Raw genomic sequence first — 49,014 nt, forward strand, 5'->3', positions numbered from 1 at the left:
CCCCCCGGCCCCCCGCCCCCCCCCCGGGCCGCGGCGGGGGGGTAACCCCTGACCCCGGGCGGGGGGGCCGGCCCCCCGGCCGGAGGCCGCGGACCCGAGCGGGGTCCGCGGCAGCCGTTCCCGGGGAGCGCCCGAGTTTTCCGAGGGCGCCCCCGGGGGTGGTCACTCGTGCCACCGCCGCCTTTCACCTTCCGTGGAACCGACTCGGGCGAATCGCTTCCGCATGCCGTGGACCACGGCACCCCGCCACCCGGCATCCCACAACTCAATACACAGGCTCGACTCGCACCGCTTTCGCACCACCTCCAAGACACCACGTCCCTGCCGACGTGTTCAACCGAACGGAGGAAGCCGTGGCCCAGGCGCCCAGGTTTCGCAAAGATGCAGTCGCAATACCGGAGGAGAAGCACCCGGTCGACGAGACCCTGCCTCCGCTGAAAATGTTCACGAGCGGCCTGCAGCACGTGGCCGCCATGTACGCGGGTGTCGTCGCCCCGCCCATGATCGTCGGCCCTGCCGTCGGACTCTCCGCCACGGAGACCGCGTTCCTGATGGGCGCGTCGCTCTTCACCGCCGGCCTCGCCACCCTCCTCCAGACCCTCGGCTTCTGGAAGATCGGCGCCAGGCTCCCCTTCGTCAACGGCGTCTCGTTCGCCGGTGTGACACCGATGATCGCCATCGGCAAGGGCCAGGGGGACCACGCGATCCCCGTCATCTTCGGCGCGATCATCGTCGCCGGGGTCGTCGGCTTCCTCGCCGCCCCGTACTTCGGGAAACTCGTCCGCTTCTTCCCGCCCGTGGTCACCGGTACGGTCATCACCTTGATCGGCGTGTCCCTGCTGCCCGTGGCCTTCAACTGGTCGCAGGGCGGTAACCGCACCGCCGCCGACTACGGCTCGATGAAGAACATAGGCATGGCCGCCGTCACCCTCGTGATCGTCCTGCTGATGCGCAAGTTCCTGCGCGGGTTCCTCCAGCAGATCTCCATCCTGCTCGGGCTGGTCGCGGGCACGCTGATCGCCCTCCCGCTGGGCATGACCAGCCTCGACGCCGTCAAGAACGCCTCGCTGGTGGGCTTCCCGACGCCCTTCCACTTCGGTGCCCCGCAGTTCCAGGTCGCCGCCGTCGTCTCCATGTGCATCGTCATGCTCGTCTGCATGACCGAGTCCACCGCCGACATCCTGGCCCTCGGCAAGATCGTCGGCCGTCCGGCGGACGCGAACACCATCGAGGGCGGACTGCGCGCCGACACGCTCGGCAGTGCGCTCAGCCCGCTGTTCAACGGCTTCATGTGCAGTGCCTTCGCGCAGAACATCGGGCTCGTGGCGATGACCAAGGTGCGCAGCCGGTTCGTCGTCGCCGCGGGCGGCGGCATCCTGATCCTGCTGGGCCTGTGCCCGATGGCCGCCTCCGTCATCGGAGTGGTCCCGCTGCCGGTCCTCGGCGGCGCCGGCATCGTGCTGTTCGGCTCGGTCGCGGCCAGCGGGATCCAGACCCTGGCGGGCGCCGCCATGGAGAAGGGCGAGAACGCCCTGATCGTCGCCGCCTCGGTCGGTATCGGCCTGATCCCGATCGCGGCGCCGAACTTCTACCACGCGTTCCCGAAGGACCTGCTGGTCGTCCTCGACTCCGGCATCAGCACCGGGTGCGTGGTGGCCATCGTGCTCAACCTGGCCTTCAACCACCTCGGCACCCGCCGGGCCACGGCCGCCGAGGGGGTCGCGGAACCGCTGCCGGCGCACTGAGCTCCGTACCGGCGTTCCGGCGCAGCCGTGCAGCGCGGCTCCGGCGGGTGCGTGCGGCCACGCGTCAAGAGCGCGGCCCCGGTCGTATGCGCAGCCCCATTGCGCCATCCACCCCCGCAAGGGGCTGACGGGCAGTCAACTCGGTGTAGACAGGCGTCTGCGATGCCGGACCGAAGGAGCCCCGCCATGCGAAGGAAGACCGCGGCACTGCTGGGAAGTGCCACGCTGCTCGCCATCCCGCTGCTCGCCGGGCCTGCCGAGGCCGCACCGGCCGGGGCCGACTGGAATTGCGGTGACGCCTTTTACTCCAGCCGGACTGAAGGCCATGCGTGGATCCAGTACTGCGAGAACAAGAACGTCGTGGTGGCCACCGTCACGGACGACAAGGCCGACGGCCGGTGCCCGCGGGTGTCCGGATACCTGTACAACGGCAGGTACGAGGTCCACTCCGCGGCCGTCGGCCCCAAGGGCGCGTCGCGCTACGTGGAGATCTACGCGCCCGCCGGCGACTGGTTCTACGTCGCCGGCGTGACCTGGAAGAGCTGCTGACCCAGGGCCGCGGGCCACAGGCTGCAGCCCGCAGCCTGTGGCCCGTCCTGTCAGCCCTGCCCGTCCGCCGGACCCTCCCAGAGCATCAGGTTGGTCATCAGCTCGGCCTGCTCGATCGCGTCGTCGAGGGCGTGGTGGGTGTGCCGGCGGCGGGAGAGCAGTTCCTTCGGCATCCGCCCTTTGACGGCGGCGCGCAGCGGGACCCGCGCCTTGGCCGCGTACAGGGTCTTCATGTCGAGGCAGCCGGAGTGCCCGAAGGGGCTGTCGCCGCCGAACCGCATCAAGTACCAGTACAGGAAGGTCCAGTCGAAGGAGGCCGGGTAGCCGCACATCACGGGCTGGGCGTCGGCGTCCGCGGCCACCCGGCGCACCCACGCCCGGAAGGCGTCCATGGCCGCGCCGGGGTCGGCGCCCTCCCGGACCAGCCGGTCCCGGTCGAGGCCGCTGACGGCGAGCGCCTCGGGTACGTACTGGTCACCGATCGGCCGGAGTTCGCGGTAGAAGGTGTGCTGCTCGGGGTTCGCGGCCGTATACGAAGCGCCGTCCTGCCGCCCCGCGACGGCGGCGCCGAAGCTGATCATCGAGTACGGGCCGGGGATCGGGCCGTCGGCCTCGATGTCGACGGAGATGTAGAGGCTGGGGCGTGCGGTGCGGGCTGCCATGCGCCTGAGCATGTCAGCCCGCACCGCGGGAGATCATCCGATTTACGAGGCCGGGGCCAGGTACATCCCCGTCTGGTCGGCCCCCGCCGTGTTCTTGCAGCTCACGTTCGAGGCGGCGGGCTGGGCGACGGCCAGGGCCAGGCAGCGGCCTACGGCGAGCTGGCCGAAGTAGTTCGGGTGCATGGACTCCTGGACCAGCCCCTGCGTCTCGCTGCTGTCGATCCAGCGCGCCCACTCGCTCGTCTTCGCCGAGGCCGGCACCGCGGTGGTCACCTGCTTGCTGGCCTTGGCGCACACCTCGCGCCCCTGCATCATGTCCCGCAGGTCCAGGAACTGCACGCCCTTGGCCGCGGCGACACCCTTGAGGCGATCGGCGATCTGCGGCACGAGCGAGTCCCTGGCCCAGTCGGAGTCCCGGTTCCAGAAGGGGCATCCGCCGCTGTCGAGGCGGCTCCAGTCGCTCTGCGTGTACCGGTTCTCCGCGCCGCGGGGGATCGGCGACGGGTAGGACTGGAGCACGATCCGGTACGAGGAGTCGGCGTACCCGGTGGCCCGCATCACGGCGCGGATCTCGTCCACGGACTTGCCGACGTTCGACATGGCTGCGTCGATCTTCTGGTCGACGGCGTACTGCTGGTCGTCGTAGCAGTAGGAGTTCCAGAGGACGAAGTCGAGGGCGCAGTCCTTGATGATGTCGGCGAAGCCGAGGTCGTTCCCGCCGATGGACAGCGCAATGACCTTGACGTTGTTCGCGGCCGCCACGGCGGCGAGCTGATCGGCCTGCGGGGCCTCGCCCTTGAAGGGCACGCCGCCGTTGGAGGCGCGGAAGACGTTCTCGGAAGTCGCCCCGGAACACGCCAGGTTCACGGCCGTGTCGGCGATCGTCCCGGCACTCCTGACCTCGGCGGAGTCGGAGCGGTGGCAGCCCCCGGCGGTGCTCCCGTAGACCTTCGAGGGGTCGTAGGTGCTCCCGCTGACCCAGGCCCGGTCGGTGCCGGTGCGGTTGCCGGTGTTGGTGAGGCTGTTGCCCTTCCAGCGGCCGGCCTCGCCGGATATGTAACTGTCACCCATGGACACCACGGCGGTGGGCCCGGTCCCGGGGCTGGCCACGGAGGTCCCGGCGGAACCGCCGACCAGGGCGCCGACGGCGAGCGGCAGAACCATCCCGGCCCCGGCGAATCGTCGCACTCGACTCCGGGCCCGGTCCTTGCTGGCGTTGCGGAATCCGATCACTGCGGAACTCCTGCGGTAGGCCATGGCGAAGCCTGAGCGAACTCCGGTGCATGGCTGGGGAAGTGGGGGTACCGCCGGCCGGTGGCACCGGAAAGGTGACATGGAGCACGTTGTTACCGCTAGGTAGCCGCAGATTACGATGACGTAACGACCGACCGGTCGTTCGGCTCGTGAACGGGCCCTGCCCTCGGCCGGATTGCGGCGTTCAGCCGTAGCTGCTGCACACGCCGGCCCGGCGTGGGGATCCCGGGCGCCGGCGGTTGCGGACCGTGGGGCGGGGCGGGGCGCGACGGGCGCCCGGCCCGTGCGGCAGGGCGCTCGGCCGGCCGCGGCACGAGAACGGCTCCGCCCCCGCTGCCTGGTGGCGGCGGGGGCGGAGCCGGGGTTCGACTGCTGTGCGATTCAGCCGAAGTCGGGGTGTCAGCCGACGAGCTGCTCGTATGCGGGGAGGGTGAGGAAGTCCGCGTAGTCCGCGTCCAGGGAGACCTGGAGGAGGAGGTCGTGGGCTTGCTGCCACTTTCCGGCCGCGAAGGCCTCCTCGCCGACCTCGGCGCGGATGGCGGCCAGTTCCTCGGCGGCGATCTTGCGGGTCAGCTCGGCGGTGGCCCTCTCGCCGTTCTCGAACACGACGCCGGCGTTGATCCACTGCCAGATCTGCGAGCGGGAGATCTCGGCGGTGGCCGCATCCTCCATCAGGCCGAAGATGCCGACGGCGCCCAGGCCGCGCAGCCAGGCCTCGATGTAGCGGGTGCCGACCTGGACCGCGTTGCGCAGGCCCTCGTACGTGGGCTTCGCGTCCAGCGAGTCGATCGCGATGAGCTCGCCCGGGGCCACCGCGACGTCCTCGCGCAGCCGGTCCTTCTGGTTCGGCTTCTCGCCGAGGACCGCGTCGAACGAGGCCATCGCGATCGGGACCAGGTCGGGGTGGGCGACCCACGAGCCGTCGAAGCCGTCGCCCGCCTCGCGGTCCTTGTCGGCCTTGACCTTCTCGAACGCGACCCGGTTGACCTCGGCGTCCTTGCGGGACGGGATGAAGGCCGCCATGCCGCCGATCGCGTGCGCGCCGCGCTTGTGGCAGGTGCGGACCAGCAGCTCGGTGTACGCCCGCATGAACGGGGCCGTCATCGTCACCGCGTTGCGGTCCGGGAGGACGAACTTCTCGCCGCCGTCGCGGAAGTTCTTCACGATGGAGAAGAGGTAGTCCCAGCGGCCCGCGTTCAGGCCCGCCGCGTGGTCGCGCAGCTCGTAGAGGATCTCCTCCATCTCGTACGCGGCCGTGATGGTCTCGATCAGGACCGTCGCGCGGACGGTGCCCTGCGGGATCCCGACGTAGTCCTGGGCGAAGACGAAGATCTCGTTCCAGAGGCGCGCCTCCAGGTGCGACTCCGTCTTCGGCAGGTAGAAGTACGGGCCCTTGCCGAGCGAGATGAGGCGCTTGGCGTTGTGGAAGAAGTAGAGGCCGAAGTCGACCAGGGCGCCGGGGATCGGGCGGCCGTCGATCTGGAGGTGGCGCTCCTCGAGGTGCCAGCCGCGCGGGCGCATCACGACGGTCGCCAGCTGCTCGGCGGGCTTCAGGGCGTACGACTTGCCCGTGCGCGCGTCCGTGAAGTCGATGCGGCGCTCGTAGGCGTCGATGAGGTTGAGCTGGCCGAGGACGACGTTCTCCCAGGTGGGGGCCGAGGCGTCCTCGAAGTCGGCGAGCCAGACCCGGGCGCCCGAATTCAGGGCGTTGACGGTCATCTTGCGGTCGGTCGGACCGGTGATCTCCACGCGACGGTCGTTCAGTGCGGCCGGGGCCGGCGCGACCTTCCAGTCGCCCTCGCGGACCTGTGCGGTGTCCGGGAGGAAGTCGAGGTGGGAGGTGCGGGCGATTTCGGCGCGGCGCTCGGCACGGCGGGCGAGGAGCTCGTCGCGGCGGGGCGTGAACCGCTGGTGGAGCTCGGCCACGAAGGCCAGGGCGGCCTCCGTCAGGACTTCGTCCTGCCGGGGCAGGGGCTCGGCGTCGACGATGGCCAGCGATGACGGCGCTGGTGCGGACATATCTGTCACTCCTTCAGCGGCGGTGCCTGGCGGCCGCGGGGAATGCTCGCGCAGGACGGCACGCAGTGCCGTCGGGTGTGGAGAGTTCCGGGATACGGTCGCGGGCGCCGTCTGGGGGTTCAGGGCGCTTCTGACCAGTGGATAGTAATTTCCTTATGGTGGAAGTTCAATGGTTTGTTGATGTCGAGATTCTCCGGGTCGACAGATTCCGGCGTCCGGTGGCCCTCAGTGCCACCTTCGTCACTGCCCGCTCAGACCGCGCTCAACCGGCGCTCAAGCCAGTCGTGCCAGGTCGGGCGGGGTGTCGATGTCGAAGGCCTCGGCGATGTCCCCGCACTCCACCAGCGTGAGCTCGTCCGCGTGATCCGTCAGGTGCACCCGCGCGCCCCTGTCTCCCGTCGCCGTCGCCGCGATGTCCGCCCAGCGGTCCGCGCCGAAGAGCACCGGATGGCCGCGCTCTCCGCCGTAGGCCGCCGCCACGAGGCTCGCGGGGGAGCGGTACGCCTCCCGCACCCGGGCCACGGCCGCGGGCCCGATGCCCGGCTGGTCCACCAGGGAGACGAGCGCCGCGGCGGCACCCGTGCCGGCGAGCGAGGCGAGGCCCACGCGCAGGGAGGAGCCCATGCCCTCCGCCCAGTCGGGGTTGTCCACGACCACGCAGCCGGCCAGGTCCGCGCGCTCGCGGACCTCGGCCGCGGAGGCGCCGAGCACCACGTGGAGCGGACCGCAGCCCGCCTCGCGCAGCACCCGTACCGCGTTCTCGACGAGCGGCCGGCCGCGGTAGGGGAGCAGGGCCTTGGGGCGCCCGCCGAGGCGCCGGCCGCCGCCGGCCGCGAGGAGCAGGCCCGCGATCACGGGGCCAGGGGACTGGGACGGGGACCGGGTGGTTGCGTTGGCAGACATGGCAGCGATTCTCGCCCCTGCGCGGCCGCGGGAGCCCGCCGCGCCAGGAGGCGCCGTACGGCTGCCAGCGCGGCCCCGAGGCGCAGCGGCGCGGAGATCCGGTTCTCGACGGCGCTCGCCAGGGCGCGTTCTTCACGGTCGGTCAGCGGGTTCGACACGGCGGTCTCCTTGCCAATCGGGGGCCAATACCGCGAGTCTGGACCCCGGATTGGCCTGGTCGGCAGTGCCAATCAGGGGAGGTTGGCATGGCAAACGGGCGAGTCGTCCAGACGACGGACAGAACCCTCGGCAGTCGCCAGCTCGCGGCCCTGCTGCCCTCCGAGGTGCTGGCCCGCCCCGGGTACCGCGCCCTCGCCGACGCCGTGCGGACCCTGATCCTCGACGGCCGGATCGCCCTGCACATACGGATGCCCGCCGAGCGCGAGCTCGCCGAGGCGCTCGGTGCCAGCCGGGCCACCGTGACCGGGGCCTACGACCTGCTGCGCGAGAGCGGCTACGTCCGCAGCCGGCGCGGCTCCGGCACCTGGACCGAGCTCCCCGAGGGCCACGGCCCGGTCGGCGCGCACCTGCTGGCCGGATCCGGCGGGTACATCCCCGACGGCGAACCCGGGATCGACCTGGCCATCGCCGCGGTGGGCGCGCCGCAGGACAGCCTCGCCGAGGCCCTCGCCTGGGCCGCGCCCCGGCTGCCGGGGCTCGCCCGGAGCCCCGGCTACCACCCCTTCGGCCTGCCCGACCTGCGCAGCGCCGTCGCCGAACGGTTCACCCGGCGCGGGCTGGCGACCCGCCCCGAGCAGATCCTGGTCACGGCCGGCGCCCAGCAGGCGTTCACACTGGTCATGAGCCTGCTGTGCCGGCCCGGGGACCGGGTGGTGACCGAGAACCCCACGTACGCGAACGCCCTGGACGCCCTGCGGCTCGCGCGGCTGCGCACCGGGTCGATCGCCGTGTCCGACAGGGGCTGGGACATGGAGATCGCCGAGTCTACGCTGCGGCAGACCGTGCCGAGGCTGGCGTACGTGGTCCCGGACTTCCACAACCCGACGGGCGCGCTGATGCCTCAGGAGCAGCGGCTGCGGCTGCTGTCGGCGACGCGGCGGACCGGGACCTGGCTGGTGGTCGACGAGACCATCGCCGACATCGCCCTGGACGTGCCGGCGCCGGCGCCCCTGGCCTCGCTGGCGCCGAGGGGCGGGGCGGACCACGTGGTGACGATCGGCTCGCTCAGCAAGACCCACTGGGGCGGACTGCGGGTGGGGTGGGTCCGGGCCGCCTCGAAGATGATCACGGAGCTGACGGCCGTGAAGGTGGCCGCCGACATGACGGGCTCGGTGCTGGACCAGCTGGTGGCGCTGCCGCTGCTGCAGGGTCTGGAGCGGACCCTGCCGACGCGCATCGCGCAGCTCCGGGAGCAGCGGGAGGCGCTGGTGCGCGCGCTGGAACGGCACACTCCGGAGTGGTCGTGGCAGCTGCCGCCGGGCGGGCTGTCGCTCTGGGTCGACCTGGGGGAGCCGGTGAGTTCGGCGCTCGCGGAGCGGGCGGCCGCCGACGGGGTGTACATCGGGCGCGGCGCCCGCTTCGGGGTGGACGCGGGCACCTTCGAGCACCGGCTGCGGATCCCGTACACCCTGCCGGCGGACCGCCTGGACGAGGGGGTCCGCCGCCTGGCGGCAGCCTTCCACGAGGGTGTCCCGCTGACCCCGGCGGTGGAACGGCCGCACTGGGTGGCGTAGTAGTGCAACGGTCTTCGCCGCGCAGCGGAGCTACGGGGTGCGGATCAGGCGGCGGGTGGCGGCCGCGGCCACCGCCGAGGTGCGGGAGTCGACGCCGAGCTTGGCGTAGATGTGGACCAGGTGGGACTTGACCGTGGCCTGGCTCAGGAAGAGCTTCTTCGAGATCTGCTGGTTCGACAGACCGTCCGCGACCAGCTGGAGCACCTCCAGCTCCCGCTTCGTCAACGCCTCCGCGGGCGTCCGCATGCGGTCCATCAGCCGCAGCGCCACCGCCGGGGCCAGCGCCGACTGGCCCGCCGCCGCCGTGCGGACCGCCGCCGCGAGCTCCTCCGGCGGGGCGTCCTTCAGCAGGTAGCCCGACGCGCCCGCCTCGACGGCGGCCAGGATGTCCGCGTCCGTGTCGTACGTGGTCAGGACCAGGACCCGGGGGGCCCCGGGCCGGGCGGTGATCGCGGCCGTCGCCGCCGATCCGTGCATGCCCGCGCCGAACTGGAGGTCCATCAGGACCACGTCCACCGCCTCGGAGGCGGCCAGCTCCACCGCCCGCTCGGCGGTGGCGGCCTCCGCGATCACGGCGAAGTCCGGCTCGGTGTCCAGCACCGCGCGCAGCCCGGCCCGGACCACCGGGTGGTCGTCGGCCAGCAGCAGACGGATCGTCATCAGGGTGCCTCCAGCGGCAGCGGCAGGGTGACGGCCACGGCGGTGCCCTGGCCCGGCGCGGACTCCACGGTGAACAGGCCGCCCAGCGTCTCGGCCCGCGAACGCATCGCCGGCAGCCCGAAGCCGCCCTCGCCGGAGGGGGCCGAGGAGGGATCGAAGCCGGACCCGTCGTCCACGATGTCCAGCGTCACCGAGGTGTCCATGAAGGTCAGGGTGATCTCGGCGCGCCCGGCCCCGGCATGCCTCACCACGTTGGCCAGCGCCGACTGCGCGATCCGCAGCAGGGCCACCTCGTACGGGGTGGGCAGGACCCGGGGCGTGCCGCTCAGGCAGAAGCGGACGCGAGGCCCGGGAACGGCCGTGCACAGCCGCTCCAGTGCGGCGGCGAGGGAGCCGTGCTCCAGGTCCGGCGGGGTGAGCGCCCGTACGAAGCGACGCGCCTCGGCGAGGTTCTCCTGGGCGGCCTCCCGGGCCCGGCCGATGTGGCCCAGGGCCGCCGTCACCGGGTCGGCGGGGGCGGGGCCGGCGGTGGCCGGGCCGGATGCGGGGGCAGGCCCGCGCCACGCGGAGCCGGGGCTTCCCGCACCGCCAGCGCCAGCCCCGCTGCCCGCGCCAGCCCCGCCGCCCGCGCCGGCCCCGCCCGGCCGGGCCGGGCCGGACGCGGGGGTGGCCGGGCCGGCCGCCGCCCCTTCGGCCAGTGACCGCTCCGCCGCGCGCAGCAGCAGCTGGATGGAGGACAGCCCCTGCGCCAGGGTGTCGTGGATCTCCCGTGCCAGCCGCTCCCGCTCGGCCAGGATCCCGGCGTCCCGCTCGGCCGCGGCCAGTTCGGCCCGGGTGGCGATGAGCTCCTCGATCAGCTCGCGGCGGCGCTCGCTCTCGCGGTACAGCGCCTGGTAGCCCAGTACGGTCGCCACCGCCACGGCCCCGCCGATCAGCGGTCCGAGGAAGGCCCCGGGCGTCACCGCGCTGCTGTGCCCCAGGAAGCCGCCGATCGCCGCGCACGCGGTCACCGCGACGGCCGCGACGCCCCAGCGCAGCCGCAGCAGGTGCAGCTCCAGGAAGTACAGCGGGAAGGCGATCCACAGCCCGTCGGGGGAGACCACCAGCAGCCCCGCCCAGGCCGCGCCGAGAGCGGCCAGCCACACCGCCCCCGCACGCGGCGAGCGGTGCACCGCCGGAGCCAGTACGCCGGCCGCGTACACGGCGGCCAGCACCGCGCAGCCGGCGACCACCCAGCCGGCGCGCGGCGGGGAGTCGGTGACGGCCCGCCCGGCGGCCAGCGCGAGCAGCCCGAACAGCAGCGCGTGCAGGCACAGGCGCAGGACGCGCGAGACGGGGGTGAGGGGGCGGGGAGCGGGGGATTCCGGATCAGCCATGGCCCGACCAGCCTAAGCGCGTGCCCGCGGCCCCCGGTCAATCGAAAGTTTGATGTCGGGATGCGTCCTTCGATACCGGGATCGCTACCGTGGCGCGATGCCCCCGGTCCCTGTGGAAGACCAAGGTGGGGACCATGTTCGTCGCATGGAGAGATCTACGGTTCGCCAAGGGCCGCTTCGCCCTCATGGGCTCGGTCGTACTGCTGATCACGCTGCTGGTCGGCCTGTTGTCCGGGCTCACCGCCGGCCTGGCCCGGGAGAACATCTCGGCCGTCACCGGGCTGCCCGCCGGCCGTCTGGCCTTCGCCGCGCCCGCGGGGGACCAGAAGGTGTCCTTCACCAACTCCCAGGTGTCCGAGAAGGCCTGGCAGGCCTGGCGGGCCCGGCCCGGCGTGAAGTCGGCCGAGCCGCTCGGCATCCGCACCACCAACGCGGTGGCGGGCGGGCGCACCGCGGCGGTCTCCGTCTTCGGCGTCGACCCGGCCGGCCCCCTCGGACCGCGCGGGAGCGGCCTCGCCCAGGGGCGGGTGGTTCTCGCCGAGAAGGCCGCGAAGGAGCTCGGCGGCCTCGCCGCGGGCGACCGGCTGAAGATCGGCCCGCTGGAGCTGACCGTGGCCGCCGTCTCCGGCACCGCCGCCTACAGCCACACCCCGGTCGTCTGGATGGATCTGAACGACTGGCAGCGCATCGGCAACCCCGGCACCTCCGCCGAGACCCTCGCCACCGTGATCGCGCTCGACACCGCCGGTTCCGCGGACCTCGCCGCCGGCGACCGGGCCGCCGCCACCAAGGCCCAGACCATCGACGAGGCGCTCGGCGCCATAGGCTCCTACCAGGCCGAGAACGGCTCGCTCCAGCTGATGCGCGGCTTCCTCTTTGTCATCTCCGCCCTGGTCATAGGGGCCTTCTTCACCGTGTGGACGATCCAGCGCAGCGGCGACATCGCCGTGCTGAAGGCGCTGGGTGCCTCCACCCCGTACCTGCTGAAGGACGCCCTCGGCCAGGCCGTGGTGATGCTCGCGATCGGCACCGGGCTCGGCACGGCGATCGCCGCCGCGTTCGGCGCGCTGATCAGCGGCGGCAACGTGCCCTTCGTCCTCGACACCGCGACCGTGCTGGTGCCCGCCGCGATCATGATCGCGCTCGGTGCGCTGGGCGCGGCCCTGTCCATCCGGCGGATCACCGCCGTCGACCCCCTGACCGCTCTCGGGAGCGCCCGATGACCCTCCTCGTGCACGACGTCACGCTCACGTACCCGGACGGCGAGAGCCGGCTCACCGCCCTCGACCGGGTCCGCCTGGAGGTGCCCGCGGGCACCCTGACCGCGGTGATCGGACCCTCCGGTTCCGGCAAGTCCAGCCTGCTGGCGGTCGCCGCCACCCTGGTCACCCCGGACGCCGGGCAGGTGGTGGTGGCCGGCCAGGACACCGCACGCCTGAGCGCGGCCGAGAAGTCGGCCCTGCGGCGGGAGCGGATCGGCATCGTCTTCCAGCAGCCGAACCTGCTGCCCTCGCTCACCGCGGCCGAGCAGCTCCTGGTGATGGCGCACCTGTCGGGCCGGCCCTCGCGGACGCTGCGCCGCCGCGCGCTGGGACTGCTGGACGCGGTGGGCCTGGCCGACAAGGCCGACAAGCGGCCCCACCAGCTCTCCGGCGGGCAGCGCCAGCGGGTCAACATCGCCCGCGCCCTGATGAACGAGCCAGCCGTGCTCCTGGTCGACGAGCCCACGAGCGCCCTGGACCACGAGCGCGGGGCGGCCGTACTCGACCTGCTGGTCACCCTGACCCGCGAGCGCTCCACGGCGACCGTGCTGGTCACCCACGACCACGCCCACCTGGACCGGATGGACCGGACGGCGACGATGACGGACGGCCGCCTGTCGCAGTCGCGATCGGAACCGGAGCAGGAGTCCGAGGCGGTCCCGGCAGCCTGAGCGGCCGCTTCCGCCACGGCGCACGTACGAAGGCCCCGGCCCCCCTCGGAACAGAGGGGGCCGGGGCCTTCGTGCACCAGCCGGGGCCTTCGTGCACCAGCCGGGGCCTTCGTGCACCAGCCGGGGCCTTCGTGCACCAGCCGGGGCCTTCGTGCACCAAGCGCCGGGGCCGGAACCTACGCGGGGTTCTGGCTCTGCAGGGCCACGGACAGCTCGGCCGCGACGTTCTGCAGGATCGGCACGATCGAGTCCGTCAGGCCCTCGGTCACCCGTCCGGCCGGGCCCGAGATGGAGATCGCGGCGGCGGTCGGCGAGTTCGGCACCGACACGGCGAGGCAGCGGACTCCTATCTCCTGCTCGTTGTCGTCGACCGCGTAGCCGACCTTGCGGACCTGCTCCAGGGCCTCCAGGAAGCCTTCGGGCGTGGTGATGGTCTTCTCGGTCGCGGCCGGCATCCCGGTGCGCGCCAGCAGGGCCCGCACCTCGTCGGCGGGGGTGTACGCGAGCAGCGCCTTGCCCACGCCGGTGGAGTGCGGCAGCACCCGGCGGCCGACCTCGGTGAACATGCGCATGGAGTGCTTGGACGGCACCTGGGCGACGTAGACGATCTCGTCGCCGTCGAGCAGGGCCATGTTGGCCGTCTCGCCGGTCTCCTCGACCAGACGGGCGAGGTACGGCCGGGCCCAGGTCCCCAGCAGGCGCGACGCGGACTCGCCGAGGCGGATCAGCCGGGGGCCGAGGGAGTACCGTCGATTGGGCTGCTGCCGGACGTAGCCGCATGCCACGAGGGTGCGCATGAGGCGGTGGATGGTGGGCAGCGGCAGACCGCTGGCGGTGGAGAGCTCGCTCAGGCCGACCTCGCCCCCGGCATCGGCCATGCGTTCGAGCAGATCGAAGGCGCGCTCAAGGGACTGGACGCCACCGCCGGCGGCGGTGGGCTTGGCGGAAGCGTCGGTGGTGCTGGCGCTGGACGTCGGCACGGCGCGGTCCTTTCGGTGCTGGCAGGCAAGGAAGCAGCCTACCGGTCGGTCGGCGTCGGCCCTAGAGCCGGGTCGAAGCCGTCCCCGCCGGTCAGATGGGGTTTGTCCGGGTGGCGGATGTCCTCGGGAAGTTACCTGCCCGCCCTCCGGTGGTGATAGCTACATTCTGGATAGTGAAATCTTAATTCCATTCTGTGGAAACATCCAATTGCGGCTTCGGCGTGTCAGTGCTCCCTCCGGGCGCTCTTGACTGGCTCCGGATCGGCGGCGAGACTCCGTCAACAGAACGTTGAATTTCGCTCTGTGGAAGTAGATGGGGAGGTTCCGGCGTGTCCGACGACGTGGAACTGGTACTGCGCTCGACTCGCGTCATCACCCCCGAGGGGACGCGCGCCGCTTCGGTCGCCGTCGCCGCCGGGAAGATCGTCGCCGTACTGCCGCACGACGCCGAGGTACCGGCCGGTGCCCGGGTCGAGGACTTCGGCGACGACGTCCTGCTCCCCGGCCTGGTCGACACCCACGTGCACGTGAACGACCCGGGCCGCACCGAGTGGGAGGGCTTCTGGACGGCCACCCGCGCCGCCGCGGCCGGAGGCGTCACCACGATCCTCGACATGCCGCTCAACTCCCTGCCGCCGACCACCACGGTCGACAACCTCCGCGTCAAGCGGGAGGTCGCCCTGGCCAAGGCGCACGTGGACGTCGGCTTCTGGGGCGGCGCCCTGCCGGACAACGTCAAGGACCTGCGCCCGCTGCACGACGCCGGCGTCTACGGCTTCAAGTGCTTCCTGTCGCCCTCCGGCGTCGACGAGTTCCCCGAGCTCGACCAGGAGCAGCTGGCCGCCTCGCTCGCCGAGATCACCGGCTTCGGCGGTCTGATGATCGTGCACGCCGAGGACCCGCACCACCTGGACTCCGCGCCGGTCGTCCCGGGGCCCAAGTACGCCGACTTCCTCGCCTCCCGCCCGCGCGACGCCGAGAACACCGCGATCGGGAACCTGATCGCCCAGGCGAAGCGGCTGAACGCGCGCGTCCACGTACTGCACCTGTCCTCCTCCGACGCGCTGCCGCTGATCGCCGCGGCCAAGGCCGAGGGCGTCCGGATCACCGTCGAGTCCTGCCCGCACTACCTCACCCTCACGGCCGAGGAAGTGCCCGACGGCGCCAGTGAGTTCAAGTGCTGCCCGCCCATCCGCGAGGCCGCCAACCAGGACCTCCTGTGGGACGCGCTCGCCGAGGGCACCATCGACTGCATCGTCTCCGACCACTCGCCCTCCACGGCGGACCTGAAGACGGCCGACTTCTCCACCGCGTGGGGCGGCATCTCCTCCCTGCAGCTCGGCCTGCCGGCGATCTGGACCGAGGCCCGGCGCCGCGGCCGCACCCTGGAGGACGTGGTGCGCTGGATGTCCGCCGCCCCCGCCGCCCTCGCGGGCCTCGCCGGCAAGGGCGCGATCGAGGCCGGCCGCGACGCCGACTTCGCCGTGCTGGCCCCCGAAGAGACCTTCACCGTGGATCCCGCGGAACTGCACCACCGCAACCAGGTCACGGCGTACGCGGGCAAGACCCTGCACGGCGTCGTGAAGTCCACCTGGCTGCGCGGTACGCAGATCGCCGACCACGGCACCCCGACCGAGCCCACGGGCCGACTCCTTGAAAGGCAGAACTGACAAGTGGCGCAGCCTTCGATTCCTTTGGCTTCCTTCACCGGCAACGCGAACCCGTACGGAGGCGGCGACCCGTACGCCGACTACCGCACCGCGGACTTCCCGTTCACCCAGCACGCGAACCTCGCCGCGCGTCAGCTCGGCGCCGGTGTCCTCGCCGCCAACGACGAGTTCTTCGCCCAGCGCGAGAACCTGCTCGTCGAAGAGGCCGCCCACTTCGACCCCGAGCACTTCGGCCACAAGGGCAAGGTCATGGACGGCTGGGAGACCCGCCGCCGCCGCGGCGTCTCGGCCGGGCAGCCCTGGCCGACCGCCGAGGACCACGACTGGGCACTGATCCGCCTCGGCGCCCCCGGCGTCATCCGGGGCATCGTCGTCGACACCGCCCACTTCCGCGGCAACATGCCGCAGGCCGTCTCGGTGGAGGGCGCCTCCGTCGAGGGCTCGCCGACCGCGGAGGAGCTCCTCTCCGACGACGTGAAGTGGACGACCCTCGTACCGCGCACGCCCGTCGGCGGCCACGCGGCCAACGGCTTCGAGGTCGACGTCGAGCAGCGCTTCACGCACCTGCGCCTGAACCAGCACCCGGACGGCGGCATCGCCCGCCTGCGCGTCTACGGCGAGGTCCGCCCCGACCCGAAGTGGCTCGCCGCGCTCGGCACCTTCGACGTCGTCGCCCTGGAGAACGGCGGCTCCGTCCAGGACGCCTCCAACCGCTTCTACTCCCCGCCGACCAACACCATCAACCCGGGCCGCTCCCGCAAGATGGACGACGGCTGGGAGACCGCCCGCCGCCGCGACAACGGCAACGACTGGATCCGCTACCAGCTGGTGGCCGACTCCGAGATCCGCGCCGTCGAGATCGACACCGCGTACCTCAAGGGCAACTCGGCCGGCTGGGCCTCGCTGTCCGTCAAGTCCGGCGACGAGGGCGAGTGGACGGAGTTCCTGCCGCGCACCCGCCTCCAGCCCGACACCAACCACCGCTTCGTGCTCGACGCCCCGGCGGTCGGCACCCACGTCCGGATCGACATCTTCCCGGACGGCGGTTTCTCCCGCCTGCGCCTGTACGGCTCGCTGACGGAGGCCGGCGAGGCCGCGCTGACCGCCCGTCACCAGGAGCTGGGCGGCTGACGCAGGCCGTGTGACCGCCCCGGGGGCCGACACCCCCGGGGCCCGCACGGCCTGATGTGGCGCACCGCACCGCGGCCGCGGTGCGGGGTCGCGGGAGCCCCGCCTCCGGGTCCGCACGCGGTCCCGGAGGCTACGCCGCGTGGCCGCCGTCCACCGTGAACTCGGCGCCCGTCGCATAGGAGCCGTCCGGGCCCGCGAGGAAGGACACCAGGGCCGCCACCTCCTGCGCGGTGCCGAAGCGCCCGAGGGCCGTCAGCGCGCGCTGCGGGGCGGCGTGGGGCCCGTCCGCCGGGTTCATGCCGGTGTCCACCGGGCCGGGGTGCACGAGGTTCGCGGTGATGCCGCGCCCGCCGAGCTCCCGGGCCAGCGCCTTCGTCAGGCCGGTCAGCGCCGACTTGCTCATCGCGTACAGGGTGCCGCCCGGCCCGGGGACCCGCTGGGCCATGCAGCTGCCGATCGTGACGATCCGGCCGCCGGAGCCCATCCGCGCGGCCGCGGCCTGCGCGGTCAGGAACGCGCCGCGCACGTTGACCGCCAGCACCCGGTCCACATCGGCCAGGGTCAGGGCCTCCAGCGGCCCGAGTACGCCGATGCCGGCGTTGTTGACGAGCACGTCGATCCGCCCCAGGCCCCGTACGGTCTCCTCCACCGCGGCGGCCGCCTGCGCCGGGTCGCCGACGTCGGCCCGGACCGCGAGGGCGCGCCGGCCGAGCGCCTCGATCCTGCCGGCGACCGCAGCGGCGGCCTCCGCGCCGGCGACGTACGTCAGCGCGACGTCGACGCCGTCCTGCGCCAGCCGCAGTGCGGTGGCCGCCCCGATTCCCCGGCTGCCGCCGGTCACCAGTGCCACCCTGCCGTTGTCCATGGTTTCTCCCTCACTCGCCCGACAAGTCGTTGCGGGTTCAATGAAACGGAGGAGCAGGGGCGAGCGCTGGCGGGAATCGGACGTCGCGTTCGTGCGCGCCGCCCCGATGAGTCCGCGGGCGGACGGGAGTCTGAACGAGTGCAGCGGACACCGGACGCAAGGAGCGCAGAGCCATGGGCAAGCTGACCCTCACCACCTTCCTGACCCTCGACGGCGTGATGCAGGCCCCCGGCGGACCCGAGGAGGACCCCAGCGGCGGTTTCGCGTACGGCGGCTGGCTGGTCCCGTTCGCCGACGAGGGCCTGGGGGCGTTCACCACCGAGCTGTTCGACCGGGCCGGCGCCTTCCTGCTCGGGCGCCGGACGTACGAGATCTTCGCCGGGTACTGGCCGAACAAGACCGACCCCACCGACCCGATCGCGAGCCGGCTGAACGGCCTGCCGAAGTACGTGGCCTCCGCCACGCTCAGCGAACCGTCCTGGGCCGGCACCACCGTCATCGACGGGGAGCAGCTCCAGAGCGAGATCGTCCGCGTCAAGGACGCGCTGGAGGGGACCCGGGAGCTCCAGGTCCACGGCAGCGGGGCGCTGGCCCAGTGGCTGCTGGCACGGGATCTCGTGGACGAGCTGAACCTGCTGGTGTTCCCCGTCTTCCTGGGGGCCGGGCGCCGGCTGTTCCCGACGGGCGGGCTGCCGACGGCCTGCGAGCTGACCGCCTCGCGCACGACGCCGAACGGCGCGGCCATCCTCACCTACCGGCCGACGGGCCGCGCCACGTTCGGCACCTTCCTCTGACGCCGTGACCGCCGGCCGGGGCCCGGGGCGGGCCCCGGTGAAATCGGTCGACCGCCGTGATCGGCTCCGGTACCTTGAGCCGCGCCCGTGGGAGCCGCCGGAGTCTCCACCCGCTTCATGCCGCTGGAGAGTCCCTGGTGAGCTCGTCCGTCCTCCTCGAACGCACCGCCGCGCCCCGCCGGGCCTGGCTCGCGGATCTGCCCGTCCTGGCCGTCGCCGTCGTCTGGGGCGGCAGCTATCTCGCCGCCAAGGGCATCACCACGGCCCACACCGTGATCGCGGTTCTCGTCCTGCGCTTCGCGCTCGTGCTGCCCGTGCTCGCCGTCGCCGGGTGGCGGCGGCTGCGGGCGCTCACCGCCGGGCAGCTGTGCGGCGCGGGAGCGCTGGGGCTCGTACTCGGCGGGATCTTCCTTCTGGAGACCTACGGGGTCGTCCACACCTCCGCCACCAACGCCGGGCTGATCATCAGCCTGACCATGATCTTCACGCCGCTCGCCGAGGCCGCCGTGCGGCGCAAGGCCCCCTCGGGCACCTTCGTCGCGGCCGCCGCGTGCTCCGTCGCCGGCGTCGTCCTGCTCACCCAGGGCGCCGGGTTCACCGTCCCCGGCCTCGGTGACCTGCTCATCCTCGGCGCGGCCCTCGCCCGGACCCTGCACGTGCTGCTGATGGCCCGGATCAAGGCAGTCCAGGGCGCCGACGCACTGTCGCTGACCACCGTGCAGCTCGGCGGCGCCGTGCTCGTGTTCGCCGTACTGGCCGCCGTGCCCGGCACGGGCGACAGCCCGTGGGCCGCCGCCGCGGCCTTCGGCCCCGCCGAATGGGCGGGACTCGCCTTCCTCTCCGTCTTCTGCACGCTCTTCGCCTTCTTCGTGCAGATGTGGGCGGTGCGCCGCTCCTCGCCCTCCCGCGTCAGCCTGCTGCTCGGCACCGAACCGCTGTGGGCGGCCGCCGCCGGCATCGCCGTCGGCGGCGAACACCTCGGCCCGGCCGGATGCGCGGGTGCGGCACTCGTCCTCGGCGGCACCGCCTGGGGCCGCCGCGCCATGGCCGGATGACCTTGCACGAGTGACCGGAAAACGCCGGGCCCAGCACGGAAGTGCGACATTAATGTGATTGCATGCCGCAACCAGACATCAGCGTGAACGACACGGACTTCCACGCAGACCCCTACTCCTACTACGCCCGGCTGCGGGCTGCGGGACCGGTGCACCACGTCGAGGTCTCGGCCTCCGAGTACGCACCCACACTGCTGGTTGTCGGCTACGAAGAGGCCCGGCAGGCCCTGAACCACCCGGGTCTGTCGAAGGACTGGAGGAGCAGCGCAGTCCTGCCGGGCATCGCGGCCACCGCGGCCAACAGCAACATGCTGGAGACCGACCCGCCTCAGCACACCCGGCTGCGCCGCCTGGTCGCCCGCGAGTTCACCACCCGCCGCGTGCAGGCCATGCGCCCCCGCGTCCAGCAGATCACCGACGAACTCCTCGACGGGATGGCCGCCCGCCCGGAGCGCTCCGCCGACCTGGTCAAGGCGCTCGCCTTCCCGCTGCCCATCACCGTCATCGGGGAACTCCTCGGCGTCCCCCACCTGGACCGGGAGCGTTTCAGCTACTGGTCCAAGGAGGTCCTCGCGCCCACCTCCGTCACTCCGAGCACCACCGCGCACCAGACGCTCAGCGAGTATCTCGCGGAGCTCGTCGATGCCAAGGCCAAGGATCCCGGGGAGGACCTGCTCAGTGCCCTCATCCGGACCAGTGACGAGGACGGCGACGCGCTGTCGGCGACGGAGCTCATCGGCATGGCCTTCCTGCTGCTGATCGCCGGCCACGAGACCACCGTCAACCTCATCTCCAACGGCACCCGCGCCCTGCTGGCCCACCCGGACCAGCTGGCCGACCTGCGCGCCGACTACGACGGCCTGCTCGACGGCGCGATCGAGGAGATGCTCCGCTACGACGGCCCGGTGCAGAACAGCACCTACCGCTACGCCCGCGAGGACATGGAGATCGGCGGCACCGCCGTCCCGGCCGGAGCCACCGTCCTCATCTCCCTGGCCGGCGCGGACCGGGACCCCGGCCGGTACGAGAACCCCGACGCCTTCGACATCCGGCGCGCCCCCCAGGGCCACCTCGCCTTCGGGCACGGACTCCACTTCTGCATCGGCGCCCCGCTCGCCCGGATGGAGGGCGCCATCGCGTTCCGCGGCCTGCTGGAGCGCTTCCCGGACCTGGCCGAGGACCCGGCCGGGGATCCGCCGAGCTGGATCGGGGGCAGTCTGATCCGGGGCGTGACCCGACTGCCGGTGCGCTGGTAGCCGCCTGTGGCCGATCACGCATCGCCGCCGGGCCCGCAGGAGCCCCGGCGGCCCTCACAGGTCCGGCAGCTCCGCCATCCGGACCGGTCGCCGCTCCCTTCGCGACACCTCGCACGCCTCCGCGATCCGCAGCGCGGCCAGCGCCTCCCTGCCGTCGCACGGGTTGGGGCCCTCGCCGCGCACCAGCCGGACGAAGGCCGCCAGCTCCGCCTCGTACGCGGGGGCGAACCGCTCCAGGAACCCGGCCCACGGCTTGCTCGCCGGGGGCGGGCCGTGCGGTTCGGTCGAGGCGATCGGCGTACGGTCGTCCAGCCCGGAGGAGACCTGGTCGAGCTCCCCGGCCAGCTCCATCCGCACGTCGTACCCGGCGCCGTTGCACCGGGTGCCCGTACAGGTGGCCAGGGTCCCGTCGTCGAGGGTGAGGACGGCGACGGCGGTGTCCACGTCGCCCGCCTCCCGGAACATCGCCGGCCCCGCGTCGGATCCGGCCGCGTAGACCTCCGTCACCTCGCGGCCGGTCACCCAGCGGACCATGTCGAAGTCGTGCACCAGGCAGTCCCGGTACAGGCCCCCGGACGTCGCCAGGTACGCGGCCGGCGGCGGCGCCGGATCGGCGGTCATCGTCCGTACGGTGTGCAGCCGGCCCAGGGCTCCGGAGCGCACCAGCTCCCGCGCGGTGCGGCAGCCCGCGTCGAAGCGGCGCATGAAGCCCAGCTGGAGCACCCCGTCCGCGGCGGTCACCTCGCGCAGCACGGCCAGCGTCCGGGTGAGATCCGCGGCCAGGGGTTTCTCGCAGAACACCGGCAGTCCGCCCCGTACCGCCCGCAGGACCAGCTCCGCGTGCCCGTCGGTGGCGCAGGCCACGACCACGGCGTCCACACCCCAGGTGAAGACCTGCTCCACGGAGGGCGCGGCGGTGGCTCCCAGCCGGTCGGCGAGCCGCGCCGCCCGCGCGGAATCGACGTCGGCGAGCAGCAGCGAGCCGGCGTCCGGGTGGCGGGCCAGTGCCGCCGCGTGGAAGGAGCCGATCCGGCCCGTTCCGATCAGCCCGATGCGCATGTCCTCAACCTGACCCCCTCCGGGGGAGCTGTCAATCTGCCCGGAGAGTTCATCAATGGCGCGGTTGGCCCGGATGGCCTCGAAGCACCCGATGACCACAGATCAACCACTGTGACGGATACTGAGCGGCTGGAACCGAATGACCGCTTTGACAACAGCACCATGCAAGACGAGGGAAGGGCGCGCAGACGTGGCTAGGGTTCGGACAGGGGTACGGGTCGTGGGCGCCGTGCTCGCGGCGGTACTGGGAGCCTCCCTCGTGGGCTGCAGCAGTACGGGCGGCAAGCGTGCCGAGGAGCGGGCGAAGGCCGCCCAGGCGGGCCGGCCCGCCGTGTCCACCCCGCGCTGGACCTTCGCGATGGTGACGCACGCGGGCGACGGCGACACCTTCTGGGACATCGTCCAGAAGGGCGCCAGGGAGGCCGCGGCGAAGGACAACATCAACTTCGTCTACGCCCACGACGACCAGGCGCAGCAGCAGGCCCAGTTCGTGCAGAACGCCATCGACCAGAAGGTCGACGGGATCGTGGTGAGCCTGGCCAAGCCCGAGGCGCTCAAGGACGTCATCGGCAAGGCCGTCAAGGCCGGCATCCCGGTGATCACGGTCAACTCCGGATCCGCGCAGTCCGCCGAGTACGGCGCTCTCACCCACATCGGCCAGGACGAGCAGATCGCCGGCGAGGCGGTCGGCACCGAGCTGACCAAGCGCGGGAAGAAGAAGGCCGTCTGCGTCCTGCACGAGCAGGGCAACGTGGGCCACGAGCAGCGGTGCGCCGGAGCGAAGAAGACCTTCGGCGGGAGCCTGGAGAACCTGTACGTCGAGGGCACCAACATGCCCTCCGTCCAGGCGGCCGTCCAGGCGAAGCTCCAGGCGGACCCGTCCGTCGACGCGATCGTCACGCTCGGCGCCCCCTTCGCCCCGACCGCGGTCAAGGCCAAGGACGCGGCGGGCAGCAAGGCCGAGGTCGACACCTTCGACCTCAACGACTCCGTCGCCCGCGACCTGAAGTCCGGTGCCCTCGGCTTCGCCGTCGACCAGCAGCCCTACCTCCAGGGCTACGAGGCCATCGACCTGCTCTGGCTGTACCGCTACAACGCGAACGTGCTCGGCGGCGGCCGTCCGGTGCTCACCGGACCGCAGATCGTGACGGCCGCCGAGGCGGGCAAGCTGGAGGAGTTCATCAAGCGGGGCAGCCGATGAGCACGGCAACGGCCGTGGACGAGCGGCTCGCCCACACCTCCCTCGTCCGCAAGCTGCTCGGCCGCCCCGAGCTGGGCGCGGTCGTCGGCGCGGCCGCCCTCTTCGTCTTCTTCTCCTTCGCCGCCCCCAGCTTCCTGCAGGCCTCCAGCCTGAGCACGATCCTGTACTCGGCCTCCACCATCGGGATCATGGCGGCTCCGGTGGCCCTGCTGATGATCGGCGGCGAGTTCGACCTCTCCGCCGGTGTCATGGTCACCACCTCGGCGCTGGTCAGCTCGATGTTCAGCTACCAGATGACCGCCAACGTGTGGGTGGGCGTCGGGGTGTCCCTGCTGGTCACCCTGGCCATCGGCTTCTTCAACGGGTTCATGCTGACCCGCACGAAGCTGCCGAGCTTCATCATCACGCTCGGCACCTTCCTGATGCTGACCGGCCTGAACCTCGGATTCACCAAGCTGATCAGCGGCTCCGTCTCGACCAAGAGCATCGCCGACATGGAGGGCTTCTCCTCCGCCCGCGCGCTCTTCGCCTCGCAGTGGACCATCGGCTCGGTCACGCTCAAGGTCACCGTCCTGTGGTGGCTGGCCCTGGTCGCCGTCGCCACCTGGATCCTGCTGCGCACCCGGGCCGGAAACTGGATCTTCGCGGTCGGCGGCGGGGCGGACGCGGCCCGCGCGACCGGCGTCCCGGTCGTCAAGACCCGCATCGGCCTCTACATGGGCGTCGCCCTGTGCGCCTGGATCTCCGGGCAGCACATCCTCTTCTCGTTCGACGTGGTCCAGTCGGGCGAGGGCGTGGGCAACGAGTTCCTGTACATCATCGCGGCCGTCATCGGCGGCTGCCTGATGACCGGCGGCTACGGCTCCGCCATCGGCTCGGCGGTCGGCGCCTTCATCTTCGGCATGACCAGCAACGGCATCGTGTACGCGCAGTGGAACCCGGACTGGTTCAAGTTCTTCCTCGGCGCGATGCTCCTGCTGGCCACGCTGCTCAACGCATGGGTCCGCAAGCGGGCGGAGGCGAAGTGATGACCGAGACCGTGTCCGCGGCCGCGCCCGGGAAGACCCCCGCGCCGCTCGTGAAGATGACCGACGTCAGCAAGTACTATGGCAACATCCGCGCGCTCCAAGAGGTCTCCCTGGAGGTCCACGCCGGCGAGATCACCTGCGTCCTCGGCGACAACGGCGCCGGCAAGTCCACCCTCATCAAGATCATCGCAGGGCTGCACCGGCACGACGCCGGCAGCTTCGAGATCGAGGGGGAGGAGGCCGCGCTCGCCAACCCGCGCGCCGCCCTCGACCACGGCATCGCCACCGTCCACCAGGACCTGGCCGTCGTCCCGCTCATGCCCGTCTGGCGGAACTTCTTCCTCGGCTCCGAGCCCACCCGGGGCCGCGGGGCCTTCCGCCGCCTCGACGTGGACCTCATGCGCGAGACCACCCGCGCCGAGCTGCTGCGCATGGGCATCGACCTGCGCGACGTCGACCAGCCGATCGGCACCCTGTCCGGCGGCGAGCGGCAGTGCGTGGCCATCGCCCGCGCCGTGTACTTCGGCGCGAAGGTCCTCGTCCTCGACGAGCCGACCGCCGCCCTCGGCGTGAAGCAGTCCGGCGTGGTCCTCAAGTACGTCGCCGCGGCTCGTGACGAAGGCCTCGGCGTGGTCCTGATCACCCACAACCCGCACCACGCCCACCTGGTCGGGGACCGGTTCGTGCTGCTCAAGCGCGGCACCATGGCCGGCAGCCACACCCGAGACTCGATCACCCTGGACGAGCTCACCCGGCAGATGGCGGGCGGCTCCGAGCTGGACGAACTGAGCCACGAACTGGAGCGGGTGGCAGAATCAGGACCGGACCACCCGTCCGGAGCAGCCGATCCGGCGTCCGGCACCACCGCACCCTGAGGGACGACACGACTCGATGAGCACGTACCGGGACTTCACGCTCACCCACCGGGGGTCGGCGCGGGGCACCGTCCTGCGGACCATCGGGACCCGTGAGCGCCGGTCGCACCTGACCGCCCCGCGCGTCCCGACCGTCGGCATCGACATCGGCGGCACCAAGGTGATGGCCGGCGTCGTCGACGCCGACGGGGTCATCCTGGAGAAGATCCGCACCGAGACCCCCGACAAGTCCAAGAGCCCCAAGGTCGTCGAGGACACCATCGTCGAGCTCGTGCTCGACCTGTCCGACCGGCACGACGTCCACGCCGTGGGCATCGGCGCGGCCGGCTGGGTCGACGCCGACCGCTCCCGCGTCCTGTTCGCACCCCACCTGGCCTGGCGCGACGAGCCGCTGCGCGACGCGCTGCAGTCCCGGCTCGCGGTCCCGGTCATGGTGGACAACGACGCCAACACTGCGGCCTGGGCGGAGTGGCGCTTCGGCGCCGGCCGCGGCGAGGACCACCTCGTCATGATCACGCTCGGCACCGGCATCGGCGGCGCGATCCTCGAAGGCGGCCAGGTCAAGCGCGGCCGCTTCGGGGTCGCCGGCGAGTTCGGCCACATGCAGGTCGTACCGGGCGGCCACCGCTGCCCGTGCGGCAACCGCGGCTGCTGGGAGCAGTACAGCTCCGGCAACGCCCTGGTCCGCGAGGCCCGCGAGCTGGCCGCGGCCGACTCCCCGGTCGCGTACAACATCATCGCCAGGGTCGGCGGCAACGTCTCGGAGATCACCGGGCCGCTCATCACCGAGCTGGCCCGCGAGGGCGACGCCATGTGCGTCGAGCTCCTCCAGGACATCGGCCAGTGGCTCGGCGTCGGCATCGCCAACCTCGCCGCCGCCCTCGACCCCTCCTGCTTCGTCATCGGCGGCGGCGTCAGCGCCGCCGACGACCTGCTGATCGGCCCCGCCCGGGACGCCTTCCGACGCCACCTCACCGGCCGCGGCTACCGGCCCGAGGCCCGTATCGCCAAGGCCCAGCTCGGCCCCGAGGCCGGCATGGTCGGGGCCGCAGACCTGGCCCGGCTCGTCGCCCGCCGCTTCCGGCGCGCCACGCGCCGACGCGTCGAGCGGTACGAACGGTACGAGCGCTACGCGCAGCAGCTGGGCCGGCGCGACGCCGCGGCCGCCGCGGATCCCAAGGCGGCGGACGCCCAGGACGGGGGCACGCAGTGACGCCGCCCTCCGTACCCCGCCAGGCGCCCGCCCCCGACGAAGGCGGCACTCCGCTCCCGGCGGAGGACCGCCGGCACGTCGTCCGGCGCCGCTGGATCACGGCGATCATCATCCTGCTGCTGGTCGGCGTCCCCGCGGGCTACCTCGCCGTATCCGCGCAGCAGAGCCGCGAGAGCGGCCGCGACAAGGCCGCCAAGGTCGGTGCGACCAAGGTGCGTCCCGGCTGGCCCTCCAAGGTGCAGCGCAGCATCTACGAGGTGCCGATCCCGCCGAAGGCCTGGCGGGTCGGGTTCCTGGAGACCAACAACTGGCGCACCAGCCGGCTGTACGTCCAGTTCGCCGTCACCCCCGCCGACTTCGACGCCTTCCTCGCCGAGATCGGCACCAGCCGGGCCGAGCTGACCCCCGAGGTCTCCATCGGGGCGCACGACGCCGCGGTCGCGGGCTGGAGCTGGGGCCCGCACAACACCTGGTACGGCACCACCCTGGAGCAGCCGAACCCCCGCCCCACCCGGGACGTCACGGTCGACCTCACCGACCCGGCCAAGCCCAGGGTCTACGTGGTGTCCACGGCGATCCCGTAGCCGGCCCCGCCCGCGCGGTGCCGGACCGCCCCGGGCCGCGGCTAGCCTGGGATCATGAAGCTCACCAAGCGGCTGCACTCCTGTGTCCAACTGGAGAAGGACGGGCGTGTGCTCGTCATCGACCCGGGCGCCTTCAGCGAGCCCGACGCGGGGCTCGGGGCGGACGCCCTGCTCGTCACGCACGAGCACCCCGACCACTTCGACGAGGGCCGGCTGCGGGCCGCCCTCGACGCGAATCCGGAGGCCGCGCTCTGGACGCTGCGCAGCGTCGCGCAGCGGCTGGCCCCGGCCTATCCGGGCCGGGTGCACACCGTCGGCCACGGGGACGCCTTCAGCGCCGCCGGATTCGAGGTCCAGGTGCACGGCGAGCTGCACGCCGTGGTCCACCCGGACATTCCGCGGGTCACCAATGTCGGCTACCTCGTGGAGGGCTCGCTCTTCCACCCGGGTGACGCGCTGACCGTGCCCGAGGTGCCCGTGGACACGCTGATGCTCCCGGTGCACGCCCCCTGGAACAAGGTCGCCGAGGTGATCGACTACCTGCGCGAGGTCAAGCCGCGCCGGGCCATCGACATCCACGACGCCTACCTCTCCGACATCGCCCGGCCGATCTACGACCACGCGCTGGACGCCCTGGGCGGCACCGACCACGGGCGGCTCGCCGCCGGGGACGCCGCCGAACTGTGACTGTCGGTGCCGGGCGGTAGGTTGGTGGACATGCGTATTGCCACGTTCAACGTCAACTCGATCACCGCCCGGCTGCCCCGCCTGCTGGCCTGGCTGGAGAGCTCCGGCACCGATGTCGTGTGCATCCAGGAGACCAAGTGCTCCGCGGAGCAGTTCCCGCACGCCGAGCTGCGCGAGCTGGGTTACGAGTCGGCCGTCAACGCCACCGGCAGGTGGAACGGCGTGGCCCTGATCTCCAGGGTCGGCCTGGAGGACGTGGTCACGGGCCTGCCGGGCGGCCCCGACTACGAGGGTGTCCAGGAGCCCCGGGCGATTTCCGCCACCTGCGGCGGGGTGCGCCTGTGGTCGGTGTACGTGCCGAACGGCCGCGAGGTCGAGCACGACCACTACGGGTACAAGCTGGACTGGTTCCGCTCGCTGACCGCCGCCGTCGCCGAAGACGCGGCCGGCCCGCGCCCGTTCGCCGTGCTCGGCGACTTCAACGTGGCCCCCACCGACGAGGACGTCTACGACCCGGCGGTCTTCGAGGGCCTGACCCACGTCACCCCCGCCGAGCGCACCGCCCTGGAGGCACTGCGTGCCGCGGGCCTCGGCGACGTCGTGCCGCGCCCCCTCAAGTACGACCGGCCGTACACGTACTGGGACTACCGCCAGCTCGCCTTCCCCAAGAACCGGGGTATGCGCATCGACCTGGTCTACGGGAACGAGCCCTTCGCCAAGGCCGTCACCGACGCCTACGTCGACCGCGAGGAGCGCAAGGGCAAGGGCGCCTCGGACCACGCTCCGGTGGTCGTGGACCTGGCGCTGGACGCGTAGCGGGGCCGGGGACGGATCCCGCGCGCCCTGTGGCCAGCGCGGGATCCTGGTGCCACGCTGGGCGGTATGAACATCCCCTTCCTGGACAACTGGCTGAACAGGCACGAAATGGAACGGGGTGCGGGACTCGCCGCCGCCCTCGCGGACGACCCCGGGAGCGTCAACGAGTTGTTCTCGGAATGCGAGGTGCTGCGCGTCCAAGCGCGGGCGGCCGGCCTGGAACTCGACGGGACCCCGGCCTCGTTGGAGGCGCTCGACCAGCTGATGCCCCGCTGGCGCCGGGACCCCGACGTCGTGCCGTGGCTCGGCAACGACGCGGGCTTCTACCTCGGAACCGTGATCGTCCGGACGAAGCTGGGCGCCGCCTGGCAGGTCTGGCCCAACGGCCAGCCGATGATCCGCCTGGCCTCGGGCCGCGAGCTGAACGTGGTGGAGTCGGGGATCTCCTGGGCGATGACCGGATCCCCGGAACTCTCCCAGGCCTACGCCGAAGCCTCGGAGGGCTGACCTCCGCACCCGCCCCGGTGGGGCCCCGGAGGCCGGGTTGCCGGGATGGTTCATCAGCGCGAGGGCTTTATGTGGTCTTTAGGCGTGTCGAGGCGAGGCGCTCTTCCGCGGCTGGATAGTTTGCGCTGACCTCGGCGTTTCGACAGGTGGGCAGGGCGGCGCACTGCCGTCGATCCGCCTCCGCCCCGGACCCGCAGATGATCAACGAGGGGCTGGAGGCCATGCGGCAGGCGGCCACCGAGGCCGAACCGAAGCGGTGCTGCCGGGCGGTCGACCGCGGCTCCGAAGAGCCGCCCCGTCCGGCAGCAGTCGCAGATCACTGCTCGCGCAGAGGTACCGGGACGTACGAGGGACCGGTGCGCGGCGAGGAGAAGGTCAGCTGCGCGCCGGTTGGGGTTGTGCTCGATGCAGAGGGGATCGACGGTGTCGGTCACGAGGGCGAGCCGGTGGCCCTTGCGCGGATCAGCCGTTCTGCGGGGCGCCGCTCAGCGCGCTCTTGGCCTTCCACTCGTCCCAGGACAGGTTCCACTCGCCGTAGCCGTTGCCGATGTCGGCCTTGCCCTTGGAGCCGTCGCCGGTCACCTCGACCACGTCGCCGACCTGGGCCATGGCGAAGAGCGCCTTCGCGTTGGCGTCGCTCATCCCCACGCAGCCGGAACTGGCGTTGGCCCGGCCGAAGTTGGCTTCGTTCCAGGGCGCCGCGTGGATGTACATGCCCGACCAGGTCAACCGCATCGAGTAGTCGACCATCTTGTCGTAGGAGTCGCCCAGGCCCACCGTCTGGGAGTCCATCCGGATGGTGCCCTCCTTGGTCATCAGCACCATCTTCCCGGACCAGGAGGCCTTCTTGCCGCCGGGCGTGCCCGCCGAGACGGGGATCGTCTTCACGGCCTGGCCGTCCTCGGTCACCGTCATCTTCTTGGCGTCGAGGTCGACCTGCAGCCGGCGGTCCTTGCCGATCTTGAAATCGGTGCTGTAGTCCTTGACGAACATCCCGCCGCCCTGGCCCGAGTCCACCCCGTTGAGGTTCATCTCGACCTTGACGTCGGTGCCGGACTTCCAGTAATCCTTCGGCCGCCAGTCCACCCGGTCGTTGCCGGTGTAGTCCTTGAACCAGCCCCAGGAACCCTCGGTGTTGTTCGAGGTGGTGACCTTCAGGTGCTTCTCGACGTCGGCCTTGTTCTTCACCGGGTTGTCGAAGACGATCGACACCGGCTGGGCGACGCCCACCGTGGAACCCTTGCCCGGGTTGATCGTGACCTTGTTCACCTTGTCCGCGGCAGCCGTCTTGAACTGGGCGCTCGCGCTCTGGCTGTCGGTGTTCTGCGCCTCGACCTTGTAGTCCGTGCCCGGGGAGGCATTGCGCTCGGAGGCCCACGTCCTGCCGTCGTCGGCTATCTTGCCGGGCAGTTCGCCGCCCTTGCCGTCGGACACCTTCACCAAGGACAGCTTCCCCTCGGCGAGGGACACCTTCACCGGCTCGCCGGGCTTGGCCTGATCGCCCGTGAGGTTCACGGTTATCGCCATGTCCGACTTCTTCTTCGGCTCCGCCTTGCCGTCCCCGCTCCCGCCCGAGCCGCCCCCACAGGCGGTCAGAGCGGCGGCCATGAGTGCGGTCCCGGCCAGCATGGCGTGGCGACTGCGTGTGATACGGCGTGTGCGGCTCAACGAAACCCCTCCAAGTAATGATCGTCCGCAAAAGGAGATGCGAACGGCACGACTGTAGGTTGCACAATCCGCCGAAAAGATCCGGCATCCGGTTGTGACGTCGACCGCAGCGAAACGGTCATCGTCCGGTCACAATCGCCGCTCGGTCCTGTCACGGACACCTGTGAAAGTCCTGTGCATTCCGCTTCCCCGGACGTACAGGAAGGCCGATCCGCCGTGTGTGCACTGCTCGTGACCCCCGCTCAGCGACACCAGTCACCGGACCAGGAGCTGAGTGTGCGTGCGCTGTCCGTCCCCGAATACCAGGCCTTCCTTTCCGCTAACCGGAATGCAAGCTTTCTCCAGTACCCGTCCTGGGCCGCCGTAAAGGACCTCTGGCGCCCGGAATGGGTCGGATGGCACTGTCCGGACGGGAAAATGGCCGGTGCGGGGCTGGTGCTCTACCGCCAGTTCCCCGGCACCCGCAAATACTTCGCCTACCTCCCCGAAGGCCCCGTCGCCGACTGGTCCGACCCCCGCATCGACCGGTGGCTGGACCCCCTCAAGCGCCACCTGCGCGCGGCCGGCGCCTTCGCCGCCCGTATCGGCCCCACGCCCGCCTACCGCCGCTGGGACGCCGCCGCCGTCAAGGCCGCCACCGGACCCGGCCGGCAGCTCTCCGACGTGCTCGCCACCGAGGTCGACCCGGTCGGCGCCGCCCTCGCCGACCGGCTGCGCACCCGCGGCTGGAAGCGCTGCGGAGGCGAGGACGACGGCGACGCACAGCCCCGCCACGTCTTCCGCGTACCGCTCGCCGGCCGCTCCCGCGACCAGCTGTGGTCCGGCCTCAACCAGGAGTGGCGGCGCAATGTGCGCAAGGCCGCCAAGGCCGGCGTGGAGACGGTCCTCGGCACCGCCGCCGACCTGCCCGAGTTCTACCGGCTGCTGCGCATCACCGAGGAGCGCGACGGATTCCGGCTCGGCCGCTCGCTCGCGTACTACCAGCAGCAGTACGAGGTCCTCAACGCCGAGGCGCCCGGCCGGATGCGCCTCTACCTGGGCATCCACCAAGGTGAGATCCTCGCCGCGCACACCATGATCGTGGCTGGGAACCGGGTCTGGTACCAGACCGGAGCCTCCGCCGACCACCGCCGCGACGTCCGCCCCAGCAACGCCCTGCAGTGGCGCATGATGTGCGACGCCCACGACCTCGGAGCGGACGAATACGACATGCGGGGGGTACCCTCCACCCTTGACCCCGACGAACGTTCTTTCGGGCTGCTGCGCTGGAAGCTCGGCACCGGCGGGCAGGTCGTCGAGACGCTCGGCGAGTGGGAGACCCCGATGGACGGATACGCCAACACGGCGCTGCACAAGGCCTTCCAGGCCTACCTGGCCCGCCGGTGACCACCACCGACACCGGAGCGGCGGCCGGACCGTCCGCCGCCGCGGCCCGTCCGGCACCGGGGAGGACCTCGGTGGTGCGCAGCGGCGCGCTCATGGCGGCCGGCTCGATCGTCTCCCGCGCCACCGGGTTCGTCCGCTCCGCCGTCGTCGTCGCCGCACTCGGCACCGGACTGCTCGGCGACACGTACGCCGTCTCCAACACCGTCCCGAACATCCTCTATATGCTGCTCATCGGCGGCGCCCTCAACGCCGTCTTCGTGCCGGAGCTGGTCCGGGCCGCCAAGGAGCACGAGGACGGCGGGGCCGCCTACACCGACCGGCTGCTGACCGCCTGCACGGCGGCCCTCCTGGTGCTCACCGCCGCCGCCGTGCTGGCCGCCCCGCTGATCGTGGCCGCGTACACCCCCTACAGCGGCGCACAGGCGAGCACCACCGTCGCGCTGGCCCGCTACTGCCTGCCGCAGATCCTCTTCTACGGGCTGTTCACCCTGCTCGGCCAGGTGCTGAACTCCCGCGGCCGGTTCGGCGCCATGATGTGGACCCCGGTCCTCAACAACCTCGTCATCATCGGCGTCTTCGGGCTGTTCCTGTTCCTCGCCCACGGCGGCGACGGGCTGACCGCCGCCGAGACCCGCTACCTCGGCCTCGGCACCACCGCCGGCATCGTCGTCCAGGCCCTGGCCCTCGTCCCGTCGCTGCGCGCCGCCCGCTTCCGCTGGCGCCCCCGCTTCGACTGGCGCGGCCAGGGCCTGGCCCGGCCGCTGCGCAACGCGGGATGGACGGTCCTGCTCGTCTTCACCAACCAGATCGGCTACTGGGTCGTGACCCGGCTGTCCACCACCGCCGGGCGGCAGGCCGTGGAGGCCGGACTCGCCGGCGGCGCCGGGTACACCGCCTACAGCAACGCCTACCAGCTGTGGATCGTCCCCCAGGGCATCATCACCGTCTCCCTCGTGACCGCCCTGATGCCCCGGATGAGCACGGCCGCCGCCGACGGCGACCTCGGCGCGGTCCGCCGCGACGTGTCGTACGCGCTGCGCTCCAGCGCCGCCCTGATCGTCCCGGCCGCCGCCCTCTTCGCGGCTCTCGCCCCCTGGGTGATGGGCAGCGTATTCGGCTACGGGCGCACCGGCTCCGCCGACATCGACGTCATGGCGGGCATGCTCGCCGCCTTCGCACCCGGCCTGATCGCCTTCTCCGCCCAGTACGTCCTCTCGCGCGGCTTCTACGCCCTCTCCGACACCCGCACCCCGTTCTGCCTCAACCTGGTCATCGCCGGCCTGAACGCCGTGCTCTCGGCCGCCGCCTACCTGTTGCTGCCGCCGCGCTGGGCCGTCACCGGCATGGCAGGCGCATACTCCGTCGCACTGTCCGCGGGCCTCGCGGTCACCGCGTACACCCTCGCCCGGCGCCTCGGCCCGCGTCCGGCCCGCGGCGCCGCCCCCACCGCCACCGCGCTCGGCACCCACCTGCGGCTGCTGGCCGCCGCCGTGCCCGCGGCCGGCGCCGGGTACGCGTCCGCCCGTGCCGCCGCAGGCCTCGGCGACTTCGCCGCGGTCGGGGCGGGAACCGCCGTGATCATCCTCGTCGTCGTCCTTCTCGCCAGGCCGCTGCGCCTGACCGAGATCACCGACCTGCGGGACTCCCTGCGGCGCAAGACGGGCCGCTAGCGGAGCACCGCCCCCCGACCCTGGGACACCGACCGATGCCACGCGTACTGCTGATCGAGGACGACCCCTCCGTCCGGGAGGGGGTGGGCCTCGGCCTGCGCCGCCGCGGACACGAGGTGAGCGCCGCCGAGACCGGTGAGACGGGCCTCGCGCTGATGGGGAGCTTCCTCCCGGAGCTCGTGCTGCTCGACCTCATGCTGCCCGGGATGAACGGCGTGCAGGTCTGCCGCCGCATCCGCGAGACCAGCCAGGTCCCGATCATCATGCTCACCGCCCGCGGCGACGACTTCGACATGGTCGTCGGCCTCGAAGCCGGCGCCGACGACTACATCGTCAAGCCCGCCCGCACCGAGGTCATCGAGGCCCGCATCAAGGCCGTGCTGCGCCGCCTCGGCGCCCCGGCGGGCAGCCGCCCCGGGATCGAGTTCCACGGCGGGCTCGCGATCGACCGCGCAGGGCTCACCGTCGCCAAGAACGGCGAGCGCGTCCCCCTCGCCCCCAGCGAGATCAAGCTCCTGCTGCACCTGTCGGCCTCGCCCGAGCAGGTCTTCTCCCGCCAGCAGCTGCTCGAGTACGTGTGGGAGCACAGCTACCACGCCGACGCCCGGCTCGTGGACGCGTGCGTACGCCGCCTGCGCACCAAGGTCGAGGATCCCGACGGCAGCCCCCGCTACATCCAGACCGTGCGCGGCTTCGGCTACCGCTTCGGCCCGCTGTGAGGCGCATCGCACCGCTCGGGCTGCGCACCCGGCTGATCGCGGCCTTCCTGCTCGTCGCCGCGATCAGCGCGGTGACCACGGCGGCGCTGACCTACCGCGAGGCCCGTACCGCGATCCTCAAGCAGAGCCAGGACACGGCCGTCTCCACCATGCGCAACCTGGTCGGCCAGGCGGCCCTGCCGCTGCCGCCGCCGGCCGAGGACCTCAAGTTCATCTGCGGCGACCTCGCCCGCCGCAGCCAGCCGCACCCGTGGATGGTCTACGCCGAATACGGGGACATCAGGGTCTCCTCGGCCGCCTCCCCGACCTCCACGGTCATCACCGACGAACTGCGCGCCAAGGCACGCAGCCATGCCAACGGCGCCGCCCAGCGGGTCCGCAAGGGCAAGGACGTCTACCTGACGTTCGCCATGCCGGCCACCTTCAAACACAACTCCCGGACCCAGCCGAGCGGCGTCGTCTTCTACGGCGTCATGCCCCTGACCGCCGAGCGGACGACCGTCGAGGCCATGGTGGTCGCCGCCCGCGACGGCGCCCTCCCGGCCCTCGGCATCGCCGTGATCCCCGCCCTGCTCGCCGCCCGCAGCGTGCTCAAGCCCGTCCGCCGGCTGCGCCACGCCGCGCGCAGCCTCGGCCGCGGCAAGCTGGACACCCGGATCGAGGTCAAGGGCTCCGACGAACTCGCCGACCTCGCCCGCACCTTCAACGAGACCGCCTCGGCGCTGGAGGACTCCGTCGAGGAACTGCGCCGGGCCGGGGCCCGCGCCCGCCGCTTCGCCGCCGACGTCTCCCACGAACTGCGCACGCCGCTCGCCGGCATGCTCGCCGTCACCGAGGTGCTCGACGAGGAGGCCGTCCACCTCGACGCCGACACCGCCGCCGCCCTGCGCCTGATCACCGCCGAGACCGGCAAGCTCGCCACGCTCGTCGAGGACCTGATGGAGATCTCCCGCTTCGACGCCCGCGCCGCCGAACTCCACGTCGACGAGGTCGATGTCGCCGAGTTCGTCGGCAAGACCCTGGAGCGCCGGCACTGGCAGGACCGGGTCGCCACCGAACTGCCCTCCGGGCTGCGGGCCCGGCTCGACCCGCGCCGCTTCGACGTCGTCCTCGCCAACCTGGTCGGCAACGCCCTGCGGCACGGCGGCGGGTCGGTGCGGGTGAGCGCCCGCGGCGAGCGGCGGGCCGACGGCGACCTGCTCGTGGTCGAGGTCGCCGACGACGGCCCCGGCATCGACCCCGAGGTGCTCCCGCACATCTTCGACCGCTTCTACAAGGCCGACGCGGCCCGTACCCGCTCCGCGGGCAGCGGCCTCGGCCTCGCCATCACCCTGGAGAACGTACGGCTGCACGGCGGCGCCGTCCGGGCGGACAACCGGACCGGCGGCGGCGCGCTCTTCACCGTCGAGATGCCCCTGGAGGCCGCCGCATGACCGCCACGCAACGGCGGCGGTGGCGCCGCCGCGCGACCCGCGGGTCGGCGGCCGCGCTGGCGGGCCTCCTGCTCGCCGGGTGCACGAACGCCACCGGCATCACCGGCACCGACGTGTTCGAGGTCGGGGACCCCGGCCGGATCACCGCCTACGGCGGCACCATGCTGCTCTACTTCCGCGACCGCAACGGCGTGCTGACCCCGGTCCTGCGGACCGGTCCGTTCGAAGGGGCGGACCCCGGCTCCGGCTCCGGCACGTCCGGCACCTACAAGATCCCGGCCGGGCTCGTGCTGATGATGCTCATGAAGGGGCCGAACAACAAGGAGGCCGCCGCCTCGCTCGGCACCGATCTGCCCGCGACGGACATCGCGGTGGGCGACACCGAGCGGCAGGCCGGCCTCCTCACCGTCCGGCTGCCCTTCCCGGTGTCGACGCTCGGCGAGACCGCCCGCAGCCAGCTCGTGTGCACCGCCGTGCACGCCGAACCCCGCGACGAGGACGCCAAGGTGGTCCTCGTCGGCAAGGGGGACAGTGTTCCCGCGCAGAAGTGCCCGGTCTCCGTCCGCTGACCGCACCCTTGTGCTGCGGCGCCCCACCCGCCACGGTGGTCCCGTGGACGTCTTCGACCCCCGGATCTACGCCGCCGGCATCCCCCACGAGGCCTACCGGCTGCTGCGCGACCGGCAACCGGTGGCCTGGCAGGAGGAACCGGAGATCCAGGGCTGGCCCGCGGGCCCCGGCTTCTGGGCGGTCACCCGGCACGCCGACGTGGTCCGCGTGCTGCGCGACCACGCCACGTACTCCTCATGGGTGGGCGCCACCCAGATCCGCGACCCCGACCCGGCCGACCTGCCGTTCCTGCGGCGCACCATGCTCAACCAGGACCCGGCGAAGACCGCGGGCGACCACGGGCGGCTGCGCCGGCTGGTCTCCCGCGCCTTCACCCCCGCCCGCGTCGACGCCTTCGCCGGCCGGGTGCGCGAGCGGGCCCGGACCCTGCTCGCCGGCGCCCGGGCGAAGGCCGAGGACGGCGCCGCCGACCTGGTCGCCGCCGTCACCGACGAGTACGCGCTGCTCAACCTGACCGACCTGCTGGGCGTTCCGGCGTCCGACCGGGGCCTGCTGCTGGAGTGGACCGTACGGATCATCGGCTACCAGGACCCCGAGGACGCGCCCGCGCCCCTGCTCGGCCCCGACGGCAAGCCCCTCAACCCGCGCTCCCCGGCGCTGCTGGGCGAGATGTTCTCGTACGCCCGGGAACTGGCCGCCCACAAGCGGGCGCACCCCGGCGACGACGTGATGACCGCACTCGCCGGCGCCGGACTGGACCCGGCCGAGCTGGAGATGTTCTTCTTCCTGCTCACCGTCGCGGGCAACGACACCGTGCGCAGCGCCGCCCCCGGCGGCCTGCTGGCCCTGGCCCGCGACCCGGGCGCGTACCGGATGCTCGCCGACGGCCGGGTCCCGGTGCACACCGCGGTGGACGAACTGCTGCGCGTCCACCCGCCGGTGCTCAGCTTCCGCCGCACCGCAGCCGTTGACACCGTCCTGGCCGGGCAGCCGATCAGCGCCGGGGACAAGGTGGTGGTCTTTCACGCCTCCGCCAATCACGACGAGCGCGTCTTCACCGACCCCGGGCGCCTCGACCTCGGCCGGACGCCCAACGCGCACGTCTCCTTCGGGGACGGCCCGCACGTCTGCCTCGGCGCCCACTTCGCCCGGCTCCAGCTGCGCGTCCTCCACGAGGAGTGGCGTACGTCCATGCCCGCCCCCGAACTCGCGGGCCCGCCGCGCCGGCTGGTGTCGAACTTCATCAACGGGATCACGCGGCTTCCGCTACGGGTGTCCGGGCCTGCCGGGTGACGTCCGCCAGCAGGTCGACCACGTCCGGGCCGTAGGCGTCGGAGTTGTTGACCTTCAGCACCACGCAGAACGAGTCCCCGCCGTAGCGGCGCGCCAGGTCCTTGTGATGGCGCGCCAGGAACCGGGCACCCGCCTGGTTGCTGATCGCGGTCTGCCCGGAGACCAGGAACACCGGCCGGCTGCCCGCCCCGGTCGTCAGCCGGGCCAGTAGCACGTGGTCGACCTGGCCCTTCTGCCAGCGGTACGTCTCACCGCCGACCTTGATCGCCCCGCGGTCCGGACCCGGCTCGGTCGAGAGGTCGACCCGGACGCCCGGCAGCATGGAGCCCAGATGGGCCGCCGTCCGCGCATTGGACACGGGCCCGCCCACACAGAACTCGGCACGCTCGCCGAAGCCCTGACGGACCGCATCGTGGGAGACGATCTGCAGGTTCGCCCCGCAGTCCTTGATCAGGGCGGATATCTCCAGCAGCGCGAAGGCGTCGTTGCGGTGCACCGACCCCTCGGTGCCGCCCATCTGCCGGTTGACCACGAACAGGCAGTCCGAACCGGTGGGCAGACCGAAGAAGGCCTGCTTGCGGCGCAGCGCACGGCGCCACAGGTAGGTACGGGTGAACCAGCCGAAGCCGCCGCTGATGGCGGTGGCCACCACCCCGAGCACGATGTTGCGCACGTCATCGTTCATGCGCCGGATGCTAGCCCGCACGCGGTCGTCCTGACGCGGGGGGTGTGGTGAAGTTAAAGTGCCGAGTTCACGCCTGTCCGGTGGGGTCCGACAGGCCGTCGACTGGAGGTTCGCATGCGTCGTTCCGCCACACGTCAGTTAGCGCTCGCCGCCCTCGCCGGAGCGCTGGTGTCCACCGGCGCCGCGGCCCCGCCGTCGCAGGCGCAGGGCGCCGCTCCCGCCAAGGTGCCCGCCGCCGTCGGGTACGGCGGGGCCGTCGCCAGTGTCGACGCCGATGCCTCCGCCGCCGGCATCGAGGTCCTCCGCTCCGGCGGCAACGCCGTGGACGCCGCCGTCGCGACGGCGGCCGCGCTCGGGGTGACCGAGCCGTACTCCGCCGGTATCGGCGGAGGCGGCTACCTCGTATACTACGACGCCAAGTCCCGCCGGGTGCAGACCATCGACGGCCGCGAGACCGCGCCCGCCACGGCCACCGCCGGCCTCTTCCAGGAGAACGGGGTCCCCATCCCGTTCGAGCAGGGCCAGACCAGCGGCCGCTCCGTCGGCGTCCCCGGCACCCCGGCCACCTGGAAGAGCGCCCTCGACGCCTGGGGCACCCGCCCGCTCGGCCGGCTCCTGAAGCCCGCCGAGAAGCTGGCCCGCGACGGGTTCACCGTCGACGCGACCTTCCGGGCCCAGACGGAGCTCAACCAGGACCGCTTCAAGGACTTCCCCGACACCAGGAAGCTCTTCCTGCCCGGCGGCGCCCTGCCGGTGGTCGGGTCCACCTTCAAGAACCCCGACCTGGCCGCCACGTACGCGGAACTGGCCCGCAAGGGCACCGGCGCGCTCTACCGGGGCCCGATCGCCGAGGACATCGTCCGGGCCGTCCGCAAGCCCCCCGTGGACCCGGCCGCCACCCGGAACGTCCGCTCCGGCGACCTGACCGCCGGCGACCTGAGCGCGTACGCGACCAAGCGCCAGGCCCCGACCCAGGTGAGCTACCGGGGCCTCGACGTGTACAGCATGGCGCCCTCCTCCTCGGGCGGCACCACCGTGGGCGAGGCGCTCAACATCCTGGAGCGCACCGACCTCTCGAAGCTGACCGAGACCCAGTACCTGCACCGGTTCATCGAGGCTTCGCGGATCTCCTTCGCCGACCGCGGCCGCTGGGTCGGCGACCCGGCCGCCGAGAACGTGCCCACGAAGGAACTGCTCTCGCAGAGGTTCGCCGACTCGCGCGGCTGCCTGATCGCCCCGGACCGGACGCTGACCAGCCCGCTGGCCCCCGGCGACCCGCGCCACCCGGCCGCCTGCGCAGGCTCGGGCCGGGCCGCCCCGACCACGTACGAGGGGGAGAACACCACGCACCTGACGGTCGCCGACCGCTGGGGCAACGTCGTCTCGTACACGCTGACCATCGAGTCCACCGGCGGCAGTGCGATCACCGTCCCGGGCCGCGGCTTCCTCCTCAACAACGAGCTGACCGACTTCTCCTTCGCCCCGGCGGCCCCCGGGGTCCCGGACCCGAACCTGCCCGGCCCCGGCAAGCGGCCGCGCTCGTCCATGTCCCCGACCATCGTGCTGGACGACGGCCGGCCGGTGCTCGCGGTGGGCTCCCCGGGCGGCGCCACCATCATCACCACCGTCCTGCAGACCCTGATCGGACACCTGGACCGGGGGCTGCCGCTGGTCGACGCGATCGCGGCGCCGCGGGCCAGCCAGCGCAACCAGACCACCACCGAGCTGGAACCGGCCCTGTGGAACAGCCCGCTGCGCACCGAACTGGAGGCGCTGGGCCAGAGGTTCCGGCAGAACCCGGAGATCGGCGCCGCGACCGGGGTCCAGCGGCTCCCGGACGGGCGCTGGCTGGCCGCGGCCGAAACGAGCCGGCGGGGCGGGGGTTCGGCGATGGTGGTCCACCCGCACGGGAAGCCGTAGGGCTCAGGGGGCGGTGAGGATCCTCGGACCGTCGGCGGTGACCGCGACGGTGTGCTCCGCGTGCGCGGCGCGGCTGCCGTCCACGGTCCGCAGGGTCCAGCCGTCCCCGTCGCACCGGTAGTCGTCCGTACCGCCCGCGATCAGCATCGGCTCGATCGCGAGGACCAGGCCGGGGCGCAGCTTCATGCCGCGCCCCGGCCGGCCCTCGTTGGGCACGCCCGGGTCCTCGTGCATGCTGCGGCCCACGCCGTGGCCGCCGAAGCCGTCCGGGATGCCGTATCCGGCGGCGCGGCAGACCGTGCCGATGGCGTGGGCGATGTCCCCGATCCGGTTGCCGGGCACCGCGGCGGCGATGCCGGCCGCGAGGGCCGCCTCGGCGGTCCCGATCAGCTGCACGTCGCCGGGGCGCGGCCGGCCGACGGTGAAGCTGACGGCCGCGTCCCCGGCCCAGCCGCCGAGCTCCGCCCCGCAGTCGATGCTGACCAGGTCGCCGTCGCGCAGCCGGTAGCCGTCGGGGATGCCGTGCACGATCGCGTCGTTGACCGAGGCGCAGATCACCGCGGGGAAGGGCACCGGCGCGAACTGCGGCCGGTAGCCGAGGAACGGCGAGCTCGCGCCGGCCTCCGCCAGTACCTCGCGGGCGACCCGGTCCAGGTCCTGCAGGGACACCCCGACCCGCGCGGCCTCCCGTACGGCGGCCAGGGCGTGCGCGACGACCCGGCCCGGGGCGCGCATCTCGTTGATCGACTGTTCCGTCTTCAATTCCACCATGCCAATAACTATACCGGTATAACTTTAACGGGATAGTTATTGGGGGGAGGAGGGTAGGATGCGGTCATGGTCCGCACCCCTCTCACCCCCGAAGAGCGCGAGCGCGGCGAGCGCCTGGGCGCACTGCTGCGCGAGGCCCGCGGCGTCCGCAGCATGGTCGAGGTCGCGGCGAGCGCCGGGCTGTCCGCCGAAACCCTCCGCAAGATCGAGACCGGCCGTGCGCCCACCCCGGCCTTCTTCACCGTGGCCGCCCTCGCCGGGGTGCTCGGGCTGTCCCTGGACGACGTGCTGCGCCGCTGCGCCCTCGTGCCCGCCTGACGCCTTCCGCGCCCCGCGAGGCCGCGGTTTCTTTCGGGCGGGGCCGGCGGGCCGAACGGACCAATCGGCGGTGGGAGCGGCTCGGCGCGGGCAAGCGTGAAGGCGTGCCAGCCTCGAACGCATCCCACCGACTCGGTTTCGGACTCCTCGGCGCGGCCCTCGCGGCGGGCCTGCTCGCCGCCGCCTGCGCGGTACCGGAGGGCGGGGCCCGTGCCGGGGACCCCGGCGACGCGGGCTTCCGGGGCCCCGGCGCCGCCGTCGGCCACGGTCGGCTCCCGGCCACGCCCGCACCCCGCGGGGGCCGGGAGTCTAGGCTCCGGGGATGACTCTCGACGAGCTGAACCAGGGCAAGTACGTCAGCCTCACCACGTTCCGCAAGGACGGCACGCCCGTCCCGACGCCGGTGTGGGCGGTGGCCGACGGCGGTGAGCTCTTCATCTGGACGCGCAGCGACTCCTGGAAGGTGAAGCGGATCCGCAACAACGGGCGGGTCACCCTCAGCCCCTGCGATGTGCGCGGACGCGTGGCGCAAGGGGCTCCCGTGCTGGAGGGCGAGGCGCGGCTGCTGGACGAGGCGGGGCTGAAGCGGGTGCGCACACTGATCTCGCGGAAGTACACCTGGCAGTTCTGGGCACTGGACCTGCCGGCCGCGGTGTTCCGGCGCGGGAAGCGTCCGCACACCGCGATCGCCGTCAAGGTTTGAGACTCCCGTAGTCCTCCCGTAACACCGGCGGGATCCAATGCGGGAATGGAGACCGCGACTTCGCTGGCGATCAGTCAACTCTCGGGCTACTTGAGTGGGTTGACGCAGAGACTCGATCCGGGAGCAGGGTGGTACGGGGAGTTCCTGCGCCGGGATCCGGAGGGCATGCGGGCCTGCCTGGACGGGGCCGCGATGCCGCCGTGGGACGTGCTGGAGTCGCTGCTGGCCGACCTCGCGGGGGCCAGGGGCGCCGAGTTCGCGGCGCGGGAGACGCAGCACGCGGCCCGGCTGCGGGCCGCGGCGGTCACCGCGTGGGACCGGCTGCCGGGCGGCGCGGAGGAACTGCGGACCCTGCTGGCGGCGGCCGCCGACCAGCGGGCCGTCTCGGAGGCGGCGGCCCGCGGGCTGACGGCGCGGCTGGCCGCCACGACGGACCGGACCGAGGCGGACGCGGTGTCCCGGGAACTCGCCTGGACCCGCGACGACGCGGCCAGGGCTGCCGCCCGCCAGGCGGACCTGACCGCCCGCTTGACCGCGTTGCCGGCGCCCGCGGCCGGTGCGGCGACGGCCGGGCAGCCCGTGTCCCCGTGGCCGGCCGGACCGACCCGGTCCGGGGACGGCTGGTCCACCGGGACCGCACCGTGGGCCGGTACGGCCGCATCCGCGGATCCGCCGGCCCCGCAGGCCGGGGGTTCCGGGACCGACGGGGTCGGCGCTCCCGGCGCCGGCCCTCGGCCCGGCGGGGCCGAACCGGGGACGCCGACGCCCGAGGGGTTAGCCGGGGTGGAAGACGGCGATCCGCTGCCCGGGGTGCCGCGGCAGCGGGAGGCCGAGCCGCCCGTCGGGCGGGCCGAGGGGCGGTGGCTGCGCGGGGCGCGGCGGGCCGGCGGGGCCCGGTACGCGGGCGCCGCGGCCCCCGAGGCTCCCGCAGCCTTCATCCCGCCGCCCGGGCACCCGGACCTGGCCGCTGCTCCGCCCCGCGGTGCGCGGTTCGGCCGGCCCGGGACCGGCTCCGGGGCCGAACTCCCCGCTCCCCGCGGGGCCCGGTTCGCGCCCCCGACGCTCGGCAGGCCCCGCTTCACCCCACCGAATCCCCCCGCCCATCCCGCCACAGAGCCCGGCTTCCCCCCACCGGGACCGCAGACGCAGCCCGTCGGCGGGGCCGTCTATGCCCCTCCGGGGCACGCGCAGGCTGTCCCCGGGGCCGGATTCGTCCCGTCGGGGCCGGAAGGGCAGGGTGCCGCTGGGGCCGCCTACGCCCCGTGGGGCCCGCACGTGCAGGCCGATGCCGGGGCCGGATTCGTCCCGTCAGGGGCGGAGGGGCAGGGCGTCGGCGGGGGAGGCTACGCCCCGCCGGGGGCAGACGTGCAGGCCGTTGCCGGGGCCGGATTCGTCCCGTCGGGGCCGTGGGTGCCTGGCTACGCCCCGCCGGGGGCAGACGTGCAGGCCGCCGGCGGGGGCGGCTTCGGCCCGGTGGGGGCGGGTGTTCGCGGGGTGACGGGGGTGATCGCCGCACTGGTGGCGTTGCGGGCGCAGGGGCGGAGCGGGGAGGCGCATGCGCTGCTGTGCGAGGCCGCCGCCTGGCCCGCCGAGCGGCTGCCCGGGCTCGCCGACGAGCTGGTCCGCGCCGGGCTCGGCGCGGACTGGGCCACGCTGCTGTGGGAGGCGGCTTCGCTCCCGCCCGAGCGGCTCGCCGCGGCCGCCGCCGCCCTCGGCGAGGCCGGCCGGCACGCCGACTGCGAGGCGCTGCTGCGCCAGGGCGCGGCCCGCCCCGCCGCCGAGATCGCCGACGCGGCCCTGGCCCTCGCCGGGGCCGGGCGGATCCACGAGGCCGACGCCCTGCTCGGCGCCTTCGTCAAGGTCCGCACCGCGGAGGAGGCGGTCCGCCTCGCCCGCCGCGACCCGCAGTGGTTCACCCCACGGCTGCTCCGGGCCGCCGAGGCCCTCTCCGTCGCGCACCACCGTGACCTCGTGCACGCCCTGCGTGTTGCGAAACCGCCCGTCTCCTGACCGCGATCGACCACCTGTCACCGCAATGTGATCGACTACTCCAACCGTGCACGGCGGTCTTGCCCCACGGTGTGACGAGGCCTACGTTCTACTCCCTACGCATACCGTCTACGTGCGTAGAACTCGGCGTTCCCGTCGCGAGGAGCAGCTCATGGCCCAAGTCGTCCGCGCCGCACTCGTCCAGGCCACCTGGACCGGAGACACCGAGTCGATGATCGCCAAGCACGAGGACCACGCCCGGCGGGCCGCCGCCGAGGGTGCGCAGATCATCGGCTTCCAGGAGGTGTTCAACGCCCCGTACTTCTGCCAGGTCCAGGAGCCCGAGCACTACCGGTGGGCCGAGCCCGTCCCCGACGGGCCCACCGTCCAGCGCATGCGGGCCCTCGCCCGCGAGACCGGCATGGTCATCGTCGTGCCGGTCTTCGAGGTGGAGTCCGAGGGCTTCTACTACAACACCGCCGCCGTCATCGACGCCGACGGCAGTTACCTCGGCAAGTACCGCAAACACCACATCCCCCAGGTCAAAGGCTTCTGGGAGAAGTACTACTTCCGCCCGGGCAACCTCGGCTGGCCCGTCTTCGACACCGCCGTCGGCCGCGTGGGCGTCTACATCTGCTACGACCGCCACTTCCCCGAGGGCTGGCGCGCCCTGGGCCTCGCCGGAGCGCAGCTCGTCTACAACCCCTCCGCAACCCACCGCGGCCTGTCCGCCTACCTGTGGCAGCTGGAGCAGCCGGCCGCGGCCGTCGCCAACGAGTACTTCGTCGCCGCCATCAACCGCATCGGCCAAGAGGAGTACGGCGACAACGACTTCTACGGCACCAGCTACTTCGTCAACCCGCGCGGCCAGTTCGTCGGGGACGTCGCCAGCGACAAGGAGGAGGAACTCCTCGTCCGGGACCTCGACTTCGACCTGATCAAGGAGGTCCGCGACCAGTGGGCCTTCTACCGCGACCGCCGCCCCGACGCCTACGGAGGGCTCGTACAGCCGTGACCAACCCGATCCCACTGCACAGCCGCCACCAGGCCGTCATGCCCGACTGGCTCGCGCTCTACTACCGCCGCCCCATCGAGCTCACGCACGGCGAGGGCCGCCACGTCTGGGACGCCGACGGCAACCGCTACCTCGACTTCTTCGGCGGCATCCTCACCACGATGACCGCCCACGCGCTGCCCGAAGTCACCAAGGCCGTCTCCGAACAGGCCGGCCGGCTCATCCACTCCTCCACCCTGTACCTCAACCGCCCCATGATCGAGCTGGCCGAGCGCGTCGCCGCCCTCTCCGGCATCCCCGACGCCCGGGTCTTCTTCACCACCTCCGGCACCGAGGCCAACGACACCGCCCTGCTGCTGGCGACGGCGTACCGCCGCTCCAACCAGATCCTGGCGATGCGCAACAGCTACCACGGCCGGTCCTTCTCCACCGTCTCCATCACCGGCAACCGCAGCTGGTCCCCGACCAGCCTCTCGCCGCTCCAGACGTACTACGTCCACGGTGCCGTCCGCACCCGCGGCCCCTTCGCGCACCTGTCCGACGCCGAGTTCACCGCCGCCGCCGTCGCCGACCTGGAGGACGTGCTCGGCCAGGCCCGCGGCGGTGTCGCAGCGCTCATCGCCGAACCCATCCAGGGCGTCGGCGGGTTCACCGCCCCGCCCGACGGGCTGTACGGAGCCTTCCGCGAGGTCCTCGACCGGCACGGCATCCTCTGGATCAGCGACGAGGTGCAGACCGGCTGGGGCCGTACCGGCGACAACTTCTGGGGCTGGCAGGCCCACGCCCAGAACGGGCCGCCGGACATCCTCACCTTCGCCAAGGGCATCGGCAACGGCATGTCCATCGGCGGGGTCGTGGCCCGTGCCGAGGTGATGAACTGCATCGACACCAACTCCATCTCCACCTTCGGCGGGTCACCGGTCACCATGGCGGCCGGCGTCGCCAACCTCGCGTACCTGCTGGAGCACGACCTCCAGGGCAACGCCCGCCGCGTCGGCGGCCTGCTCCTGGAGCGGCTGCGCGCCGTCGCCGCCACCGTGCCCGCCGTACGGGAGGTGCGCGGCCGGGGCCTGATGGCCGGGCTGGAGCTGACGAAGCCCGGCACCGACGAGGCCGCCCCGGACGTGGCCGCCGCCGTCCTGGAGGCCGCCCGCGAAGGCGGCCTGCTGCTCGGCAAGGGCGGCGGGCACGACACCAGCGTGCTGCGCATCGCGCCGCCGCTCTCCCTCACCGTCGCCGAGGCGGAAGAGGGCGCCGACATCCTCGAACGGGCCCTGCGCAGCATCGTGTAACCGGGAGGCGCCGCACATGTCCATCCGCACCCTGATCCGCGGCGGCCTCGTCATCACGGCCGCCGACGAGCTCCACGCCGACGTGCTGGTCGAGGACGGCCGGGTCGCCGCCCTCGCGGCCCACGGCTCGGCGGCCGCCGAGGTCTGGACCGCCGACCGCACGATCGACGCGAGCGGGAAGTACGTCATCCCCGGCGGGGTCGATGCCCACACCCACATGGAGCTCCCCTTCGGCGGGACCGCCGCCTCGGACACCTTCGAGACCGGCACCCGCGCCGCCGCCTGGGGCGGCACCACCACCATCGTCGACTTCGCCGTGCAGAGCAGGGGCCGCTCCCTGCGCGAGGGGCTCGACACCTGGTACGACAAGGCCGACGGAACGTGTTCCGTCGACTACGCCTTCCACATGATCCTCTCGGACGTCAACGAGGGGACCCTGAAGGAGATGGACCACCTGGTCGGGGAGGGCGTCACCTCCTTCAAGCTGTTCATGGCCTACCCGGGGGTCTTCTACAGCGACGACGGGCAGATCCTGCGCGCCATGCAGCGGGCCTCCGGCAACGGCGGGCTGATCATGATGCACGCCGAGAACGGCATCGCGATCGACGTGCTCGTCGAACAGGCCCTGGCCCGCGGGGAGACCGACCCCCGCCACCACGGCGAGGTCCGCAAGGTCCTCCTCGAAGCCGAGGCCACGCACCGGGCGATCCAGCTCGCCCGGGTGGCCGGCTCCCCGCTCTACGTGGTCCACGTGTCGGCCGAGGAGGCGGTGGCCGAGCTGGCCGCCGCCCGCGACAAGGGCCTGCCGGTCTTCGGGGAGACCTGCCCGCAGTACCTGTTCCTGTCCACCGACAACCTCGCGGAGCCCGACTTCCAGGGCGCCAAGTACGTCTGCTCCACCCCGCTGCGGCCGCGCGAGCACCAGGCCGCGCTGTGGCGGGGGCTGCGGACCGACGACCTCCAGGTGGTCTCCACCGACCACTGCCCGTTCTGCTTCCGAGGCCAGAAGGAGCTCGGCCGCGGTGACTTCTCGAAGATCCCGAACGGGCTGCCCGGCGTGGAGAACCGGATGGACCTCCTCCACCAAGCCGTTCTGGACGGGCACATCAGCCGCCGCCGCTGGATCGACATCGCCTGCGCGGCCCCGGCCCGGATGTTCGGCCTCTACCCCCAGAAAGGCACCATCGCGCCCGGCTCCGACGCCGACATCGTCCTCTACGACCCGCACGCCGAGCAGGTCGTCTCCGCCGAGACGCACCACATGAACGTGGACTACTCGGCGTACGAGGGCAAACGGATCACCGGACGCGTCGACACCGTGCTCTCCCGGGGCGAACTCGTCATCGACCGGCGCGAGTACACGGGCCGGCCCGGCCACGGCGTGTTCATCCCCCGCTCCACCTGCCAGTACCTCTAAGGAACCGTGATGGACTTCGGCCTCGTCCTGCAGACCGACCCGCCCGCCTCCCAGGTCATCAGCCTCATGAAGCGCGCCGAGCGCAACGGCTTCCGCTACGGCTGGACCTTCGACTCCGCCGTGCTCTGGCAGGAGCCGTTCGTCATCTACAGCCAGATCCTCGCGAACACGCAGAAGCTGCACATCGGCCCGATGGTCACCAACCCCGGCACCCGCACCTGGGAGGTCACCGCTTCCACCTTCGCCACCCTCAACGACATGTACGGCAACCGCACGGTGTGCGGGATCGGCCGCGGCGACTCCGCGATGCGCGTCGCCGGGCGCAAACCGAACACACTGGCCCGGCTGGGCGAGGCCATCGACGTCATCCGGGACCTGGCGGAAGGCCGCGAGGCGGACGTCGACGGCAATCCGCTGCGGCTCCCGTGGGTCCGGGACGGGAAGCTCCCCGTCTGGATGGCGGCGTACGGGCCGAAGGCGCTGGCCCTGGCCGGCGAGAAGGCGGACGGGTTCATCCTCCAGCTCGCCGACCCCTACCTCACCGAGTGGATGGTCGGATCGGTCCGGGAGGCCGCCGAACGGGCGGGCCGCGACCCGGGCGCGCTCAAGATCTGCGTCGCGGCGCCCGCCTACGTCGGCGAGGACCTGGCCCACGCCCGCGACCAGTGCCGCTGGTTCGGCGGCATGGTCGGCAACCACGTCGCCGACCTCGTCTCCCGCTACGGAGAGCACTCCGGCATGGTCCCGGACGCCCTCACCGAGTACATCAAGGCCCGCCAGGGCTACGACTACAGCCACCACGGACGCGCGGGGAACCCGTCCACCGACTTCGTGCCGGACGAGATCGTGGACCGCTTCTGCCTGCTCGGCCCGCCCGAGGCCCACATCGAGAAGCTGCGGACCCTGCGCGACCTGGGCGTCGACCAGTTCGCCGTGTACGACATGCACGACGCGAAGGAGGCCGTGATCGACGCCTACGGCAAGGACGTCATCCCGGCACTGGGCGCCTGACGGCCCGGCCCGCGCCCCGGGCCGTACCGACAACGCCCCCTGCACCGCCTGTGCCCAGGTGAAGGTGCAGGGGGCGGCGTCGTCCGGTGAAAGGGCCTGCCGTGCAACCTCGGCCAGGTGGGAGGCCCGTCCGTACGTTTCCGGCCATATTCCGTCTTAACGAACGTCGCGGGTAAGTGCGTTGACCATACAATGCACCCACCGAAAGGCGTTGAGGGGACGAGTAGCGTCGTACGCGGCCAGGAGCGACCCGGGGATGGTGCGAGCCCGGGGGCGAGCGCGGCGTGAAGATCACCCGGAGCCGCCGGAGGAAAGCGGGGCGCCGGCATGGCCGGGCCCGGTGAGTAGAGCCGGCATCGGATCTCGAATGAAGTGGGCTCGGCGTGTGCTGTTTCCGGGCCAAGGAGGGTGGTACCGCGGGAGCCCGTCTCTCGTCCCTTCACTGGAACGATCCGCATAACCACCGGAGTATCGTCGATGACATCCCCGCAGTACCGCCGCGTCCCCGCCCAGGTCGACCTGCCCGCCCTCGAACACGCCGTTCTCGACTTCTGGCGCGAGAGCAAGACCTTCGCCAAGACCCTGGAGCAGTCCGAGGG

At 72.5% G+C, this 49,014-nt stretch carries 44 protein-coding genes; 32 read left to right on the forward strand and 12 right to left on the reverse strand.

Translation table 11 applies throughout. From position 1 onward, the window contains the following. The first annotated feature begins 353 nt into the window (after positions 1-353). The gene (locus tag ABTY04_RS15585) at positions 354-1,745 is read left to right on the forward strand and encodes a nucleobase:cation symporter-2 family protein (RefSeq protein WP_352213945.1); all 1,392 of its coding nucleotides are present in this window, start codon (positions 354-356) and stop codon (positions 1,743-1,745) included. A 186-nt stretch (positions 1,746-1,931) separates the two neighbouring features. Then, entirely contained in the window at positions 1,932-2,294 is a 363-nt protein-coding gene (locus tag ABTY04_RS15590) for a hypothetical protein (RefSeq protein ID WP_352213897.1), read from the forward strand. A 50-nt stretch (positions 2,295-2,344) separates the two neighbouring features. On the opposite strand, the gene ABTY04_RS15595 is transcribed toward ABTY04_RS15590, so the two are convergent. From ABTY04_RS15595 to ABTY04_RS15610, 4 genes are all read right to left on the reverse strand, one after another. Next, on the reverse strand, positions 2,345-2,956 hold the full coding sequence (locus ABTY04_RS15595) for a 3'-5' exoribonuclease domain-containing protein (RefSeq protein ID WP_352213898.1): 612 nt from the start codon (positions 2,954-2,956) through the stop codon (positions 2,345-2,347). 42 nt (positions 2,957-2,998) lie between these two features. After that, positions 2,999-4,120, reverse strand: coding sequence for a GDSL-type esterase/lipase family protein (locus ABTY04_RS15600; protein WP_352213946.1), 1,122 nt, complete (start codon positions 4,118-4,120; stop codon positions 2,999-3,001). A 489-nt stretch (positions 4,121-4,609) separates the two neighbouring features. After that, entirely contained in the window at positions 4,610-6,229 is a 1,620-nt protein-coding gene (aceB, locus tag ABTY04_RS15605; RefSeq protein WP_352213899.1) for a malate synthase A, read from the reverse strand. A 273-nt stretch (positions 6,230-6,502) separates the two neighbouring features. Further along, complete coding sequence (locus ABTY04_RS15610) at positions 6,503-7,132, reverse strand: nucleotidyltransferase family protein (protein ID WP_352213900.1); 630 nt, start codon at positions 7,130-7,132, stop codon at positions 6,503-6,505. 245 nt (positions 7,133-7,377) lie between these two features. On the opposite strand from ABTY04_RS15610, the gene yczR reads away from it, so the two are divergent. Next, on the forward strand, positions 7,378-8,865 hold the full coding sequence (yczR, locus tag ABTY04_RS15615; RefSeq protein ID WP_352213901.1) for a MocR-like transcription factor YczR: 1,488 nt from the start codon (positions 7,378-7,380) through the stop codon (positions 8,863-8,865). 30 nt (positions 8,866-8,895) lie between these two features. Here yczR and ABTY04_RS15620 read toward each other — a convergent pair whose 3' ends face one another. Then, on the reverse strand, positions 8,896-9,525 hold the full coding sequence (locus ABTY04_RS15620) for a response regulator (RefSeq protein ID WP_352213902.1): 630 nt from the start codon (positions 9,523-9,525) through the stop codon (positions 8,896-8,898). After that, positions 9,525-10,901, reverse strand: coding sequence for a sensor histidine kinase (locus ABTY04_RS15625; protein WP_352213903.1), 1,377 nt, complete (start codon positions 10,899-10,901; stop codon positions 9,525-9,527). The genes ABTY04_RS15620 and ABTY04_RS15625 overlap by 1 nt, the downstream gene beginning before the upstream one ends. 134 nt (positions 10,902-11,035) lie before the next feature. On the opposite strand from ABTY04_RS15625, the gene ABTY04_RS15630 reads away from it, so the two are divergent. Next, positions 11,036-12,124 (forward strand): ABC transporter permease, encoded by a 1,089-nt coding sequence (locus tag ABTY04_RS15630; RefSeq protein ID WP_352213904.1) that lies wholly within the window; start codon positions 11,036-11,038, stop codon positions 12,122-12,124. Next, positions 12,121-12,834 carry an ABC transporter ATP-binding protein gene (locus tag ABTY04_RS15635; RefSeq protein WP_352213905.1) on the forward strand — a complete coding sequence of 238 codons (714 nt, stop codon included), beginning with the start codon at positions 12,121-12,123 and terminating at the stop codon, positions 12,832-12,834. Before ABTY04_RS15630 ends, ABTY04_RS15635 begins: the two co-directional genes overlap by 4 nt. Positions 12,835-13,010: 176 nt before the next feature. On the opposite strand, the gene ABTY04_RS15640 is transcribed toward ABTY04_RS15635, so the two are convergent. Then, complete coding sequence (locus ABTY04_RS15640) at positions 13,011-13,814, reverse strand: IclR family transcriptional regulator (RefSeq protein ID WP_352213906.1); 804 nt, start codon at positions 13,812-13,814, stop codon at positions 13,011-13,013. A gap of 329 nt (positions 13,815-14,143) precedes the next feature. On the opposite strand from ABTY04_RS15640, the gene allB reads away from it, so the two are divergent. Together allB and alc are read left to right on the forward strand one after the other, a co-directional pair. Then, on the forward strand, positions 14,144-15,484 hold the full coding sequence (allB, locus tag ABTY04_RS15645; protein ID WP_352213907.1) for an allantoinase AllB: 1,341 nt from the start codon (positions 14,144-14,146) through the stop codon (positions 15,482-15,484). An 18-nt stretch (positions 15,485-15,502) separates the two neighbouring features. Next, positions 15,503-16,615 carry an allantoicase gene (gene alc / locus ABTY04_RS15650; RefSeq protein WP_352213947.1) on the forward strand — a complete coding sequence of 371 codons (1,113 nt, stop codon included), beginning with the start codon at positions 15,503-15,505 and terminating at the stop codon, positions 16,613-16,615. 130 nt (positions 16,616-16,745) lie between these two features. Here alc and ABTY04_RS15655 read toward each other — a convergent pair whose 3' ends face one another. Then, entirely contained in the window at positions 16,746-17,480 is a 735-nt protein-coding gene (locus ABTY04_RS15655) for an SDR family oxidoreductase (RefSeq protein ID WP_352213908.1), read from the reverse strand. A 173-nt stretch (positions 17,481-17,653) separates the two neighbouring features. Between ABTY04_RS15655 and ABTY04_RS15660 the strand changes: the two genes are divergently transcribed. The 3 genes from ABTY04_RS15660 to ABTY04_RS15670 all read left to right on the forward strand — a co-directional run bounded on the left by ABTY04_RS15660 (position 17,654) and on the right by ABTY04_RS15670 (position 20,585). Continuing rightward, positions 17,654-18,274, forward strand: a complete 621-nt coding sequence (locus ABTY04_RS15660) for a dihydrofolate reductase family protein (RefSeq protein WP_352213909.1) — start codon at positions 17,654-17,656, stop codon at positions 18,272-18,274. 137 nt (positions 18,275-18,411) lie between these two features. Next, positions 18,412-19,329, forward strand: a complete 918-nt coding sequence (locus tag ABTY04_RS15665; protein WP_352213910.1) for a DMT family transporter — start codon at positions 18,412-18,414, stop codon at positions 19,327-19,329. 62 nt (positions 19,330-19,391) lie between these two features. Continuing rightward, entirely contained in the window at positions 19,392-20,585 is a 1,194-nt protein-coding gene (locus ABTY04_RS15670) for a cytochrome P450 family protein (protein WP_352213911.1), read from the forward strand. A gap of 54 nt (positions 20,586-20,639) precedes the next feature. On the opposite strand, the gene ABTY04_RS15675 is transcribed toward ABTY04_RS15670, so the two are convergent. Beyond that, entirely contained in the window at positions 20,640-21,644 is a 1,005-nt protein-coding gene (locus ABTY04_RS15675; RefSeq protein WP_352213912.1) for a Gfo/Idh/MocA family protein, read from the reverse strand. Positions 21,645-21,834: 190 nt separating this feature from the next. Between ABTY04_RS15675 and ABTY04_RS15680 the strand changes: the two genes are divergently transcribed. From ABTY04_RS15680 to ABTY04_RS15715, 8 genes are all read left to right on the forward strand, one after another. Then, a complete protein-coding gene (locus ABTY04_RS15680; RefSeq protein ID WP_502996643.1) occupies positions 21,835-22,845 on the forward strand; it encodes a sugar ABC transporter substrate-binding protein in 1,011 nt (336 codons plus the stop codon). Beyond that, positions 22,842-23,873, forward strand: a complete 1,032-nt coding sequence (locus ABTY04_RS15685; protein WP_352213914.1) for an ABC transporter permease — start codon at positions 22,842-22,844, stop codon at positions 23,871-23,873. The genes ABTY04_RS15680 and ABTY04_RS15685 overlap by 4 nt, the downstream gene beginning before the upstream one ends. Continuing rightward, positions 23,873-24,748 carry an ATP-binding cassette domain-containing protein gene (locus ABTY04_RS15690; RefSeq protein ID WP_352213915.1) on the forward strand — a complete coding sequence of 292 codons (876 nt, stop codon included), beginning with the start codon at positions 23,873-23,875 and terminating at the stop codon, positions 24,746-24,748. The genes ABTY04_RS15685 and ABTY04_RS15690 overlap by 1 nt, the downstream gene beginning before the upstream one ends. 16 nt (positions 24,749-24,764) lie before the next feature. Further along, the gene (locus tag ABTY04_RS15695) at positions 24,765-25,961 is read left to right on the forward strand and encodes an ROK family glucokinase (RefSeq protein WP_352213916.1); all 1,197 of its coding nucleotides are present in this window, start codon (positions 24,765-24,767) and stop codon (positions 25,959-25,961) included. Then, positions 25,958-26,545, forward strand: coding sequence for a hypothetical protein (locus tag ABTY04_RS15700; protein ID WP_352213917.1), 588 nt, complete (start codon positions 25,958-25,960; stop codon positions 26,543-26,545). Before ABTY04_RS15695 ends, ABTY04_RS15700 begins: the two co-directional genes overlap by 4 nt. A gap of 54 nt (positions 26,546-26,599) precedes the next feature. Beyond that, the gene (locus ABTY04_RS15705; protein WP_352213918.1) at positions 26,600-27,232 is read left to right on the forward strand and encodes an MBL fold metallo-hydrolase; all 633 of its coding nucleotides are present in this window, start codon (positions 26,600-26,602) and stop codon (positions 27,230-27,232) included. Between the two features lie 30 nt (positions 27,233-27,262). Then, positions 27,263-28,048 carry an exodeoxyribonuclease III gene (locus ABTY04_RS15710; RefSeq protein WP_352213919.1) on the forward strand — a complete coding sequence of 262 codons (786 nt, stop codon included), beginning with the start codon at positions 27,263-27,265 and terminating at the stop codon, positions 28,046-28,048. Between the two features lie 66 nt (positions 28,049-28,114). Continuing rightward, positions 28,115-28,555 (forward strand): DUF6278 family protein, encoded by a 441-nt coding sequence (locus ABTY04_RS15715; RefSeq protein ID WP_352213920.1) that lies wholly within the window; start codon positions 28,115-28,117, stop codon positions 28,553-28,555. A gap of 462 nt (positions 28,556-29,017) precedes the next feature. Here the strand turns inward: ABTY04_RS15715 and ABTY04_RS15720 are convergent, their stop codons facing one another. Further along, a complete protein-coding gene (locus tag ABTY04_RS15720; RefSeq protein WP_502996644.1) occupies positions 29,018-30,163 on the reverse strand; it encodes a L,D-transpeptidase in 1,146 nt (381 codons plus the stop codon). A gap of 330 nt (positions 30,164-30,493) precedes the next feature. On the opposite strand from ABTY04_RS15720, the gene ABTY04_RS15725 reads away from it, so the two are divergent. Genes ABTY04_RS15725 through ABTY04_RS15750 form a run of 6 tightly spaced genes read left to right on the forward strand, consistent with a single transcriptional unit; the run spans position 30,494 to position 37,294 of the window. Continuing rightward, positions 30,494-31,609, forward strand: coding sequence for a lipid II:glycine glycyltransferase FemX (locus ABTY04_RS15725; RefSeq protein WP_502996647.1), 1,116 nt, complete (start codon positions 30,494-30,496; stop codon positions 31,607-31,609). Further along, positions 31,606-33,279, forward strand: coding sequence for a murein biosynthesis integral membrane protein MurJ (murJ, locus tag ABTY04_RS15730; RefSeq protein ID WP_502996645.1), 1,674 nt, complete (start codon positions 31,606-31,608; stop codon positions 33,277-33,279). The genes ABTY04_RS15725 and murJ overlap by 4 nt, the downstream gene beginning before the upstream one ends. A 35-nt stretch (positions 33,280-33,314) precedes the next feature. Next, the gene (locus ABTY04_RS15735; RefSeq protein ID WP_352213922.1) at positions 33,315-33,998 is read left to right on the forward strand and encodes a response regulator; all 684 of its coding nucleotides are present in this window, start codon (positions 33,315-33,317) and stop codon (positions 33,996-33,998) included. Further along, a complete protein-coding gene (locus tag ABTY04_RS15740) occupies positions 33,995-35,431 on the forward strand; it encodes an ATP-binding protein (protein WP_352213923.1) in 1,437 nt (478 codons plus the stop codon). Before ABTY04_RS15735 ends, ABTY04_RS15740 begins: the two co-directional genes overlap by 4 nt. Continuing rightward, complete coding sequence (locus ABTY04_RS15745; protein ID WP_352213924.1) at positions 35,428-36,000, forward strand: hypothetical protein; 573 nt, start codon at positions 35,428-35,430, stop codon at positions 35,998-36,000. Before ABTY04_RS15740 ends, ABTY04_RS15745 begins: the two co-directional genes overlap by 4 nt. A 43-nt stretch (positions 36,001-36,043) precedes the next feature. After that, a complete protein-coding gene (locus ABTY04_RS15750; RefSeq protein WP_352213925.1) occupies positions 36,044-37,294 on the forward strand; it encodes a cytochrome P450 in 1,251 nt (416 codons plus the stop codon). On the opposite strand, the gene ABTY04_RS15755 is transcribed toward ABTY04_RS15750, so the two are convergent. After that, complete coding sequence (locus ABTY04_RS15755; protein WP_352213926.1) at positions 37,254-37,979, reverse strand: hypothetical protein; 726 nt, start codon at positions 37,977-37,979, stop codon at positions 37,254-37,256. The genes ABTY04_RS15750 and ABTY04_RS15755 overlap by 41 nt on opposite strands. A gap of 114 nt (positions 37,980-38,093) precedes the next feature. Between ABTY04_RS15755 and ggt the strand changes: the two genes are divergently transcribed. Next, positions 38,094-39,899, forward strand: coding sequence for a gamma-glutamyltransferase (ggt, locus tag ABTY04_RS15760; RefSeq protein ID WP_352213927.1), 1,806 nt, complete (start codon positions 38,094-38,096; stop codon positions 39,897-39,899). A gap of 3 nt (positions 39,900-39,902) precedes the next feature. Here ggt and map read toward each other — a convergent pair whose 3' ends face one another. Continuing rightward, complete coding sequence (gene map, locus ABTY04_RS15765; RefSeq protein WP_352213928.1) at positions 39,903-40,670, reverse strand: type I methionyl aminopeptidase; 768 nt, start codon at positions 40,668-40,670, stop codon at positions 39,903-39,905. A gap of 66 nt (positions 40,671-40,736) precedes the next feature. On the opposite strand from map, the gene ABTY04_RS15770 reads away from it, so the two are divergent. From ABTY04_RS15770 to ABTY04_RS15800, 7 genes are all read left to right on the forward strand, one after another. Beyond that, positions 40,737-40,988: a helix-turn-helix domain-containing protein gene (locus tag ABTY04_RS15770; protein ID WP_352213929.1), complete on the forward strand. Its 252-nt coding sequence runs from the start codon at positions 40,737-40,739 to the stop codon at positions 40,986-40,988. A gap of 322 nt (positions 40,989-41,310) precedes the next feature. Then, on the forward strand, positions 41,311-41,691 hold the full coding sequence (locus ABTY04_RS15775; protein WP_352213930.1) for a PPOX class F420-dependent oxidoreductase: 381 nt from the start codon (positions 41,311-41,313) through the stop codon (positions 41,689-41,691). A 45-nt stretch (positions 41,692-41,736) separates the two neighbouring features. Next, positions 41,737-43,701, forward strand: coding sequence for a hypothetical protein (locus tag ABTY04_RS15780; RefSeq protein ID WP_352213931.1), 1,965 nt, complete (start codon positions 41,737-41,739; stop codon positions 43,699-43,701). Positions 43,702-43,852: 151 nt separating this feature from the next. Then, positions 43,853-44,695, forward strand: coding sequence for a nitrilase-related carbon-nitrogen hydrolase (locus tag ABTY04_RS15785; RefSeq protein ID WP_352213932.1), 843 nt, complete (start codon positions 43,853-43,855; stop codon positions 44,693-44,695). Between the two features lie 38 nt (positions 44,696-44,733). Further along, on the forward strand, positions 44,734-45,987 hold the full coding sequence (locus ABTY04_RS15790) for an aspartate aminotransferase family protein (protein ID WP_352213950.1): 1,254 nt from the start codon (positions 44,734-44,736) through the stop codon (positions 45,985-45,987). Positions 45,988-46,003: 16 nt separating this feature from the next. Continuing rightward, entirely contained in the window at positions 46,004-47,404 is a 1,401-nt protein-coding gene (gene hydA / locus ABTY04_RS15795) for a dihydropyrimidinase (protein WP_352213933.1), read from the forward strand. A 9-nt stretch (positions 47,405-47,413) separates the two neighbouring features. Beyond that, the gene (locus tag ABTY04_RS15800) at positions 47,414-48,415 is read left to right on the forward strand and encodes a TIGR03842 family LLM class F420-dependent oxidoreductase (protein ID WP_352213934.1); all 1,002 of its coding nucleotides are present in this window, start codon (positions 47,414-47,416) and stop codon (positions 48,413-48,415) included. Positions 48,416-49,014: the final 599 nt, after the last annotated feature.

The organism is Streptomyces sp. NPDC097981 (assembly GCF_040302565.1).
GTDB lineage: Bacteria > Actinomycetota > Actinomycetes > Streptomycetales > Streptomycetaceae > Streptomyces.

Bases quoted from the DNA above. Each gene is read 5' to 3' on its own strand.
- ABTY04_RS15780 (WP_352213931.1), top strand. From the start codon at position 41,737: ATGGAGACCGCGACTTCGCTGGCGATCAGTCAACTCTCGGGCTACTTG.
- ABTY04_RS15690 (WP_352213915.1), top strand. From the start codon at position 23,873: ATGACCGAGACCGTGTCCGCGGCCGCGCCCGGGAAGACCCCCGCGCCG.
- ABTY04_RS15685 (WP_352213914.1), top strand. From the start codon at position 22,842: ATGAGCACGGCAACGGCCGTGGACGAGCGGCTCGCCCACACCTCCCTC.
- ABTY04_RS15755 (WP_352213926.1), bottom strand. From the start codon at position 37,979: ATGAACGATGACGTGCGCAACATCGTGCTCGGGGTGGTGGCCACCGCC.
- map (WP_352213928.1), bottom strand. From the start codon at position 40,670: ATGGTGGAATTGAAGACGGAACAGTCGATCAACGAGATGCGCGCCCCG.
- ABTY04_RS15790 (WP_352213950.1), top strand. From the start codon at position 44,734: ATGCCCGACTGGCTCGCGCTCTACTACCGCCGCCCCATCGAGCTCACG.
- ABTY04_RS15785 (WP_352213932.1), top strand. From the start codon at position 43,853: ATGGCCCAAGTCGTCCGCGCCGCACTCGTCCAGGCCACCTGGACCGGA.
- ABTY04_RS15595 (WP_352213898.1), bottom strand. From the start codon at position 2,956: ATGGCAGCCCGCACCGCACGCCCCAGCCTCTACATCTCCGTCGACATC.
- hydA (WP_352213933.1), top strand. From the start codon at position 46,004: ATGTCCATCCGCACCCTGATCCGCGGCGGCCTCGTCATCACGGCCGCC.
- ABTY04_RS15660 (WP_352213909.1), top strand. From the start codon at position 17,654: ATGGGCAAGCTGACCCTCACCACCTTCCTGACCCTCGACGGCGTGATG.
- aceB (WP_352213899.1), bottom strand. From the start codon at position 6,229: ATGTCCGCACCAGCGCCGTCATCGCTGGCCATCGTCGACGCCGAGCCC.
- ABTY04_RS15735 (WP_352213922.1), top strand. From the start codon at position 33,315: ATGCCACGCGTACTGCTGATCGAGGACGACCCCTCCGTCCGGGAGGGG.
- ABTY04_RS15745 (WP_352213924.1), top strand. From the start codon at position 35,428: ATGACCGCCACGCAACGGCGGCGGTGGCGCCGCCGCGCGACCCGCGGG.
- ABTY04_RS15770 (WP_352213929.1), top strand. From the start codon at position 40,737: ATGGTCCGCACCCCTCTCACCCCCGAAGAGCGCGAGCGCGGCGAGCGC.
- ABTY04_RS15800 (WP_352213934.1), top strand. From the start codon at position 47,414: ATGGACTTCGGCCTCGTCCTGCAGACCGACCCGCCCGCCTCCCAGGTC.
- ABTY04_RS15720 (WP_502996644.1), bottom strand. From the start codon at position 30,163: ATGGCCGCCGCTCTGACCGCCTGTGGGGGCGGCTCGGGCGGGAGCGGG.
- ABTY04_RS15600 (WP_352213946.1), bottom strand. From the start codon at position 4,120: ATGGTTCTGCCGCTCGCCGTCGGCGCCCTGGTCGGCGGTTCCGCCGGG.
- yczR (WP_352213901.1), top strand. From the start codon at position 7,378: ATGGCAAACGGGCGAGTCGTCCAGACGACGGACAGAACCCTCGGCAGT.
- ABTY04_RS15610 (WP_352213900.1), bottom strand. From the start codon at position 7,132: ATGTCTGCCAACGCAACCACCCGGTCCCCGTCCCAGTCCCCTGGCCCC.
- ABTY04_RS15715 (WP_352213920.1), top strand. From the start codon at position 28,115: ATGAACATCCCCTTCCTGGACAACTGGCTGAACAGGCACGAAATGGAA.
- ABTY04_RS15710 (WP_352213919.1), top strand. From the start codon at position 27,263: ATGCGTATTGCCACGTTCAACGTCAACTCGATCACCGCCCGGCTGCCC.
- ABTY04_RS15675 (WP_352213912.1), bottom strand. From the start codon at position 21,644: ATGCGCATCGGGCTGATCGGAACGGGCCGGATCGGCTCCTTCCACGCG.
- ABTY04_RS15590 (WP_352213897.1), top strand. From the start codon at position 1,932: ATGCGAAGGAAGACCGCGGCACTGCTGGGAAGTGCCACGCTGCTCGCC.
- ABTY04_RS15620 (WP_352213902.1), bottom strand. From the start codon at position 9,525: ATGACGATCCGTCTGCTGCTGGCCGACGACCACCCGGTGGTCCGGGCC.
- ABTY04_RS15655 (WP_352213908.1), bottom strand. From the start codon at position 17,480: ATGGACAACGGCAGGGTGGCACTGGTGACCGGCGGCAGCCGGGGAATC.
- ABTY04_RS15630 (WP_352213904.1), top strand. From the start codon at position 11,036: ATGTTCGTCGCATGGAGAGATCTACGGTTCGCCAAGGGCCGCTTCGCC.
- ABTY04_RS15775 (WP_352213930.1), top strand. From the start codon at position 41,311: ATGACTCTCGACGAGCTGAACCAGGGCAAGTACGTCAGCCTCACCACG.
- ABTY04_RS15625 (WP_352213903.1), bottom strand. From the start codon at position 10,901: ATGGCTGATCCGGAATCCCCCGCTCCCCGCCCCCTCACCCCCGTCTCG.
- ggt (WP_352213927.1), top strand. From the start codon at position 38,094: ATGCGTCGTTCCGCCACACGTCAGTTAGCGCTCGCCGCCCTCGCCGGA.
- ABTY04_RS15670 (WP_352213911.1), top strand. From the start codon at position 19,392: ATGCCGCAACCAGACATCAGCGTGAACGACACGGACTTCCACGCAGAC.
- ABTY04_RS15705 (WP_352213918.1), top strand. From the start codon at position 26,600: ATGAAGCTCACCAAGCGGCTGCACTCCTGTGTCCAACTGGAGAAGGAC.
- ABTY04_RS15635 (WP_352213905.1), top strand. From the start codon at position 12,121: ATGACCCTCCTCGTGCACGACGTCACGCTCACGTACCCGGACGGCGAG.
- ABTY04_RS15695 (WP_352213916.1), top strand. From the start codon at position 24,765: ATGAGCACGTACCGGGACTTCACGCTCACCCACCGGGGGTCGGCGCGG.